Origin of the sequence: Paraburkholderia piptadeniae (assembly GCF_900007165.1) — a bacterium.
Taxonomy (GTDB): Bacteria; Pseudomonadota; Gammaproteobacteria; order Burkholderiales; family Burkholderiaceae; genus Paraburkholderia; species Paraburkholderia piptadeniae.
The window spans coordinates 1-54,961 of sequence record NZ_CYGY02000072.1; the positions used below are offsets into that span (position 1 = coordinate 1).

The window sequence follows — 54,961 nt, forward strand, 5'->3', positions numbered from 1 at the left end:
GCGGGCATCGGCACGGTCATGACGAGACGTTCGCCGAAGACTATGCGATTGCGCAGCAGGTGTATGGCGAGCATCATGGTCATGCGCATGCACACGACCATACGCACTCGCACGATCACGGTCATGACCACGATCACGCCACCTCTTCGTCAGCCCCGCCAGCGCCTTGCGCGGCGGACTGCGGTTGCGGCTCTTTCTTGCCGCAGCCCGTCAGCGTCAAAGTGGTCAGCGAGAGGCCGATCAACGTCAGTTTTGCGAGATTCTTCAACAGCTTTCTCCTCCATGAATTTCCGGTGAAATTGCGAACTTGACGCCCGCACTGCTCGATTCGCATTCCGAACAGATATTCAAAAACGGTAGCACAGAGGATTGGCCGGTACTGTCAAGATTGGTCAAGCGAACGAACGGCGATGCGCTCGTATATCAGCGGCGCTCGATAGAAACGACGATATATCGATGACTTGGACGCACGAAGCGGAGGTTGCTTTGCTGGCGTATCGAGCGCGCTGGCTCGTACAGGAGGAGATGAGTATTCGATCGCGTCGACGACACGATCTACTGCGGCACGCGATGCGATTCCTTCGTTTCTTCAGGAACCTCGATGCCCCAGTCACCCACCGTGTACCAGTCGTCGCCGAGCAGTTCGATGGGATGCTGTGTTCTGCTTGATCCGTTGCCGCACTGCATCGAATCTTTAGGGCAGTAATGATCGCATCCCCAGCAGATCCGTTCAGGGTGCTTCGGATGCAGTGGAATTTTCTTTGCCATTGTCGAGTCGATTCGTGCAGATCGGAAACACCATCCATGATAGTGCTCGCATGAGCCACAGCCGTGCGACATGATTTCGCAGCAGTCGACGGCAGCCTTTGCAACGAGCGCGCCCACGCGTCGGGCGCGCACAAACAAAAACGGGCTAGCCGAAGCTAGCCCGTCCACCCGCATCGATTCGCGAACCCGTCGATCAGGCCTCGGCCAGTTCCGCCGCCTGAGCCTCTGCCACATCCTCGACGCTCGCGCGGATCAGGTGATCGAACGCAGCCAGCGATGCCTTCGCGCCCTCGCCCACGGCGATCACGATCTGCTTGAACGGCACTGTCGTCACGTCGCCGGCCGCGAACACGCCGGGCACCGAGGTCGCGCCCTTCGCGTCGACGACGATCTCGCCGTGCTTCGACAGTTCGACCGTGCCCTTCAGCCATTCGGTGTTCGGCACGAGGCCGATCTGCACGAACACGCCTTCGAGCTCGACGTGCTTCGACTCGCCCGACGCGCGGTCCGTGTAGGTCAAGCCGTTGACCTTCTTGCCGTCGCCCGTGATTTCCGTCGTTTGCGCCTGCGTGATCACCGTCACGTTTGCGAGGCTGCGCAGCTTGCGTTGCAGCACTTCGTCGGCGCGCAGCGTTGCGCCGAATTCGATCAGCGTCACCTGGCTAACGATGCCCGCCAGATCGATCGCCGCCTCGACGCCCGAGTTGCCGCCGCCGACCACCGCGACGCGCTTGCCCTTGAAGAGCGGGCCGTCGCAGTGCGGGCAGTACGCGACGCCATGGTTGCGGTACTCGCGCTCGCCCGGCACGTTGATCTCGCGCCAGCGCGCGCCCGTTGCCAGCACGATCGTCTTCGCCTTCAGCACTGCGCCGCTCGCGAGGCGCACTTCGTTGATGCGGCCCGGAATCAGCGCTTCGGCGCGCTGCACGTCCATCACGTCGACTTCATAGCTCTTCACGTGCTGTTCGAGCGCTGTGGCGAACTTCGGCCCTTCCGTCTCCTGCACCGAGACGAAGTTTTCGATCGCGAGCGTATCGAGCACCTGGCCGCCGAAGCGTTCCGCGACCACGCCCGTCTTGATGCCTTTGCGCGCCGAATAGATCGCAGCAGCCGCACCCGCGGGACCGCCGCCGACGATCAGCACGTCGAACACGGGCTTCTTCTCCAGTTCCTTCGCGGCGCGCGCGCCGGCGTTGGTGTCGAGCTTCGCGAGAATCTCCTTCACGCCGCTGCGGCCCTGGCCGAACACTTCGCCGTTCAGGAACATCGTCGGCACGGCCATGATCTGACGCGACTCGACTTCGTTCTGGAACACCGCGCCGTCGATCGCCGTGTGGCGGATGCGCGGGTTGATCAGCGCCATGATGTTGAGCGCCTGCACGACTTCCGGGCAGTTCTGGCAGGACAGCGAGAAGTACGTCTCGAACGCGTAGTCGCCGTCGAGTTCGCGGATCTGCTGGATCACGGCATCGTCGAGCTTGATCGGATGGCCGCCCGTTTGCAGCAGCGCGAGCACCAGCGACGTGAACTCATGACCCATCGGAATGCCGGCGAAGCGAATGCCGCCGGCCTTGCCCGGCTCGCCGATCGAAAACGACGGCTTGCGCTCGTCGTCGCCGCGGCGCTCGATCACGCTCACGCGCTCCGACAGCGTTGCGATGTCGTTCAGCAACGCGATCAGTTCCTGCGATTTCGCGCTTTCGTCGATCGAAGCGACGATCTCGATGGGACGGCTGACTTTCTCGAGGTAAGCTTTGAGTTGGGTCTTCAGATTCGCGTCGAGCATGGTGTTTCGGGTCCGTGGCGAGATGGGAATGGGTGTTTGATTCGTGCGCTGCGCGCTTTTTCGACAAAGCGGGTGCGCGGCAGTAAAGCAGTTCGCAAGGCGTGGCCTTGCGGACTGCTTCACGCGGCGCCACTTCATGAGTGGCGCCGCTGAAAGCAGAGGTACAGCGAAGAGCGTGTGGCTTCTGGCGGACTGGCCGCTTAGATCTTGCCGACGAGGTCCAGCGACGGCGTCAGCGTGTCAGCGCCCGGCGTCCACTTGGCGGGGCAGACTTCGCCCGGATGCGCCGCGATGTATTGCGCAGCCTGCACCTTGCGCAGCAGTTCGCCTGCGTCACGGCCGATGCCGTTGTCGTGGATTTCGCACAGCTTGATCTCGCCTTCCGGGTTGATCACGAACGTGCCGCGCAGCGCCAGGCCTTCTTCTTCGATCAGCACGTCGAAGTTGCGCGAGATCGCGAGCGTCGGGTCGGCGATCATCGGGTATTTGATCTTCTCGATCGTGTCCGACGTGTCGTGCCATGCCTTGTGCGTGAAGTGCGTATCCGTCGACACGCTGTAGATTTCAACGCCGATTTTCTTGAACTCTTCGTAGCGATCTGCCAGATCGCCCAGTTCGGTCGGGCACACGAAGGTGAAGTCGGCCGGATAGAACACGACGACGGACCACTTGCCCTTGAAGCTCTCGTCGGTGACGGTCACGAAATCGCCGTTGTGGTATGCGGTGGCCTTGAACGGTTTGACTTGGCTGTTGATGATCGGCATCTGATGCGTCCTCTTCGGTTGAGTTGGGTTGGGTGCTGCGTTGGATTGAAGTATGAAGAAGACGCTGGATTTAATAAATTTGATTGTGACGATTCGATCAATTTAGATTTTCTATCAATCAGCCAAATATGGCCCGAACGCCCGTCAGCCAAGGGAAAGCGCCCGGCACGCGTGCCTTCTGGCGCGGGTAGAATGGCTGCAAAAAGTGTCCACGCAGGGGTTTTCAGCTTGTCCGAGCTTCAACAGGGATTTCTTCTCACCCGCCATTGGCGCGATACGGCCGCCGGGACGGAAATCGAGTTCTGGCTCGCTACCGACGACGGTCCGCGCCACGTCCGCCTGCGCCCGCAGCCGTGTGTCGCGTTCATTCCGGCCTCGCAGCGCGAGCGCGCGCAAGCCGTCTTGCATCGTGAGAAGAACGTCGAACTGCGCGAACTCGATCTGTGCGATTTCAACCATCGGCCGGTGCTGGGACTGTATTGCCCGCAATACCGGCAGCTCATCGCGCTCGAAAAGCGGCTGAAGCAGGGCGGCGTCGACGTATACGAAGCCGATGTGTTTCCGCACGAGCGCTACATGATGGAGCGGTTCATCACCGCGCCTGTGCTGTTCGGCGGCGAGCCGAATCCCGCTGGCGGACCGCTGCTGAACGCCGAGATGAAGTCCGCGAGCGGCTACCGTCCAAGGCTCAAGCTCGTGTCGCTCGACATCGAAACCAGCGCGCGTGCCGAACTCTATTCGATTGCGCTCGAAGGCTGCGGGCAGCGTCAGGTGTACATGCTCGGCCCAAAGAAAGCCGAGGGCTCGGACCTCGACTTCGCGCTCGAGTATTGCGACACGCGCGCGCAACTGATCGAGCGGCTGATCGAATGGTTCGAGCGGCATGATCCCGATGCGATCATCGGCTGGAATCTCGTGCAGTTCGACCTGAAGGTGCTGCGCGATACGGCGGAAGAACATGGCGTGCCGCTGCGCATCGGGCGCGGCGGCGCGGTGATGGAATGGCGCGAGCACGGCCTCAAGCAGAATCATTTCTTCGCAGGCGCGGCGGGGCGGCTGATCATCGACGGCATCGAGGCGCTGCGTTCCGCGACGTGGAGCTTTCCGTCGTTCAGCCTCGAATACGTCGCGCAGGCGGTGCTCGGCGAAGGCAAGTCGATCGACAACCCGTATCAGCGGATGGACGAAATCCAGCGCCGCTTCGACGAAGACAAGCCCGCGCTTGCCCGCTACAACCTGAAGGACTGCGAGCTCGTCACGCGCATCTTCGAGAAGACGGAGCTGCTGCCCTTCCTGCTCGAACGCGCGACCGTCACGGGATTGCCCGCCGATCGCAGCGGCGGATCGGTCGCGGCGTTCACGCATCTGTACATGCCGCGCATGCACCGGCTCGGCTATGTCGCGCCGAATCTCGGCGACGTCGCGGGCGCGGCGAGCCCCGGCGGCTTCGTGATGGATTCGAAGCCCGGCCTCTACGATTCCGTGCTCGTGCTCGACTACAAGAGCCTGTATCCATCGATCATCCGCACGTTTCTGATCGATCCCGTCGGCCTCGTCGATGGCGTGCGCCATCCCGACGACGCGCATTCCGTGCCCGGCTTTCTCGGCGCGCGCTTTTCGCGCACGCGCCACTGCCTGCCGTCGATCGTCGCGCAAGTGTGGGAAGGCCGCGAAGCCGCCAAGCGCGAGAAAAACAAGCCGCTGTCGCAAGCGCTGAAGATCATCATGAATGCGTTCTACGGCGTGCTCGGCTCGACGGGCTGCCGGTTCTTCGATCCGCGGCTCGCATCGTCGATCACGATGCGCGGCCACGAGATCATGCATCGCACGCGAGAGCTGATCGAAGCGAGCGGCTACGAAGTGATCTACGGCGATACCGATTCGACCTTCGTGTGGCTCAAGCACGCGCATGACGAAGAAGACGCGGCGCGCATCGGGCGCGAACTGGTCGGCGAGATCAACGCGTGGTGGCGCGATCACGTGCGCGAGCGATTCGGCCTGGAAAGCGCGCTCGAACTGCAATTCGAGCGGCACTACAAGCGCTTTTTCATGCCGACCGTGCGCGGCGCGGAAGAAGGCAGCAAGAAGCGCTACGCGGGCCTGACGGTGGCGGCCGACGGCACCGAGGAAGTCGTCTACAAGGGGCTGGAAACCGTCCGCACCGACTGGACGCCGCTCGCGCAGCGCTTCCAGCAGGAACTGTATTTGCGCATCTTCAAGCAGCAGCCGTATCGCGATTACGTGCGCGACTACGTGCGGCGCACGCTCGCGGGCGAGTTCGACGATCTGCTCGTCTATCGCAAGCGGCTGCGCCGGCCGCTCTCCGCCTACGAGCGCAACGTGCCGCCGCACGTGCGCGCCGCGCGCACCGCCGACGAATTCAACCGGCAGCGCGGCCGCCCGTTGCAGTATCAGAACGGCGGCTGGATCAGTTACGTGATGACGAGCGGCGGCCCCGAACCGCTGGAAACGCTGCGCTCGGACATCGATTACGAGCACTACCTGACGCGCCAGCTCCAGCCCGTCGCCGATGCGATCCTGCCGTTGCTGCGCGACGACTTCACGACACTCGCGTCAGGCCAGCGACAGCTGTTTTAGGCCATCTGCTCGACGGGCGTCACCGTCAGTTCGACCCGCTGCGTGCCGCGCAGCACGCTCACGTTCACGGCGCGGCCGATCTTGGTGCCGTCGAGCGCACGCTGCAACGTATCGACGCCATCGACGATCTGCCCGTCGATCGCGACGATCGTATCGTCGGTGCGCAGGCCCCCCGATGCGGCGGGGCTGCCCTTGACGATCTCCATCACGCGCACGCCGCTGTCCGATGTCAGATCAAAATAGCGCTGCACGCGGCGCGGCAATGCCGTCGTCATCCCGGCCACGCCCACGTACGCGCGCCGCACGCGGCCATGCGCGAAGATTTGCATGATGACCCACTTGGCCGTGTCGATGGCCGTCGCGAAGCTGATCGACTGCGCGCCCGGAATGATCGCCGTGTTCACGCCGATCACCTGCCCCGCCGAATTGATCAGCGGACCGCCCGAGTTGCCGGGATTGAGCGCGGCGTCCGTCTGGATCACGTCGTAGATCATGCGCCCTGAATTCGAGCGCAGCGAGCGACCGAGCGCGGACACGACGCCCGCCGTGACGGTCTGCTCGAGCCCCAGCGGATTGCCGACGGCAATCGCGATCTGGCCGACGCGCAATTTTCCCGATTCGCCGAGCGCGACATGCGGCAGCGGCTCCGGCGAGCCGATGCGCAGCACGGCCAGATCGCTGTGCGGATCATCGCCGACGAGGTCGGCGTCGAACTTCGTGCCGTCGGCGAGCTGCACGCGGATATGCGTCGCGCCGTGCACGACGTGGCTGTTGGTGAGCAGATAGCCGTCGGGCGTGAAGATGAAGCCGGAGCCGGTGCCCGCGCGCGCGTGACTCTGCGGCGCGCCCGGCACGCGGCGCTCGACGGTGATGAAGACGACGGCCGCCCGCACCCGTTCGAGCGCATCGATGACGGTGCGCGAATAGGCGTCGAGGAGTGCGTCGTCGTCGGACGATTCGGGGGCAGCGGCGCTTGGCGCGGCGCCCGACAGATCGTCGATAAAACGGGGACGGCTTCCCATGAGAAGGCTCCGGATTGGCGAGAGCCAGACATGCGGGCCAAGCAAGCCGTTTTCAAGCGAACGCGGCCGGCGTTGGAAGCCGGCCGCGCGAAAGGGAATGGTGAATTGGCGTCAGATGCGGCGTCAAATGAGCTTCAGATTGCGAATGCGGCCGATGCGCGGCGAGCGTTCGAGAATCAGCTTTTCGATGACTTCAGGCAGCAGCGCCCTCGGAACATTCGATGGCACATCCGACACCAGTTGCGACGGCACATTCACGATGAAGTCGTCGGGGGCAGTCGCGAGGCTGTGCTCGTAGGTAACGCGGTAGTCCATGCTCGGTGTGAAAACGTAAGTGGCGTTGCGGAGTCGTTGCGCGGGGAGAGCCGGGTGTGTCGGGCGCCCGGCCCCGTGATCGTACCTCAGACGCAGCCGCGCCGCCGTCATGTGCGCGAGCGCAACGTGTGGCGCCGAACGCCCGATGCGCACCATTCACTCACGCGCTACCCGTTTCGCATTCTTCCCGTACAGTCGCGCGCGGCGCATGCAATCCGCTTACCGATGCCAGCCGCCATGTCCCCATCCGCCGTGGCCCCAGCAGCAGCTATAGCCGACGCCGACGCTCACCGACGGCGCCGCGTAATAGCCCGGCGCGTAGCCATAGCCGTAATCCGGCGCATACGCGTAACCGTAAGGCGGTGCGACGACGCAGCCCCCCAGCCCGATCGTCGCGGTGACGACGGCTGCCAGCGTCAGTAATTTCTTCATGATCGTTCTCCTTCTCCTTCTGACATTGGAGCAGACGCTGCAGAAACTGTTCGCAAACAGTTGTGACCGCACATTACGGCACGCCCACGGAGCGGGCGTGAGAGCCGTTCACTATTACCCGCGCAATAACGGGCGGCGACGCAACCCAGGGCCAGCCCTTGCAGACCGCGCGATAACAGTTGCTTACTATTCGTCCGAAGCGGAAAAGAGAGCGTGTGTGTGCAAAGCTGGATAATCGCAGCGCTCGATCGCCAGCCTGTTCGCGATCCGATTGGTCAGCGGAATGCGAGGTTGGCGCGATGGTGGCGGAATGGGTCGAGAACCGGCCTCTGTTCGACGAATTGAAAAGGAGTCCCACGGCGCACACTGCAATCGTGCTAGTGCACCGAGGAGCCTGAGATGTCTTACCGATACAACAGAAATCGTGAGTTCGAGACCGGCTCGCCGGAAGCCTCGGTGCCGGAATGCAACAGCGGGTCGGAGTTCGCGCAGGAGGATCTGATGCGCGGCCTGCAACTCGCCTCGGACACCGTGCTGCGCCTTGCCACTCAGACGCACGCCGCCGTGGCGCGCGGCGACGCAGCGAGCGCGGAACTGGCGCGCATGTCGCTCGAAAAGCAGCTCGAGCTGACCACACGCCTGATCGACGAGTTTCTGTTCAACGGCACAGACCATCACACCGTGCATTGACCGGCAGCTATCGCGGCCGGACGAGCAGAACGTAACCGCAGCCCTGTTCTACTGGAATGATCTGAAATGAGCGCTTTGACCATTATTTTTTGCGTCTGGACCCTGCTGGCGTTGTGCGCGGTCTTCTTCATCCGCGGCGCGAGCGCGCGTATCGAACAGCCCGTCGAGGTGAAGGCGGCACGACCGTCGCGCTATTCGATCGCCGAGTAACCCTTACCTCACCCCGGCGAGGGCGCCCGTTGACGCCCTCGCCGCTCCTTTCGCTTTATCGCCATCGCTGGCCCATCGCGCGCAGCGTCGGCAGCAACGCCAACCCTTCCTGCGCAGCCGGCTCTGGCCAGCGCAAACGCTCGACGGTGATTTGCCGTCGCAGCGCCCCCCAAACGCATCGAGCGTATCGTGCCGTTCGCGGTCGATGAAACCGGCGTGCCCGGCGTCGATCAGCACGGTCGCGCGATCTGGAATCTGTGCGAGACAGTGCGTGAGCATCGGCTTCGATAGGCACCGCGCGTCCTTGCGCAACACCAGCAGAAAAGTGATCGTCGTGTCGCGTCAGCGTGAACGTGCGTGAAAGGCTCGCGCGGATCGCAAGCAGCGCGCTCGCCGCGATGCCGAGCCGATGCCAGTCGGCAGGTCCGTCGCCAGCACGCCGGCAATCGTCGCCGCGAACGGCACGATACGGTCACGATGCCTTCGCGCGCCATCGCCGCGAACAATGCGGGCTTCGCGAGCTCATAGCCCGTGTGAATCAGGATCGTCGCGAGACAGGCGAGCGGAATCACGTTCACTCGTGCTTGATCTTAGTCACTCGTGTCACGCTTGATCGGACTGTCGAAGACGTTCAAACGCTGGTGATGCACGTCGGCACCGCGCGCCGAGCGCTACAGCATTTCGATCTGCAAGCAAATGAACCGCAGCGATAGCGGTCCATTCGCACGTTCTTTATTGCGCGCTGACCTCGAACGAATCCACGCGATCGCGATAGAACGCTACGTGTTCCTTGATCGATGCAACGGCATCGTAGGGGCTTTCGTAGGTCCACACGGCATTGACCGAACGCTCGCCGCCGATGGGAATGCTGTAGTAGCTGCACTCGCCCTTGTACGGGCAATACGTCGAATGATCGGTGCGTTCGAGCAGCGACATGTCGACATCCTTGCGCGGAATGTAGAGCACCTCGGGATAGGACGCTTCGTGAAAGGAAAGCGCATCGTTGCTGTCCGCGATCTTGCGCCCCGCCACGGACACGACGACGCGCGATCCGCTCTTTGCAATCGTGATGGGATGATCGGGGCCTGGCACCTTCACTGTCTTGTCCATAACGGTCGTGTCCTTTCGATGAATGAGCGCGTGGCGGAGCGCCAAAGCGTCAGTCGAGTATGGACGCCCGCATTTCGAAGTCAAGGCAAGACCCTGTTCGGCGTAGCTTCTATGGCGCGCATCTGCGCGATTCGCGCACGATTCGTGTGCATATGCATCGACGAAATCGCCCGACAGGCAAGCGAATGCGTCCTGCCCGGCGTCGAAGCGGCCTCATTGTTTGAATTAGATAAATTGAGTGTTCAATTCCGCGGCATTTATCCCGCGATAGCAAGCCGTTAGCATGCTGGCCATGTGACCGGCCATTTTTGCCGGCCGTGACAAGCTTACCGCTACGCTGCCTTGCAGCGTGCAGCCGCTCCGTTCGTTCGCCGCCAGGGCGCAACGACGCGCGGCGCATGCGTTTTCGCCCGCGCGCAAGTGGCCGCTTTTGCGGCTGCGGGCGGCCACCAGAAGCAGAACGTAAGGTTCTGTCTGTGCTATATGGCCGCTTCGAAGGGCCGTGCTTTGAAGAGGAGTCGACGTGAGCAGGATTGGAACTGCAACTGGTACTACGGCCGAACCCAGGCGTCCCGCCCACGCAAACCGGCGTAACAGTGCCGAAGTCGAACTGCGCCGCACACAGGCGCTTTATGCCGACGTCGGACGCGAGGCGGCAAGCGGCGGCTCGGCGCCCGCGAAGCCCGCTCTGCGCGATCCGTGGACGACGACCATCTCGCGGCTAGGCAGGTCCCCTTCTCAGGAGACCAAGGCCGCATCGTCCGACAAATGCGACAACGGCGCCTGCGCAGCGCGCGCAGCTCGTCGCACGGGGAATGCCGAGCGCGCGAGGTCGCAGGCGACATCGGACGAACACAGCGCCGCTGTCATCACCTTCGTCGAACGGTTCGGTGCCAAGTCGGTTTCGATCACGTGGCGCGATTCGACGGCCGGTCGTTACACCGAGCAACTGTGGGTGCGCCGCATCGCGCGCTCGCGCGGCGTGTGCGCGCTGACGGGCGCGGAGATCGTGCGCGGCGATGCCGTCTATGGACCGTTCAGCCGTCCTTCGAGCCGCCCGCGCAACATGTCGCAGATGATTCTCGCCAAACTGCTCGACGACCTTGAGTGATGTGCTGCGCCCTCGAAGAAAAGTAGTCTGCCCTTCCGAAGGTTGCAGACGCAGCGGTCCGCAATTGCTTTGAATACGCGCGTCAGCATCAATGGGACACAGTGAAGTGCGGATCAGCGGCGCGCGGCAGGGAATCGTACAATGTGTGCGCCCTGTCTTCGTCCTCGACCGTTCACACCCAACATGCTTTCGCACGAACCGCTTCAGAAGCTCGACATCATCGCGCCCGATCAGTTCGGCGCGCATCTTCCCGCGCACGTCGCCGCATCGATTACAGGCCGCGACATCGTCGTATTCTCCGTCACCGACGATGCATCGGATACCGCCGACTTCAGCGCCCGCTACGGCTTTCCGATGGAAGACTGCGCGAACACGATCGTCGTTCGCTACAAGAAGGATGGCGGCGAGCATCTCGCCGCGCTGGTGACGCTCGGATCGCTGCGCATCGACGTGAACGGCGCGGTGAAGGCTGCGCTCGGCGCAAAGCGCATTTCGTTCGCGCAGCGCGAGGTCGCGACGGAACAGAGCGCAATGGAGTTCGGCGGCATTACCGCATTCGGTTTGCCTGCGGGCTGGCGGGTTCTCGTCGATGCCGCCGTAATGGAGCGTCAGCAGGTAGTGATGGGCGCAGGCATTCGCAAGGCGAAACTGCTGCTCGCGCCCGCCGTGCTCGAGCAACTCGAGACGGTTGAAATCGCCCGATTGACGTTGCCGCCCGGCGAGACCGCATGACGCAGTCAAGCGCTTGAATTTGCAACGTTATCCCGGCAAGCAGACGCTATCGCCTTCGCGCACTGAACGGCAGACTGCATTCAATGCGCCGCGCGTTCAGTCCGCAATTCCAAGTGCAATCGAACGACCGCAATAGACTGCTATAAGGAAAAGAACGCCGCTCAGCCGAACAGCTTCGCCGCCGTCCTCGCGACAATCGCGCCCTGATGCCGCGCGCCCTCCAGATCGATCGCACTGGGTTGGCGCGAGCCGTCGCCCGATGCAATCGTCGTTGCGCCATACGGTGCGCCGCCGACGATCTCCGTCATGTTCATCATTCCCTGATGGCTGTACGGCAAGCCCACGATGATCAGCCCAAGGTGCATCAGATTCGTGATGACCGAGAAGAGCGTCGTCTCCTGCCCGCCATGCTGCGTCGCCGTCGATGAGAATGCCGCGCCCACTTTCCCGTTCAGCGCGCCGCGCATCCATAGTCCGCCCGTCTGATCGAGAAACGCGGCCATTTGCGACGAGATGCGTCCATAACGCGTCGGCGTGCCGACGACGATTGCATCGTATTGCTCGAGATCGGCCACGGTCGCGACGGGCGCCTGCTGATCGAGCTTGAAATGCGCATTCTTCGCGACTTCTTCGGGAACGGTCTCCGGCACGCGCTTGATGTCGACCTGCGCGCCCGCACTGCGCGCGCCTTCGGCCATTGCTTCGGCCATCTTTTCGATGTGCCCGTACGACGAGTAATAGAGAACGAGAACCTTGGCCATTGCGATCTCCTGAGAAGAGGCGAAGCCGTCGCGCGCTTCGCGTTGAGAAGTAAGCATGTCATCTTGCCGTGCCGCTCACGATACTCCGGACGCGCATCGCATGTCTCGCGAGGGTCCCTTTGCCGAGCAGTGCATTTGCCGTGCTTCGCACAGCGCCTTGCAATGCGCTTTCTCACTCGGGCGTCGGCTCGGCTTCCTTCGCGGACCAGCTGATGCTCGACACGCCCTTCTCCATGCTGATGCGGCTCGCCATCAGCTCGAGCTTCCCCTGGTCCTTTGGATGCATGCGCAACGTCGCCGTCACTTCGATACGCGTCGGATCGTCCTCGAAGTCCTGGCTCGTCAAGCTCTGAAACGACAAAGGCTGCGAGTACATCGAGTTCGACAGCAGCGTGCGTATGTGGATCTCATCCTGTTCGCGGCACACGACAGTCAGCACATACTCGCGCACGAGGTCTGCGTTCGACACGGGCGTCGCGTTGATCGCGCGGCTCACTTCGCGCAGCAGCGTATTGGTCGCGAGCACGACGATGGTGCCCGCGAGCGCGGGCCCGTAATGACCCGCGCCGCACAGCACGCCGACGGCGGCCGAGCACCACAGCGTGGCCGCCGTGTTGATGCCCTGGATCGATCCCTTGTCGCGCATGATCACGCCGCCGCCCAGAAAGCCGACGCCCGACACGACATACGCAGCAATCTGCGTGACGCCCGCGACGCCGTTGCCCGTCAGCATGCCGAGCGTGACGAACAGGCACGCGCCGCTCGCCACCAGCGTGATCGTGCGCAGCCCGGCCGTGCGCTGACGCATCTGCCGTTCCAGACCGATCGCGACGCCGCATGCAAACGCGGCAAGTAGCCGCCAGATGAAATCCGCTGCCATGTCGTTGTTCACAAGCCGAAAGCCGTGGGCCGGGATGATGGGGACGCTATCCTGAAGCCGCCGTATTTCACTACTGTGTTACACGAATATGTTTGGCGGCTATGTCGCGCACCTGTCACGCTTCATCGCGCGCAAGGCGGCAAAGCCTCTGTGCGCCGAAGGCACGCGCCCGCCACTCGCTGAAGACGCGCGAGGCGACCTCACCATTTTTCGGCCCGTTCGACGGTCAGAGTTTCCGAACGACGACCGTTCCTGAGTCAAGTTTCCCGATTTGGCAAACGTTTGCGGATCGCATATCAAGTTCGCCGCGGCCGTGCCGACAAACCGATGTAGCGTCAACGACTTCTGGGAGCGGTTCGTGAAGCAGCTTGCGTTTTGTATGGTTCTCGTCGCGATGGCCGGTTGCGCGCAATTGCCCACGAACACGGCATCGCAGGCAGAAAAGCCGCCCGCGTCGACCGACCTCATCAGCTTCACGATTCCGCCCGATGCGCTCGGCGCCCGCGATCCGCAACTGTCGGCCGTGCTAGCCAAGGCGGGCGCGCTGGCCGCCTCGCAAAAGCAGCCGACGACGATCCTCGTCACCGCCCTCGGCCAGGACCTGCCGTATCTGAATCAGGCCATCTGGCGAGGCGTGCCGCCGCAGCATCCGGCGAAGATCAGCCTGGAGAACCTGACGGCGGGCGCGAACCAGCCGTATAGCGTGTCGATCAGGCCGACGTCCGCGACACCCTCTGCGACACCATGAAGGGAAGCATCGCCATGTTCAGGACCGCTCTCCTCGCGGCGAGCCTCGTGCTCGCCGGCCTAAACCAGGCCGCTCACGCCGGCCAGCCGGCCGTCGCCGGCACGCTGTCGGCAGGCAGCGCGAACGTTGCGCCGGGCATGTCCGGCGTGCCCGCTGCCGACAAGGTCTATCCGCCGCTGCCGACGCTTGCGATGCTGCCGCCCGTATCCGACGACGATGACGAGCCGGTCGTGCCGAAGCGCACCGCGAAAAAGCGCAAGGCGCGCGTCGTCGCCGACGTGAGGCCCACGGCGCCCGCCGCGCGCCTCATCGTCTCCGAGGCTTCGCGCACGTATCTGCGCTCGGTCGAAAAGCAGCTCGAACTCGCCATGGCGAAATAACCGCAACGGAGCGTCCTGTCGTGTCCACTCATGTGTCCACTCACCGGCTTCTTGCGAAGCGCCGCTCGCGCCATCTGCTCAAATGCGCGCTCGCCGCGCTCGCGCTATCCGCGTCGTCGCTGACATGCGACATCGCGCGCGCCGACGACTGCTTCGAACAGGCAGCCGCCTATCAGGGCGTCAATCCGCTGATCCTGCGCGCGGTCGCGTGGCACGAATCGAAGGGCGACGCGAGCGCGATCAATCGCAACGCAAACGGCTCGATCGATGTCGGGCAATTGCAGATCAACTCCGTTCATTTCAGCGACCTGAAGCGCCTCGGCATTCCGCATCGCGCGCTCACCGATGCATGCGTGAACATCTATGTCGCCGCGTGGCTGATCAAGCAGAAGATGGTGAAGTACGGGAACACGTGGCGCGCGATCGGCGCATATCACTCGGAGTCGCCGAAAGAGCGCGATTCCTACGCGCGCAGCATCCAGAAGATTCTCGTCGCATGGGGCGAACTGCTGCCCTCCGCGCGATGAAGGCCGCGCTGAAGGCCGGTTAAGGCGCCTGTCACACGACTATTTGCGTGACTTCGTGAGCCGGTGCCCGAGACCGAGATTGGTTGCGATCTGCCACGTATAGACACGCGAGTAGCTGACGCCGAACCGCGCGCGTATCAGTTCGCGCAGACGGTTGCTGGTCCACGCGTCGGAGGGGAAACCGTGAACGCTCGCGGGCCCGCTCAACGCGGACGCGATCCATCGCATCGCGGCTTCGTCGAGTACCGACGAACGGCCGCCCACGCTCATCTGCCTCAACGAATCCAACCCGCCCTCGTTCAGCAGCGCGCGATATTTGCGCACGGTGTTTTCCGAGATGTGCAGTTGCGCGGCGACGTCGCTGATCGACGCGCCTTCCATCAGCATCCTGCCCGCGGCGAGTCTGCGCATGACGGTCGGCAATTCTTCGTTTCGTGAAGGCATGAGCGACCTCGTCGATGGTCAGAACACGAACGCCCGGGTCGCCAGACGACGGACATGGCGCAACAAATGCAAAGCATTTAAAAGACCGATATATCTTTAGAGACCGCCTGTGTCTCTCGCCCGTGAAATTTCATGAGCACCAGAAAATCATTTAGCGATTTTATTGCGGGATATCCAACAAAAGAAAATCTGTATCCATTTTTGTAAACAATAACCCGCCCTCGTATTTTTAGTGAGTTCGGATGTTTTCTTGAACTTACCGAAATCGTTTGCTAGCATGCTGTAACCATTACTGCATCGTATTGACTCGAGCCTCACGGCCCACACCCTGTACGTGTGTCTGCTCCGTTTTCATAAGAAGAACGTTGTGCGGCAATGCGTTTATTTCAGCGTGCAATACCTTAGCCGGCCGTCTATTGCAAGCCAGCCGGCATAATCCGTCGCGCCTGTTTTATTTGCTTTTTGAAAAGCGACGAGGGCTTGCTTTAAAAAACAAAATACGCATCGAGCAATTGAATTACATCAGGCCATATTGGCAATAAAACAGTTTCGCTGATAAAAGGCAAAGCGGACTATTTGCACTATTTGCAACACGCCCGTCGCGCGGCATTCGATTCCTCGCGCGACGGCGAATTCTCACGCGTGGAGGGCAACATGGAAGTGGAACGGGTTGAACGTATCGTCGTGGCGTTGCGACGCGCCGCCGAGCACGAGCGGCTCCTTACCTATCAGCGATTCCACGCGATGTTCGGCGCGAGCGATCCGCTCACTGCGCGCTATGACGCACTGGAGCGAGCGATTGCCTCGCTCGGGGAAGTATCGACGATCGACTACGGCGTGCTGCTTGCGCTCAGCAACGGCCTGCCCGGCCCCGACTTCTTCCGCCGTTTCCAGAAGCATCGCTACAACGACTACGTGGCCGTGATGGGCCCGCCCATTCACCGGCAGTCGATCAAGCGCAAGCGGATGCTGGTGGAAGCGGAACGGCGCCGCGTGTACGACGACGCGAGACAAAAGGCAGCAAGCCACGCGACCGAAACAGCGTGACCACTAAAACCGCCACGGCCCCGCACAGGACGATTGGCCCATTCAACGCACGAAAGAGGAGTTTCACATGCAACGTGTAGTTCGCGGTTCGATTCGCATTCTGACCATCGCTGCGGCTTGCGCGGCGCTGGCCGCGCCCGCCATCGAGGCGCGCGCGCAGGACAATCCGGCATCTTCGCCCGCCGCGAACGCGGTCGGCACAGCTGCCGTCGCCGAAGTGACCGCGCGCGTCACGCATATCGACACCGCCAGGAACGAGGTGACGATCCGCGGCCCGCGCGGCAACTCGACGATCATCGAAGTCGATCCCGATGTCGGCGACGTGAAGAAGCTGAAGGTCGGCGATCAGGTCCACATCTCGTACAAGGGTGCGCTGCTGATGTCGGCGGACAAGGTCGACACGAAGGGCGTGCGTTCGCGCGTCGAGTCGCAGTCGACCACGCCCGTGGAAGGTGGCGCGTCGACGCAGAAGCAGAACATCGAAGTGGTCGCGACCGTGCAGAAGATCGACCACAAGAAGCGTGAGGTGACGCTGCGCGGTCCCAACCGCAGCGTGATCCTGCAAGTCGCGCCCGACGTGCCGCTCGACAAGATCAAGGTCGGCGACAGCGTCCGCGCGAACTACGTCTCGGCGACGGCCATCCAGATCACGCGCGACGGCACGCCGATTCAATAACGAAGCGCTGACGTCGATTGGCCCGTCTTGCCCTCGCAGCGAGACGGGCCAGCTTCGGCACCCCATGCGCTTGCATCACGGTCACTGCGATGCCCATCGAACCCTGGAACTCTCCGAAGCGCCAAGCACGCCGCAAGATGATCTGGAGCAAGGCGCACGTCGTGCTGGCGGCAATCGGCACGCTGTCGGCCGTCGTCGGCATCGCCGTTGCGATCAACGGCGGGCTTGAATTCAACCGCACGAAAGTGTTCGTCGGCGTCGGCATCATCGTCGTGTCGACGATCCTCTATGTGTCGATGCTGTTCGTCGACGACTAGCACGACATCGCGGCTCGCTCCACGGATGGAGTCGAGCCGCATGCGCGTGGCGCGGCTTACGTGCGCCGGCCGAGCGCTTCTTCGATCTTCCTGTCCGTCTTGTACTGGCTCAGCGCATACACCGACCAGATCGCGGCGGGCAGCCAGCCGATAATCGTCAGTTGCAGCACGAGGCAGATGATCCCCGCGATCGGACGGCCAATCGTGAAGAACTGGAACCACGGCAAGATCAGGGCAAGCAACAGGCGCATAACATTTCCTTGGGCATTGACTTAGGTTTGAACACTTCGATCACACGTTGCGGCGCACGTGCACTGCCGTGCCGTAACAGAGCACTTCCGTGACGCCCGAGCCGATCTCGGTCGCATCGTAACGCATGCCGATGACAGCGTTCGCACCGAGCGTCTCGGCTTCCGCGACCATGCGCTCGTACGCGTCCCGCCGCGCCCGCTCGCACAGCGACGTGTACAGCGAGATATTGCCGCCGAAGATCGTCTGCAGCCCCGCGCCGATCGCGCCCACGACCGAACGCGAGCGCACGATGATGCCGCGCACGATGCCAAGCGAGCCGTCGACGGTGTAGCCGGGCAAGTCGAAAGTCGTGGAAACCATGTTTCGTTCGATCATGTCGCTCCTTTCGTGTCGAGTAATTGCATCGGGTTCAACGGGAACATGCACGGCGGCACGCACGGCACGGAATCAGCAGGACGCGGAGATCAACGGCCCGCCGCCCACAACAGCGAGAGCCCCGACGACAGCATCAGCCCGTCGACGACCAGCCTGAACGTGCCGGGGCTCATGCGCACGACGATGCGGCGCGCGCAGAACGCGCCCGCCATCAGCGCGGAGCCGACGATCAGCCCGTCCAGCACGACGTGAACGGGCAGCGCGCCGAAGCGGCCGAACGTCATCACCTTGGCCACATACACGCCGACCGAACCGGCCGCTTCCGTCGCGAGGAACGCGCCCTTCACGAGACCATAGCCCATGAACACGGGCACCGTGATCGGGCCCGTCGATACGACGATGCCCGTGAGAAAGCCGATTGGCGCGCCGATCATCGCCAGATGCCATACCTTGAGACCGATCGAGCGGCGCGTGAGCCAGCGGCGCACCGGCACCATCGCGACGAAGAACAGGCCGAGCGCGATCTCGACGGCATGCGGCGGCAGCGCGAGCAGCGTGCGCACGCCGAGCGCCGCGCCCGGCACGGCCGTCGCGCAATACGCACCGCAAGCGCGCCAGTCGATTTCGCGCCACCACGCGAGCACCTTGCCGACGTTGCCCATGATCGCCGCAATCGCCATGATGGGCACGGCCTGCTGAGGGTCGAACATCATCACGAGCACAGGCATCAGCAACATCGACGAGCCGGTGCCGATCACGCCGCTCAACGTCCCCGCCGCCAGGCCGACGGCCAGTACCAACAGATAACCCACGCGTATCCCCGGAAAATGCGCTGGCGCCATCCTACGCGAAAACAACAGCATAGCAACCGCGTTACGGACAACGGCAGCTATGGTGAAGCCGTGCGCGCGCAACGGCAACGAGCCCGTCGCATGGCGAACCCTCCAGGGTGCAGGCACAATTGCAACATCACATTGAACACAGGTAATACGAACGATGATCCGCGATCAGGAAACACTGTCCATTCTTCTCGATTCGCTGTCGCGCTTCGTGCGCGAGCGTCTCGTGCCCGCCGAAAACGAAGTCGCCGAAACGGATGAGATTCCGGCTGCCATTGTCAGCGAGATGCGCGAACTCGGTCTCTTCGGTCTGTCGATTCCGGAAGAATACGGCGGCCTCGGCCTGACGATGGAAGAAGAAGTGCTCGCCGCATTCGAGATCGCCAGGACATCGCCCGCGTTCCGCTCGCTGATCGGCACGAACAACGGCATCGGCTCGCAAGGGCTCGTCATCGACGGCACCGAAGAGCAGAAGCGCCACTATCTGCCGAAGCTCGCATCGGGCGAACTGATCGCATCGTTCGCGTTGACGGAGCCGAATTCGGGTTCCGACGCCGCATCGCTGCGCACGACGGCCGTTCGCGACGGCGATCATTACGTGATCAATGGCACCAAGCGCTTCATTACCAACGCGCCGGAAGCGGGCATCTACACGGTGATGGCGCGCACGAACCCGGACATCAAGGGCGCGAGCGGCATCTCGGCGTTCATCGTCGAGAAGGGCACGCCGGGTCTGTCGCTCGGCAAGATCGACAGGAAGATGGGCCAGAAAGGCGCGCATACCTGTGACGTGATCTTCGAGAACTGTCGTGTGGCTGCAGCGAACATCATCGGCGGCAAGGAAGGCGTCGGCTTCAGGACAGCGATGAAAGTGCTCGACAAAGGACGCCTGCATATCTCGGCGATCTGCGTCGGCGCGGCCGAGCGCATGCTCGACGATGCGCTGCGTTACGCGATGGAGCGCAAGCAGTTCGGCCAGCCGATCGCAGAATTCCAGCTTGTGCAGGCGATGCTCGCCGACAGCCGCGCGGAAATCTACGCCGCGCGCTCGATGGTGCTCGATGCCGCGCGCCGCCGCGACAACAAGGAGGATGTGTCGACGGAAGCGTCGTGCTGCAAGCTCTTTGCATCGGAGATGTGCGGACGTGTCGCGGATCGCGCGGTGCAGATTCATGGCGGCGCGGGCTATGTGTCCGACTATGCCGTCGAGCGCTTCTATCGCGATGTGCGCCTCTTCCGCATTTACGAAGGCACGTCGCAGATCCAGCAGCTCGTGATCGCGCGCAACATGATTCGCGACGCAAGCCGTTGATGCATCGATCACGCTGACTTGGCGCAACAAGTGGACGGCGCATGACGTCCACTCTTTCATTTCGCCCCCGCGGGCAGGCACCGCTTTTCTGTTTGCCAGAAAAAACATCCCGACCTAAACTGCTTTGATGACGCAACGCAGCAAGCCTCTTCGCGCGCGTATCGCGCGTCCGATGGCCGCATTCATACTCGCGTCATGCAACTGCCATCTTTATCGCTGATCTTGATCGAAGCCGCGCCTCGATGAGGCGTGTTGAAGTCTCGCCCTGGTTTGAGGCGCGAGACCCAGTGCAACGATGCACGCCTGGTGTACGAGTTCGATGTACACGCGATGCGTGCTGGTGCGCATCGCATGGGCCCGTGGCACCGACTCTTTGAGGGAGTTCGAAGCGACCATGAATCAGTCTCTCCCGACATCCGTTTCGCCCAGCTTTTCCATTCCGCCGATGCCCTTCGCGTCGATGCCGGGCAATCTGCTGACGCAAGCGTCCGCCTACGCGATCGACGCGTGGCAGCGCAGCGTGTTGTTTGCCGACGTGATGCGCGAGCGCGGCAATCAATATCAGTCGCACTTGCAGGAACGCGTGCCCAACGTGCTCGACTTCGACAGGGAACTGATCGTCGACGGGCGGCAGTTGCCGCGCCCCGTCAACTACGGCCTCGTTCGCATCGTGCCGCCCGCTGACCTGAAGCCCGACCGCGATCTCGTGGAGGGACACGATCCCGGCCGTCTGCGTCCATTCGTCGTCGTCGACCCGCGCGCGGGACACGGCCCGGGCATTGGCGGCTTCAAGCGCGAAAGCGAAATCGGCGCCGCGCTGCGCGCCGGGCATCCGTGCTATTTCATCGGCTTTTTACCCGACCCCGTGCCGGGACAAACGGTCGAAGACGTGATGCACGCCGAAGCGACGTTCCTCGAAAAAGTGATCGAGCTCCATCCCAACAGTCCCGGCAAGCCCGCCGTGATCGGCAATTGCCAGGCAGGCTGGCAGGTGCTGATGACGGCCGCGATGCGCCCCGAACTGTTCGGTCCGATCGTCGTCGCGGGCGCGCCCGTCTCGTATTGGGCCGGCTGGCGCGGCAAGAATCCGATGCGTTATTCGGGCGGCATGCTGGGCGGCTCGTGGCTCACGGCGCTAACGGGCGATATCGGCGACGGCCGCTTCGACGGCGCGTGGCTCGTCGAGAACTTCGAGAACCTGAACCCCGCCAATACGCTGTGGACGAAGCAGTACAACCTCTACGCGAACATCGACACGGAAGGGCCGCGCTATCTCGGCTTCGAAAAGTACTGGGGCGGCCACGTGTTCCTGAACGCGGGCGAAATGCAGTACATCGTCGACAACCTGTTCGTCGGCAACCGGCTCGTCAAAGGCGAGATCGTGACAACGGACGGCGTGCGGCTCGACCTGCGCAATATCCGCTCGCCCATCGTCGTGTTCTGCTCGTATGGCGACAACATCACGCCGCCGCCGCAGGCGCTCGGCTGGATCAGCGATCTCTATCGCGACGACGCCGATCTGCTCGGCCACGATCAGACCATCGTCTACGCGACGCACGACAGCATCGGCCACCTCGGCATCTTCGTGTCGAGCAGCACGGGACGCAAGGAGCATCGCGAGTTCGTCAGCAATATCGATCTGATCGACCTGCTGCCGTCCGGCCTCTATGAAGCCCACATCGGTGCGAAGACGGAAGCGACCGAGCATACGGATCTCGTGATCGGCGATAACGTGCTGTCGATTTCGCCGCGCACGATCGCCGACGTGCGCGAGATCGTGCAGCCCGATCCGGAAAGCGACCGGCGCTTCGCAACGGCCGCGTATCTGTCGCGCTTCAATCTCGGGCTGTACCGCAGCATCATGCAGCCGTGGGTGCACGCAGGCGTGACGCCGTGGATGGCCGATTTCGCGAGCAAGCTGCATCCGCTGCGCGTGACCTACGAGTTGTGGTCCGATCGCAATCCGCTTGCCGCGTCGGTTGCGCAGGCTGCGCAAAGCGTGAAGGAAGCGCGCGCGCCCATCGACGCCGACAATCCGTTTCTGCAGATGCAGACGTTCATGTCGAACGCGATCGAAGCGTCGCTCGACTACTATCGCGACATGCGCGACGCCGCCGTCGAGCAGATGTTCGAAACGGTGTATGGCGCGCCATGGCTGCAGGCGTTCGCGGGGCTTCCGCCGCGCACGGACGGCGAGAAAGCGGCGGCATTGACGGAACCCGGCGACACGGAAGAGCGCGAAACGTCGATCGTCGCCGAGCACGCGCGTCTGCGCAACGACATGACGGAAGGCGGCCTTCTCGAAGCGAGCGTGCGCGCGCTGCTCTACGTAAAGCGCACGCACGGCGAAGCAGACGAGCGCCGCTTCAATCTCGCGCGCGAAATGCTCAGCACGCTTTCGGATCAGGGCATCCTGGCGTTCAAGCACATCGTGCGCGAGCAGGCCGCATTGCTGCGCCTCGACACCGAGGCCGCGATCGAAGCCCTGCCCGGCTTGCTGGCCGACGCGCCGGCCACGCACATCCGCAACGCCGCGCGCGACATCGACAAGATCAGCACGACGCTGCCGCTCGACGACAACGAGCGCGCCGATCTCGCCCGCGTGCTGACGATTTTCGAATCGGCGTCGAAGAAGAAAACCGCGCGGCGCACGGAAGCGGGCCAGCAGGTCGAATGAAGGATGCATCGATGCAGCGCGAGCGGGCGGCCACAGCCCGCCGCGCGCATCGGGGAGCAGGCTCGCTTTACACACGATGGCACACTCGAGGGCACACATCATGGAACCCCAGCGGGAACACAAGCGCGACAAATACGAGCGTCTCGTCGCCTTTGCTGCAAACCTTCCGCCGACGCCGACGGCCGTCGCGCATCCTTGCGATCACGATTCGTTGTCGGCCGTCGTCGAAGCGGCGCGCCTCAAGCTGATTGCGCCGATTCTCGTCGGACCGCGCGCGAAGATCGAGGCGGCCGCGAAGGAAGGCGAGCTCGATCTCGGCGACCTGCCTATCGTCGATGCGCCGCACAGCCACGCGGCCGCGGAATGCGCGGTGTGCCTCGTGCACGAAGGCAAGGCGCAGGCGCTGATGAAAGGCTCGCTGCACACGGACGAGCTGATGGGCGCCGTGGTCGCGCGCGCGACGGGCCTGCGCACCGAGCGGCGCGTGAGCCACTGCTTCATCATGGACGTGCCGGGCCGCGCAGATCCCCTCATCATCACGGACGCCGCCGTCAACATCTCGCCGACGCTCGACGAAAAGCGCGACATCGTACAGAACGCAATCGACCTCGCGCATGCGCTGCGTTTCCCCCAGGCGCGCGTGGCGATCCTGTCGGCGATGGAAACGATCAACTCGAAAGTGCCGTCGACACTCGAAGCCGCCGCGCTGTGCAAGATGGCCGATCGCGGACAGATCACGGGCGGTGTTCTCGACGGCCCGCTCGCGCTCGACAACGCGATCAGCGAAGAGGCCGCGAAAATCAAGGGCATCGTGTCGCCCGTCGCGGGCCACGCGAACGTGCTGGTCGTCCCCGATCTCGAAGCGGGCAACATGCTCGCGAAGAGCCTCACGTTTCTCGCGGGCGCGGACGCGGCCGGCATCGTGCTCGGCGCGAAGGTGCCCATCATTCTGACGAGCCGCGCCGACTCGGTGATCACGCGGCTCGCTTCGTGCGCGGTCGCGTCGATGGTCGCGCTCGCGCGGCGCGAGCAGCCCGCGGCCGCCATCGTCTGAGAACGTTTGAGGAACCGGCATGGACGTCATCCTCGTCATCAACGCGGGTTCGTCGAGCATCAAGTTTCATGCGTTCGCCGTGAACGGCGCGCAGCTCGATCCCATCGCGGGCGGCAAGATCGAAGAGATCTACTCGAATCCGCATTTCATCGCGAAGCGGCAAAGCGGCGAAGTGCTCGAAGACAAGAGCTGGCCCCAAGGCGAGCGGCTCGGGCATGACAACGCGATCGCGTTTCTGCTCGACTGGCTGCGCAGCCACGGCGAGGGCCGCGCAACGTTACGCGCGGTCGGCCATCGCGTCGTGCATGGCGGCGACCGCTATTCGGAGCCCGTGCGCATCGATGCGCATGTGATGGAAGAACTCGAAGCGCTCGTGCCGCTCGCGCCGCTGCACCAGCCGCACAATCTCGCGGCGATCCACTCGATCATGGCGCGCAACGCAAACGTGCCGCAAATCGCATGCTTCGATACCGCGTTTCATCACACGCAGCCCGCCGTCGCGACGCGCTTTGCGCTGCCGCCCGACATCACGAGCCGTGGCGTGAGGCGTTACGGCTTTCACGGGCTGTCGTACGAATACATCGCGAGCGTGCTGCCGGATCGCGACGAACGCGCGGCGCAAGGCAAGACCGTCGTGCTGCATCTCGGCAACGGCGCGAGCATGACGGCCCTCGATCGCTGCAAGAGCATCGCGAGCACGATGGGCTTCACGGCCGTCGAAGGGCTCGTGATGGGCACGCGCTCGGGCAGCCTCGATCCCGGCGTCGTGCTGTGGATGCTCGAAGAAGCGAACATGGATGCGCGCTCGATCGAATCGCTGCTGTACAAGCGCTCGGGCCTGCTCGGCGTATCCGGCATTTCGAGCGACATGCGCGAGCTGCTCGCGAGCAACGACCCGAGAGCCGCCGAAGCCGTCGAGCTGTTCTGCTACCGCATCTCGCGCGAGCTCGGCTCGCTCGCGGCGGCGCTCGGCGGACTCGATGCGATCGTGTTCACGGCAGGCATCGGCGAATACGCGGACGCCGTGCGCAAGCGCGTGTGCGAGCTGGCGGCGTGGCTCGGCGTCTCGCTCGACGAAGCGGCGAACGCACGTCACGGTCCGCTCATCAGCGACGCGAAGAGCACCGTCGACGTCTGGGTCATTCCCACCAACGAAGAATTGATGATCGCCCGGCACGTGCTCAGCCGGCTGGAGGATTAAGCATGGACAAGCCAACGGGTCAGCCGCTCGCGCAGCGCAAGGTGCTGATCATCGGTATCGCCAACGAGCACTCCATCGCGTATGGCTGCGCGCGCGCGTTTCGCGAACTCGGCGCGGAGCTGGCCATCACGTATCTGAACGACAAGGCGAAAGCCTATGTCGAGCCGCTCGCGCAGGAACTTGGCGCGTCGATGCTGCTGCCGCTCGACGTGTCGAAGCCCGGCGAGCTCGAAGCCGTCTTCGACGCGGTCCGCGACACATGGGGACGGCTCGACGTCGCCGTGCATTCGATCGCGTTCGCGCCGAAAGCCGATCTGCAAGGCGGCTTGCTGAACAGTTCGGCGGAAGGCTTTTCAGTGGCAATGGATATCTCGTGCCATTCGTTCATCCGCATGGCGCGCCTTGCCGCGCCGCTGATGGACGAAGGCGGCTCGATGTTCGCGATGAGCTACCTGGGCGCGACGCGCGTCGTGCCGAACTACGATCTGATGGGCCCCGTGAAAGCGGCGCTCGAAGCGTCGTGCCGATACCTCGCGCATGAACTCGGGCCGAAGCACATCCGCGTGCATCCGATTTCGCCGGGGCCGCTGAAGACGCGCGCCGCGTCCGGCCTCAAGGACTTCGATCTGCTGCTAAACGAAGCGGCCGAGCGCGCGCCCATCGGCGAACTTGTCGACATCATGGACGTCGGCTATACGTGCGCGTTCCTCGCGACACCGTACGCGCGGCGCGTGACGGGCAACACGGTGTTCGTCGACGGCGGGGTCAATATCATCGGCTGAATGCGGGGCGTCGTTCGATAACGGCACCCCGCTTCCCCGTGTAAACCATTTACGCCTGACGGGCGTTGTACTTCTGCACTCAACCGCGCCCCTCGGCTGACGCCGGCAAGAACATCTCATAACATGATGGATCTTGCGCGGCCGCCCGCAACGGTATATGCGCTTCAGTCAACGATCCGAAAGCAACACGTAGTCGAAATGAACGATGCGTCGCATAAGATAACTTCCGCCTCTTCTTCGTCGAAAACGCACGCCGTGCCCACGCCTTCCATCATTCCCAAGCAGGACAACGCGCAGGACGCGGCCTCCGCCGCGCGCGAAAACAAGGTCGCGCATGGCGGCACGCCGTGGACGATGTTCGCGCTGTCGGCGATCGGCCTGCTGGTCGGCGCGTTTGCCGTGATCGGACCGGAACACGTGTCGGTGGCCGTCGCCAAGACGTTGCTGACGGTCGGCTGCCTGGTGGTCGCGGCGCTCGCGGGCATCGTCGTGGCGGATCTTTCCAGAAGGCAATGACACCCCTCCGCACCAGCGCGGCGCATTTCATGCTACACAAAGTGGTGCACCGCACCACTTTTCTGGTATACTCACAGATTCACTTTTTTCGCACGCGTCGAATTGCGTCCTAACTGGAAGGCACTGCGCGGAAGGTCCAGCGAACGCACTGGCATTTCAGTGCGCTTCGGCGGCCCCCAGCGCATCGTTCCGCGTCAATCGATTCGTGCAACACCCCGCCCTCCCTCACGATCCGACAGGTCACGCTGCCTGCCGCGCCCGTGCGCGCGGGGAAGCGAAACAGCCTGCCGAGGAGAACGTATTGGCAAAGCTTGACCGGGACAACTCCCAGTTCGAAACCACCGCATCGAAGGCGCCGAAGCGCGCCGCAAAGGCGAAGGCCCAACCCGCCGTCTTGCTGCAAGACGCTGGTCTGATGGAATCCCTCGCCGAAGAGCGTCAACGTCAGATGCGCGCGCTGATCGCGCTAGGCCGCGAGCGCGGCTATTTGACGCACGCCGACATCAACGACCACCTCCCCGACAATTTCACCGAAACGGCCGCGATGGAAACCATCGTCAGCACGTTCGGCGAAATGGGCGTCTCCGTGTACGAAACGCCGCCCGACGCGGAAACGCTGCTGTTGAACGACGGCCCGTCGGCTGCCGCAACGGACGATCAGGCCGATGAAGAGGCGGAAGTCGCGCTGTCCACCGTCGACTCCGAATTCGGCCGCACGACCGACCCCGTCCGCATGTACATGCGCGAAATGGGCGCGAGCGAACTACTCACGCGCGCCGGCGAAATCGAAATCGCGAAGCGCATCGAAGGCGGCCTGCAAGACATGGTGCAAGCCATCGCAATGTGCCCGTCCATCATCTCGACGATTCTCGCGGACGTGGACCGCGTCGTCGCGGGTGAAATCCGCATCGACGAACTGGTCGACGGCATCAGCGACACCAGCGAAGCCGCCGAAATGGACGACGAAGCAGCCGACGCCGCCGCGGAAGAAGAACTGGAAGCGAGCGCATCGGACGAAGATTCGGATGACGAAGACGGCGATCTCTCCGACGACGGCGGCGAAAAGGCGAACGCCGCGCGCCTCGAGCAACTGACGGCGGACAGCCTCGCGATTTTCGAGCGCGTGCGCGCGCTGTTCGCGAGCGTGCCCGACATGCCCGTCACGGACAAGCGCCGCGCGACGGCCATCGCGAACCTGCGCGAGTCGATCCAGCAGGAACTCACGCCGATCCGCTTCACCGCGAAGACCATCGACCGCCTGTGCGCGGACGTGCAGGCTCAGGTCGCGCAGGTTCGCGCGATCGAGCGCAACATCCTGTCGATCGCCGTGGACCGTTGCGATATGCCGCGCGAAGCGTTCGTCGATTCGTTCCCGGGCAATGAGACCGATCTCGAATGGACGACGCGCACGGCTGCGAAGTCGAAGGCGTATGGTCCGGCGCTCGAGCGTCACCTGCCCGCGATTCAGGCCGAGCAGCAGAAGCTCGTCGATATCGAAGCCGCGATCGCGTTGCCGCTGCAGCAGCTCAAGCAGATCAACAAGCAGCTGAACTCGGCGGAATCGAAGATGCGCCAGGCCAAGCGCGAGATGATCGAAGCGAACCTGCGTCTCGTCATTTCGATCGCGAAGAAGTACGTCAATCGCGGCATGCACTTCCTCGATCTGATCCAGGAAGGCAACATCGGCCTGATGAAGGCCGTGGACAAGTTCGAATACCGCCGCGGCTGGAAGTTCTCGACGTACGCGACGTGGTGGGTGCGCCAGGCCATCACGCGCGCGATCGCGGACCAGGCGCGCACCATCCGCGTGCCCGTCCACATGATCGAGTCGATCAACAAGCTGAATCGCATTCAGCGTGAGATCGTCCAGCAGACGGGCCAGGAGCCGCATCCGTCCGTGCTCGCCGAGCGCATGGACATGCCCGAGGCGAAGATCCGCAGCATTCTGAAGATCGCGAAGAATCCGGCGTCGCTCGATTCGCCCGTCGGCGAAGATGCCGACACGACGCTCGGCGACATGATCGAAGACACGTCCGCGACGTCGCCCGCCGATGCAGCCGTGCACGCGAACATGCGCCGCGCGATCGACGAAGCGCTCGACGCGCTCACGCCGCGCGAAGCGAAGGTGCTGCGCATGCGCTACGGCATCGACACGGCATCGGAACTGACGCTCGAAGAAGTGGGCCGCCAGTTCGACGTGACGCGCGAGCGTATCCGCCAGATCGAAGGCAAGGCGATCCGCAAGCTCAATCACCCGAGCCGCGCGGACAAGCTGCGCCCGTTCCTCGAGCGAGGCTAACGGCTCGAAGCTGCACGTCGCCGTGACGCGCGGCACGCGACAACAAAACGCGCGACAACCTTGGGGTTGTCGCGCGTTTTTTATTGCACCTTCAACGCGTGCATCACGCGGGCAAACGATCTAGCCGACACATCAATGATGCTCGCCGTATTCCTTGCGAGCCATCGGCGTCGCGCGCACTTTCGAATACTGGAACGCGGGAATCGCCTTTACCGCGTCTTTCGTAGCGCCGGCCCATACCAGCTTGCCGCCCGTATAGTCGAGTTGGGACATCGGGATCGCGACATCGTGCTGCGACACGCCAAGGAACTGATGCGCAGCGACGACTGCAAACGAGGCGGCATTGTCCGGCGAAATGATGATGTCGTGCAGTACGCCAACCTTCTGGCCCTCCTCGTTGTAGATCGGCTTGCCCAGCAGGCTCTTTTTCGCGCTCCAGCCGTTGATGATGATCGATTCCTGCTCGACGCTCACGCCGATGGTCTGTGCGCCCGCCACCTGCGCGCTGGCTTGACCCGAAAACACGCCGAGCGTCGACGCCGCGATCAGAACCGCTGCCCACTTTGCCTTCATAGCTTATTCTCCGATGTGAAATGTTGTTGCGAGGGACTGCCGCTGCTGTGAGAAGCGACATACCTTACCGCATCGGAAACAAACCGTCGCAGAAGGGTACACGGGGGCGCTTTTCGTCGTGCTACTTCGCGAGGCTCAGCCCTTTCCCCAGCACGGAGCCGTCCTTCTGGTTCACGAGCCAGACGGCCTGAACGCTTGCGTGAAGCGTGGAGGTTCGACGGGTGATGTCGGTGGGCTCTTCGTCGGTCGGATCGCTGTGCTCGCGCGTCTCCGTCAGATACGGCGGCTCCAGCGTGCAGACGAGCAAGATCGCGAAGTTGTCGCCGGCGTTCTCGAATGCCTCTTTCGAGAGCATCAGCCGGCCGCGCGCGACGGTTTTCGCCGCACCTTCTGTCTTCAGCTGGATCAGGTCGATGTTCTGGATGTAGCCCTTGGCCTTCGCGTCGGGCGCGATCACGAGCCCGCGCCCCCTCGGGCCGACGATGTTCAGATAGAGCTGGATCGCTTCAGGATGCTCGTCGCTGGCAAGCGGCACGTTCACGCTCAGCCGATGCGTCGCCGAGCGGTACAGAATGCCGTGCGGCGCGGGAATCATGAACAGGAACGTGCGCTGTCCGTTCTCCGTGGTCGCCGCATGGCCGTGAAAGATGCGGTCGAACGGCTCACGCGCGAGATTGCGAATGCGGTCGCTGAGCGATTGCGTCGCCGCAGCGGGCATCTGGCCAGCGAGTGCATCGCGGACCTTCACGGGATCATCGGCGGTGACGTGCTCCGGCATGGCCGTGGTGTTCGACGCTTCCAGCCCAGCGGCTTTGGAGGTGGCAGCCGATAAATTCGCCGATGCACTCGTCGCCCCATAAGCGGCCGCGCTCATGCACAGCGCCGCCGCCATACACAGCCTAAGCCCGACTCCATTTGCCCTGGCAACCGTGCGATTCAGAAAATGCACAACATCCTCTCCGTTCATGATGACGCTATCGGTGCGTCTTGTTCTTCTCACGGTTCGTCTCGACGGGTCGAACGTGCTAACAATTCGCATTCTAAGCGTATTCGATGAACGGGATGCGGCAAGCGGGCTAAGGCTCCAGCAGGCGTTCTGCCAAGAAAAAACGCCAGGCACCGAAGTACCTGGCGTGCAGTTCGACTACACAGGCGCTCGACGCGCCTTTTATTCTTGCCTGTATATCGACTGCGAATCGCTAATCTTTAGGCCTTTGCGCATACATTTAATCAGGGAAGGAATGAGGCCATCCGGCTAACTTTACCATCCTCAGCATGGCGAAGGTTGCAATCTCATCGAATGTGACTCGCAAACGTTTTCTCCATTCGCCTTCACACGATCCGGCATGTCCCGACTATTGTGCGACTGAACCCGGCAACCCGCGCGCGGCGAGATTCGCATACAGCGCGCGCACGCCGATGGTCCGATGAAAAGCGCGCTACGCGCTCTCGCGCGCGATCACGCTGAAGTCGATCTTCACGCTCTTGTGCGCCGAAGCGCGCGTCGATCCTGCCGCGCCGTCCTGTGCCGCGAGCGCGGCCAGCAGCGTCTCGCCCGTGCGCGTGCCGATGCCGTACGCGTCGACGGAAATCGTCGTGATAGTGGGCGTGCAGCACGCGGCCACTTCGAAATTGCCGAAGCCCGCGACGGCGATATCGCCCGGCACCGACAAGCCGCGACGATGACATTGCATGATCGCGCCGAACGCGGACATGTCGCTCACGCACATCACGGCGTCCGTATCGGGCCATTGACGCAACAGCGCATCGAGCGCGGGCGCGCCGTGGCTCATCGTGATCGGCGACTCGCCGAGACGCACGACGCGCGGCTCGCCCAGGCCCTGCGCCTTCACTTCCTGGAGATAGCCCTTCAGACGCTCGAGGCCGCGCCGGTCGAGCTCGCTCGCGCCGCCGACAAAGCCGATGCGCCGATAGCCGCGCTCGACCAGATAGCGGACCATCTCGCGCGCGGCCTTCGCGTTGGAAAAGCCCACGGCCGCATCGATCGGCGAGGTGGGCAGATCCCACATCTCGACGACGGGGACGCCCGAGCGCAACAACAGCTCGCGCGTCCCGCTCGTATGTTGCGCGCCCGTCAGCGCGATGCAGCGCGGCTGATGGCGCAGCATCGAGCGCACGAGCCGCTCTTCGCGTTCGAGGTCGTAGTCCGTATCGCCGATCAGCAGTTGCAGCCCTTGCGGCTCGAGCGCGGCCGTGAGTCCGCGCACGGTGTCGGAGAAGTTGGAGCTGGCAAGCGAAGGCACGAGCACCGCGGCGAACGCCGAACGCCCCGAGGACAACGCGCCCGCCGCCGCATCCGCGACGTAGCCGAGTTCGTCGATGGCCCGCTGCACGCGCTCGCGCGTGGCGGGCGCGACGCCGCGGCCGGCGAGCACGCGCGAGACCGTCATCTTCGATACGCCCGCGAGGGCCGCGACATCCGACATGCGCGGCGGTCCCGCGAGCGCGTTGCGTGTTTCGATGGCGCGTCTGGTGCTGCGTGGAGTGCTGGACATGCTGATCGTTTTGTTCTTTATCAGCCGCATATGATAACGGCAACCTCGTGCGCGACCCGTCCGTCCGCGACAGACGCTGCACGAAGAGCATGATGAAGGCGACGCCGGATTCGATGCGTGCGCGATCGCCCATTCAATCCGTCACGCGCAATGCGCTGCGCTTTTCGATGAGCCCCGGCACGGACACGCGCATCGCAAAGACCCCGCCCGATTGCGGATACTGCTCGAGTTCCTCGGCGGGACGGCCCTGGCGCGCGGTGGTCACATAAAGCGTGCGCAGATCGTCGCCGCCGAACGCGCACATCGTCGGGCAGCGCGCGGGCAGCGGATATTCGCCGACGACCTTGCCTTCAGGAGAAATGCGCACCACACGTCCGCCTTCGTACAGCGCGGACCAGTAGCAGCCTTCGCTATCCACCGACGCGCCATCGGGACGCCCGCGATCCGTCGGCGTCGGCTCGAACTTCACCCAGTCTTCGCGCGGCCCGACCTCGCCGCTGTCGACGTCATACGGATGCCGGTAGATCGTGAAGCGCGGCGTATCCGAGTGATAACACCAACAGTAGTCGGGACTGAACGCCATGCCATTCGACGTCAGCAGGCCCGCGTCGATCTTCGTCAGCTCGCCGTTTGCGTAGCGGTACAACGATGCGGCATTGCCCGCCTTCGGTTCGTCTAGCGTGCCGAGCCAGAACCGGCCATGCGCATCGCAGCGGCCATCGTTGAAGCGGCTCGTCGCGGGATTCTCCGGGTTCGCGCAGAGCTTGCGCACCACCTGCCCTTTCGCGTCCAGCAGAAAGATGCCCGTGCGCATGCCGGCGATGAAACCGTCGTCTTCCGTCAGCGAAAAGCACGCGATGTTCTCGGGCATCGGAATCGCCACATCCTGCCCTGTCTTCGGATCGAAACCATGCAGCGCCGGCGCCTGGATATCGACCCACCACAGCTTCGCGCGGCGCTCATCCCAACGCGGACACTCGCCGAGCGCGGCGGCAGCGGGCAATACACATTCGAACGTCTGCATGATGTGGTCCTCTCTCGTGGGTCTGCAAAACGCACGCGGCGCGGATCAATCAACAGTAGCAAACAATCATGCAACGTTCAGCGTCGTAGCCGTTCTTCGCATGCAGTCCGTCGCGCGAACCAGTCTGTGCGCATCGCAGCGTTGCATCCGCGCGCGCGGTCCGCGCCGCTCCCTGAGCCGTTCGGGACGCATGCTCGCGCCATGTCGCTGGCGGCTGTCTTCTTCGCTGGCGAGGGGAGCCACGGGCCCGCGATCGCGGGTGAAGAAGTCGATCAACGTCGAGAGGCGCTGCTTCATGTCGTCTCCAGGTGCTTGTCGTGCCGCATTCGTGCGCATGCGACGCGAAGAACGCGAGAGTAAACGGCAACGGCGTCCCGCCAATCCGGTTCGAAGACCAGACCGAGGGGACGCCGTTGTCCAATTCGATGCTGCAAAGTGCTGCGAAGGTTTGCTGCGGCGCGGCTCGTCGTCGACGCCGCGGCAGTTCGGTACTGCAAGTCATATGCCATGCGCGAGGTTTCGCTGGATGGCCGCGCGCGCAGGCGATGTGACGATCACGTTGATTCGAAAGCGGCCGCGATCAGCGAATCATCATGATGCTCGCAAGCACTTCGGTGGTGCGTCGCAGCACTGCGCAAGTGCGCTGCCCAATCGCACTGCAATCGTCAGACGCATTGCATCGCACAGTCGATTCGTCCGCGCGCAACGAAGCCTGCTGCGCCATTGCATACAATGGAGGCCTCAAGCGTTTCGGCCACTGGCCCCGTTCTTGCGGTAATGCCGTTCGCCGGCAAAGGCGCCGGCATCCGGTCCGGGCGCGCAGCCCGCCACGGGAACAGGTTAAGAAAGCAGACAGGACAGCGGCGTCCCTTCGTGCAAGCACGAGCGGGACGCCGTTTGCATTGGCGGCATCGATTGACGAACACACGCGATGGAGAAACGGATGAACACGGGCAAAGTCACACTGGTCAGCGCGGGGCCCGGCGATCTCGACCTGCTCACCTTCAAGGCGGCGAAGGCAATCGCGGCCGCCGACGTGCTGCTGATCGACGATCTCGTCGACGACGAGATCACGACGCTGAAGGCGGCTCATGCGCGCGTGATCAAGGTCGGCAAGCGCGGCGGCTGCAAGTCGACGCCGCAAGCGTTCATCCAGCGCCTGATGCGCCGCTACGCGCTGCAAGGCCGGCACGTCGTGCGGATCAAGGGCGGCGATGCGCTGCTGTTCGGCCGCGCGGGCGAAGAGATCGCGGATCTGCGCAGCGCGGGAATCGACGTCGATATCGTCAACGGGATCTCATCCGGCTTTGCGGCGGCAGCGGGGCTCGGCGTGTCGCTCACGCATCGCGACCATTGCCAGGGCGTGATCTTCGTGACGGCGCATCTGCGCGACGGCAGCGAACCCGACTGGGCGACGCTCGCTGCCACGGGCATGACGCTCGCGATCTACATGGGCGCGAGCCGCATCGACGGCATCAGCGAAGCGCTCCGCAAGACACTGCCCGTCGACACGCCCGCGGCCGTCGTGCAATGGGCCGGCACGTCGCGCGAAAAGCGCGTGTGCGCGACGCTCGGTGAGATTGCGGCGTGTGCCGCGTCGGAAAATATTGCGAGCCCTGCCGTGATTCTGATCGGCGCGGCGATTGGAGAAGGCGTGGCGCAACTGGCCGCGCGCAGCGAGTCGATGTGTCGGCTGAGCGCGTGAGCGCGCCGGCTGATTAGCCTGGCGATTCGATTGCTCAGCGCCCGCTCATTGCCCGCACATGATCTTCATGATGCCGGCCTGCGTCAGCACGCCGACCACACGGCCGCCCTCGCCCACGACGGGTAAATGATGATGCCCTTCTTTTTGCGTGAAGAGCGGAATGACATCGGTGAGCGGCGTCGTCTCCGCAACGCAGCGGATCTTGCGCGACATCACCATGGTCACGGGCCGCGCGCGCCGCTCGCTCTCGGACACAGTGGTATCGGACGCGAGCTTGAGAAAAGGCAGAACTGCATCGAGCGGCTGCAGGTCGACATGCGTAACCACGCCTTTCAGACAGCTCTCCGCATCGACGACGGGCAATAGCTTGATATGGTGCGAATCGAGCAGCTTCAGCGCTGCGCCGATGGTATCGTCGACGGTGACGGTAACGGGCGGCTTGCGCATCACGTCCGCGCACGTGAGCTGCAGCAGCTGCTGGAAATAGGCTTGCCGTTGCAACTCGCCGAGCATCGATCGCCGATCGTCCTGTTGCCCCCGCGCCCGGCCTTCTCCCTGGTTCGATTGACCGTCGCCCCTCGCGCGGTCATTCTCCGGCCCGACGTGATGACTCGGGTTCCCGAAACACCAGTTCAATACCGACGAGATCGACATGTTGGCCCTCCCCAAGGGTGCGTTGACCGTGCATGAAACGGCAATTCCCGCGATGCACATCAGCTTTCATCGCTTGCTGCCAGTTTACATCATAACGTGAGGCATTTGCGCGCGGCGCGCTGTCGCTGCCCGAACACGGAAAAAGCCGGCAAAAGCGGGGCAAAAACGCCGACATGCGATAATTGCGTATTACGTCGCACCACGACGGCCCGTATGCCTCAACCCTTGAAATCGCTTCTCGCCCCACTCGACCAGATCTCGGACTTCGACGAAATCGTCGATGTCCGCACGCCGCTCGAATTCGCCGAGGACCACATTCCCGGCGCGATCAATGCGCCCGTGCTGTCCAATGAGGAACGCGTCATCGTCGGCACGATGTACAAGCAGGTGTCGCCGTTCGAGGCGACCCGGCAAGGCGCGGCCATGGTGTCGCGCAACATCGCCGCGCACCTCGAAACGACCTTTGCGGACCGTCCGCGCAACTGGAAGCCGCTCGTCTACTGCTGGCGCGGCGGCAAGCGCTCGGGGTCGATGACGACCTGGCTCAACCTGATCGGCTGGCGCGCGCGGCAACTGGACGGCGGCTACAAGAGCTACCGGCGCGCCGTCGTGGAGTCGCTCGACGCACTACCGGGGCAATTCCGCTACGTCGTCCTCGCAGGCCACACGGGCAGCGGCAAGACGCGGCTCCTGAACGCGCTTGCCGAAACCGATGCGCAAACGCTCGATCTCGAAGGACTCGCGTCGCATCGCGGCTCGATTCTGGGGATGCTGCCCAACGAGGCGCAGCCTTCGCAGAAGGCCTTCGATACCGCGCTCGTCTCCGCGTTGCGCGGACTCGATCCGGATCGGCCCGTATTCGTCGAAGCGGAAAGCCGGCGCATCGGTTCCGTCTCGCTGCCCGTCTCGCTGACGGAGCAGATTCATCGCGGCACGTGCATCCGCGTGGAAACGGAGCGCGGCGAGCGCATCCGTCTGCTGCTGCAAGACTATGCGCACCTCTTCGACAACCGCGAGTTCTTCAAGGCGCAACTCGCGAAGCTGCTCGAGTTGCACGGTCACGCGAGAATCGGCGAATGGCAGAAAATGATCGACGAGGACAAACGCGTCGAACTCTTCGAGCAGTTGATCGACCTGCACTATGACCCCGCCTACGCGCGCAGCACGGGCAAGCATTTTGCGCAGTTGCCCGAGTCGATGCGCTTCGCGCTTCGTCCGACGGATGCCGATATCCACGAACAGGCGCGCTCGCTGCTCGCGCAATTGCGCTAACGCTTTAACGCATCGATGCGCTGAAGCGTCAGCGCGTAACGCATCACCATTGCTCGGCCGTCGGCCACGGCAGACGCCGCAGCGACCAGTCCAGTTCCGCGCCGACCACGCAGCGCCCCTCATGCGACTGCAAGGCGACCGTCACCGCGATGCACGGCCTGCCACTCGCCAGCGACAGATACGGGCTGCTCGTGACAGGCACGCCCGGACGCAGCACGGCATTGCGGAAATACGGCCGATGGTCCCATCGCGCATCGCGCGGATTCGCGACGGGATGCAATGAGCCGCCTTCGAACGCGGACGCCTTGCCCATCACTTCATGTCCGATCTGCCGCCCCGTCTCGTCGAGCACGAAACAGCTGACGCATAGCTCCAGCTGCGCGAGATCGCAAAACGCGTCGTCGAGCGGCACGCCTTTGAGCCATGCGTCGACGCCCGCATCGAGCGCCCGCCGGTACGGCCGCACTTCCGATTCGAACAGCGCATGCTGATGCGCGCGCCCTTGCGCGATCACATCGAATGCGTGATCGATGCGCCGGTGCACGGCATCGGGCGGCGTGACGGAGGGCGACGGCCGGCCCAGCAGAAAGCCTTGCGCGAAGTCGACGTTCGATTCGACGGCGAGAATCAGCTGCTCCGTCGTCTCGACGCCTTCCACCACGACCAGCATGCCCGCCTGATGCAGCAGCGAGACGAGCTTCGGCAAGATCGGCTGCTCGACGCCCGGACTCGTTGCGCGTATCAACTCGCCGTCGAGCTTCACGAGGTCGGGCCGGATGCGCAGCAGACGGTCGAGGTTTGAATGGCCCGCGCCGAAATCGTCGACGGCGATCAGAAAGCCGTGCTCGCGATACTGGCCTGCCGCGCGCGACATGTCGTCGACGCTGCTGCCGTGCGACTCCAGCAGTTCGAGCACCACGCGATCCGGCGCAAGCCCCGCCGAGCCCGCGAGTTGCGCAAGCTGGTCGGCATAGCCGTCGGCGACGAAAGTCGCAGGCAGGATGTTGAGAAAGACCCATGCGTCATCAGGGATCAGGCGGCGCGCATTGCCGAGATGCAACGCGTGGCTCGTGCGGTCGAGATCGCCCTGATCGCTGAACGGCCTCGGCGAGAACAGCACGGCGGGCGGCACGTGCGAGCCGTCCTCTCGCTCGCCGCGCAACAACGCCTCGAAGCCGACCTGCTTCTGGTGCGAGAGGCTGTAGAGCGGCTGGAAGTGCGAGGTCAGCCAGAAGTCGTCCCACAACTGGCGAAGCGGCTCCGACGAAGCCCCTTCCGCGCGATCATGCGCCCATGTGAGTTGCACGGGATCGACGGGCGCCGCGCGCTCGACGCACACGCAGTCGCGCCCCGTATGCTTCGCTCGCAGCAAGGCCTCGTCGGCGCGATCGAGCAGCGCCATCACGCTCTCGCCGCATCGGTATTGCGCAACGCCGAAGCTCGCGCTCAAGAGGCCATCGGGACGCGCAATGCGGCCGATTGCGATGCGCAACGTTTCGGCGAGTTGCGCGGCGGGACGCAACGCGGCGTCGTGCAGCAGCACGAATTCTTCTCCGCCGATACGGCCTACGATGTCGGCGGGCGTCGTCATCTCCGTCAGCACGCGCGCGACGTTCGATAGCGCCTGATCGCCGACCGCATGACCGAACCGGTCGTTCAGCGACTTGAAGCGGTCGATGTCGAGAAAGACGGCGCTGACGCTCGCCTCGCCATCCAGCTTCGATAGACGCAACGCCGCCTGGTCGAGAAACGCGCGGCGGTTGTGCAGTCCCGTCAGCGGGTCGGTTGCGGCGAGGCGCGTGAGGCGGTCTTCCAGCAGAAAGTGATTGCGCCTGAAGCGGTAGAAGCCGAAATGAAACACGGCGGCCGTCGGCAGCGCGATGGCGAGCCACATCCACCACACGACATTCGCATCGCCTTGCGCGCGCGGCAGGCTCATCAGCAGCGGCACGCCCGTTGCGCAAAAGAGCGCGCTGCCGACGAAAAAATGCGCAGGCGTAAGCCACAGCGGCGCCGCGCAGACGGGAATCGCGACCATTGCGGGCAGCGCCCATACCAACGGCACGTCGAGCCCATCGACATTCAACGCGAGCCCCGCGAGCAACACGAGCATATACGCGACGCCGAGCGCGCCGAATTGCGAAATGCTCTTCGCGCGGGCAATCGCGGCGACCAGCGACGCAAGGCACGCAGCGCACGCAAGCCGCCAGATGAGCGGCACGGCCGGCCCTGCCACAAAGCAGCGCGCGAACGCGAACGCCATGAATACGATGACGGTAAACGCCATCGTCATGGTCGCAAGGGGTCGCTGATGTTCCAGTGAACGTCGGTGAAACCGGTGTTGCAATCCGGCGTCGGACGTCCGTTCCGTTAGGGAGGAAAGCATGTTGAGCTCAGGCCAGTTCCGGTGACTCTGCCGATGTATAACGGCAACTCTGGCCCGAGGTTGATACTTCATACGAAAAGAGCGATGCGCGTTGGCATCGACTGATGCTGCATTTGACAATTGCACGCTTCGCGAGCGCCAATTAGTTGCACCGAATGTCAATTGCGTCGTGGGTGCAACGTGATCCTCCCTCAGCGTGAGATCAACAGCGATCGGGCGCGTCCTTCTTCCCCTTTAGAGGACGAGTTCGAGAAAGCGCGTCCCCGCAACGGGATTCGCATAATAGGCAGCCGTTTCGGTAAAGCCCACACGCTCGTACAAACGCTGCGCGAAGGCCGTTTGAGGAACGGAATCAAGCACGAGCTTCGCGTATCCCAGCGCGCTTGCCTTGCCGATCGCCGATGCGATGAGTTTCTCCCCAAGCGAAAGGCCACGATATGCAGGACGCACATAGAGCCTTTTCACTTCGGCAATTTCATTCGAATGACGCAGAAGTCCCACGCAGCCCGCTATGTCGCCGTCTGCTTCCGCGACGAAAAACAGGCCCGATGGCAACGTATATGTCTGCTCGAACGTCTGCATTTCATGTTCGAAACCGCGATACGACAGGTCCATGTCGAGCCATTGCACATACTCGCGAATGATCGCGACAAGAGCCGCCGTATCGGCCGGAAAAACGGCTTCGCGAATTGAAGGATGCACTTGATGCATGATTGAAGCCGACATGTCGCCCTCGCGCTGAATACCCGGATCATCCGTACGCGACACAGCGTAGTGCTCGCGACAGCGCGCAGTCTTGAACGTTTGTGCACGATGCGCAGCGCGCTTGCATTTCCCACTATCTGATACGGAGCGCCAACGTGCACATCGAAGCCGAAGCGGGAATCAGCGGACAAAGCGCGTCGAACGAAGCGAGCGAACTTTACGCATTCGACGATCGCAAGCCGCCATTTCGATTCATCAAACGTTCGCACGCTGTCGATTTCAGCTATCGTCGAACGTCGTAACGATGAAAGCCGCCTGATCGCGCGGTATCGACAACCCATTCGAGGAGAAGCAACGATGAAAGTGATGGTGATCGTCAAGGCAACGAGCGACTCGGAAAGCGGCAAGATGCCGGATACCGAACTGCTGGCCGCCATGGGCAACTTCAACGAAGAGCTCGTCAAGGCGGGTGTGATGCTCGCGGGCGAAGGCCTGCATCCCAGCTCGCGCGGCAAGCGCGTGCGTTTCTCGGGCCCTCAGCGCACCGTGATCGACGGGCCGTTCGCGGAGACGAAGGAACTGATCGCCGGGTTCTGGCTGTGGCAAGTGAAGTCGATGGAAGAAGCCGTCGAATGGGTCCGGCGCTGCCCGAATCCGATGGAAGGCGAATCGGAAATCGAAATCCGTCAGGTGTTCGAGGCCGAAGATTTCGGCGACGAGTTCACGCCCGAGCTGCGCGAACAGGAAGACCGCTTGCGGGCAGACATCGAACGGCAGGCGAACAAGGCGAAGTGACGCTTCGCTCGTCGGGCGGAATGGAACGCGCTCGATGCATGCTCAACGTGTACGGAGGGCATCGACGATGCTCATGCGCGCGGCGCGCATCGCGGGCAGGAATCCGCCGACGAGTCCCATCGTCATCGAAAACGCGAGCGTCTTCACGACAATGGCGGGCGTCAGGATGAAGCGGAACGACAGGTCCGCGAAGGTCTGGAAGTTGGTGGTCGAAAACGACGCGAACTGCATGAAGGCCGCGCAGCCCAGGCCCGCCACGCCGCCGACGAATCCGAGCAACATCGCTTCGACGAGAAACGCGGCGAGCACGTTCGAGCGCCGGAAGCCGAGCGCGCGCAACGTGCCGATCTCCGCCACGCGATTCGCGACGGACGCATACATCGTGATCATCGCGCCGATCATCGCGGCAATCGAAAAGATCGTCGACAGCGTGAAGCCGAGAATGTTGATGAAGGTCGAGAGCGCCTTCGACTGGTCGCTGTAGAACGTCTGCTCGCGCTTTGCTTCGTCGGCGAGGCGCGGGTCGACGTCGAGATCCTGTTTGAAGCCATCGAACTGATCGGACTGCGTGAGGCGCACCACCATCGACGAATAACTGGTGCGGCGAAACGACTGCATCAACTGGTCGACGTCGCCCCAGATTTCCGAATCGAAGCCGCTGCCGCCCGCGTCGAACGTGCCGACCACGGTCCAGTCGCGCTGCGCGAAGTGCAAATGCTCGCCCGGTTGCGTGCCGCTGAAGCCCTTCGCGACGCTGCTGCCGACGATGATCTCCGACGAACCGGGACTGAACATGCGTCCCGATGCGAGCTTCACTTGCGGCCGCAAGCTCATGCCAGCGGGCGACACGCCGCGTATCACGACGTTCGACGGCTTGCCGGTGCTGAGCTTCAGCAGCGAGATCAGCACGACGGATTCTTTCGACGCCATGCGCCTGCCGTCGCCGCCCATCGCAACGGCGGGATGCATTTCTATGACGTTGGCCTGAGCGCGGTCGATCGCGCTCTGCACTTCCGTTTCGGCGCCTTTGCGGATCACCACGACGTTGTCTTCTTCGCCCGTCGAGACGAGCGTTTTCTTGAGGCCCGCATCGAGCATCAGCACGGTCGCGAACACGAACACGACGAGCGCGAGTCCGCTCGCGGTGAGCGCCGTGGTCAGACGGCGCGTCCACAGGTTGCGAGCGATGTACGAGAGCGGGATCGCCACGATAGACCTCGCCTCTAGCCGATCGCCCGCAGGCCTTCGACGATCCGCACGCGCGCGGCCTGCATCGCCGGAATGATCGCGGCAGCGAGGCCGACTGCGAGCGCGCACGCGGCCTGCGACAGCATCGTCTGGTGCGACACGACGAACACGGGAAACACGCCACCCGTCGCCTGCTTGAAGAAGCTCGCTGCGGGCGGCGTCGCGAGCATGCCGAGCGCGCCGCCCACGGCGCTGATCGTCACCGATTCGCCGAACATCAGCAGCGCAAGAAAGCCCGGTCCGAAGCCGAGCGCCTTGAGCGTCGCGTATTCGACGGTGCGCTCGCGCGCGCTCATCGCCATCGCGTTCGCCATCACGGCCATGATGATCACGATCACCACATACGACACGAGACGGATCGCCGCGATGATCTGATTCGACATCGCGACGAAGCCGAGCTGGAATGCCTGCTCCGTTTCAGTGAGCGTTTCGGCAAGCGAGTTCTTGAACACGGCGTCGACGTTGCGCGAGATCGCGGCGGCATCGTCGGGGTTCGCGATGCCGAGCACGTACACGCCGACCTGATCGGCTTTGCGCCCCGGCATCTTGCGCACCGTTTCGTTCAGATAGTCCCAGTGGAAAATCAGCTGACGCGTGATCGTCGATTCGTCGCGACCATCGAGAATGCCGCGCACCGTGAATTCCCACGTGCCCGGATAGATCGTGCCCTTGATCGGTATCACGTCGCCGACCTTGAAGCCGAACGCGTTCGCGAGCTGCCTGCCGATCAGACAGCCTTTGCGGTCGCGTTCGTAATCGCTGCGCTGCTGCGCGGGCAGAATGAATTCCGGGTACAGGTCCAGATAGTTGTCCGACACCGCGAACTGCGCGAAGAAGTTCTTCGGCTCGCGATAGATGCCGCCGAACCAGCTCGAACGCGCAACCATCGTCACGCCCTCGACGCCTCGAATGCGGTTTTCGTAGCTGAGCGGCAGCGGAAACGTAAGCGAGATCGCATTGCGCGTGACGAGCCGCGCGTTCGACGCCGCCGCCGCGCCCGCGTACCACGCGTCGACCACGGTGTGCAGCAGCCCGTATGCGAGCACGGCGATCGTCAGCCCGAGCACGGTCAGCATCGTGCGCAGCTTGTGACGCAGCGCGTTGCGCGTGATCAGCTTCAGCAGATGCATGGCAGCCTGCGATTGCGCGCTTCATTGGGCATTTCAGCGAGCCGTTCCATCGATCAGCTCCCCTTTCTCCAGATGCACGAGCGCCCTTGCTGCGCCGGCCGCATGCGCGTCGTGCGTCACCATGATGATGGTCTTGCCCAGCTCGCGGTTGAGCCGCTTCAACATCGACAGCACTTCCTCGGCGGACGCGCGGTCGAGGTCGCCCGTCGGTTCGTCGGCGACGATCAGCGTCGGATCGGTGATCAGCGCGCGAGCGATTGCGACGCGCTGCTGCTGGCCGCCCGACAGCTCCGACGGATAATGATGCGCGCGGTTCGACAGATTGACCATGTCGAGCACGAGCGCCACGCGCTCGCGGCGCTCCTTGCGCGTCAGGCGCGTGAGCATCAACGGCAGCTCGATGTTCTCGAACGCCGTCAGCACGGGCATCAGGTTGTAGAACTGGAAGATGAAGCCGACATGCGCCGCGCGCCATTGCGCGAGCGACGCTTCGGAGAGCCGCGTGATATCGACGCCGCCGACGCGCAGCTCGCCGCCGTCCGGCCGGTCGATGCCCGCGATCAGATTGAGCAGCGTGCTCTTGCCCGAACCCGACGGTCCCATCAACGCGATGAAATCGCCATCGCCGATCGAGAGCGTAATGTCCGACAGCACGGGCACCGTCTGCACGCCGCGCCGGTACGACTTGACGAGGTGCCGGATATCGACGAGGGGCATCGCCTCGTTCAGTGCCGCGCTCGCGTCGTGACTCATGTGGTTCACGGCTTCTTCGCCACGGTGACTTTCGCGCCGTCCTTGATGTGCTCGCTGGGCGAGCGCACCAGCACATCGCCGGGACGCACGCCGCTGACGGCAACCAGTTCGCCGAGCGTCGCTCCCGTCGTGACGGGCACTTCACGCACGGCATCGTCCTTGATCGCGAACACGACCTTGCGCCCGCCGCGCTCGACGATGGCGGCCGGCTGCACCGCGACCACCGGTTGCCTGTCCTGCGGCGGCACCGGCTTCGACAGGAACGCGATCTTCGCGCTCATATCGGGCAGCACGCGTTCGTCGCGATCGACGAAGCGCACCTTGACGAGCACGGTCGCCTTCGAGCGGTCGACGGTCGGCACGATGCGCGACACGCTGCCCGCGAGGCGAACCTCTGGCAGCGCGTCGAGCTGGATCTCGCACGGCTCGTTGACGGTGATCTTCCCGATGTTCGATTCGGCGACGTCGGCCTCGACTTCGAGCGTCGCCATGTCGGCGATCGTCACGACAGCGCCCTTGCTGTCGGACGCCTGCGAGAACGGCGTGATGTTGTCGCCGACATTCGCGTGCTTTTCGATCACGACGCCGTCGAACGGCGCGCGGATCACGGTCTGATCGACGGCGACCTGCGCGGCCTGCGCGTTCGCCTGCGCCGACACGATCGCGGCGCGGCTGTTGTCGATCGACGCCTTTGCCTTGTCGTAGCGGGCGAGATCGGCGTCGTACTGGGTCGCGGGAATGGCGCCGTTCGGCGCGAGTATCGCGGAGCGGCGCAGATTGATTTCGGCGTTCTTCAGTTCCGCTTCCTGCAGCGCGAGATTGGCCTGCGCGACCTTGACCTGAGCCTTCGCCTGCGCGAGCGCAGCCTCGACGTCGTTGCTCTCGATCCGTGCGATCACCTCGTTCTGCTTGACGCGCGTGCCTTCGAGCACGCCGAGCCATTCGAGCCGCCCTTGCGCCTTCGATGCCACGGCCGCCTTGCGCTGCGGCACGACGTAGCCCGTCGCGTTGAGCAGCGTGTAGGTTTGCGATGGGTAAGCGGACACCACGGTCGTGGTGTCGACGGTCTGCGGACCGGCGAGCCTCAGGCCGAAAAAGAGCGCGCCGGCCAGCAGCAGCGCGACGGCCCCGTAGCCGATCCAGTTGCGCCGGCGGCCGCCCGTAGCGACGGCCGGCCGGTCGATTTTGAGCCGCTTCAGATCGTGATCTGCCAATTTATATGTCGTCGCCGGATGGCTCGTGCAATTCCAGACGCCTCATGTGATGAAGAGCGCATCGGCGCGCTGCCATGCCGGCTACCTGTCCTGTAGTCGGGCCCACAGTATAGCGCTGCGCATCGCCTGTACTTTTGTCCGCAGGCGTGCGATTGCTTTACAGTCTTGGCGTCGACATCCGATTATTCGAAAAGGGAACATCATGCAGGACAAGCAGACGGTGGCGGCCGACAGCACCGCCGTGCGCGTCGCGTTGTGGCGGGCCATGCATGCGCAGGTCGATGCGCCGCCGCACGTGCTCGACGACGAGATCGGCTTGCGCCTCGCCGCGCCCGACGAAGGCTGGCGCAACCGTCCCGACATGGACCCGCAGGGCACGCGTGGCTATCGGGCATCGATCGTCGCCCGCGCGCGTTTCATCGAAGACCTGGTGACGGAAGAGGCGAGCCACGGCGTGTCGCAATACGTCATTCTCGGCGCGGGACTCGATACGTTCGCGCAGCGCAAGCCGGAGATCGCATCGCGGCTGCGCGTGTTCGAAGTGGATCGTCCGGGCGCCGAGGCGTGGAAGCGCCAGCGCCTGATCGACCTCGGCTACGGCATACCGCCATGGCTGCGGCTCGTGCCCGTCGACTTCGAAGCGGGCCAGTCGTGGTGGGACTGCCTGTCGGGCGCGGGCTTCGAAGCGGACGCGCCGGCCGTGGTCGCATCGACGGGCGTGTCGATGTATCTGACGCGCGACGCGAACCTCGCGACGCTGCGTCAGATCGCAAAGCTCGCGCCGGGCTCGACGCTGGCGATGACTTTTCTGTTGCCGCTCGAACTCATCGACGCCGCCGAACGCGCGCAACATCAGGCCGTCTATGAACGGGCGCGCGCGGCGGGAACGCCGTTCGTCAGCTTCTTCAGCCCCGACGAGATGATGGCGCTGGCGCGCGAAGCGGGTTTCAGCCGGGCCCGGCATGTATCGACGGCCGACCTGACCGAACGCTATTTCTCGCATCGATCCGATGGCCTGCGGCCGGCCACTGGCGAGGCGTTTCTCGTCGCGAGCACCTGAGACCCGTCACCACACCCGCGACGCCCGCGACGCGTTCGATGCGTTCGATGCGCATTGCCGGTTGAACCCGCGGTTGAACCCGCGGTTGAACCTATAACAACAAGGTGTCGAGCATGCGCGATACAACTGAAAGTCCCGCACGCCTGAGCGTGTTGAAAGGCCTGCTTCCCATCGACCGTACGCGGGCCTTGCGCGATGTGTTCGCGGGCATATCGCTCGCGTCGATGGACATCCCCCAGGTGCTCGGCTACGCACGCATCGCGGGGATGCCCGCCGTGACGGGGCTGTATACCGTCTTTGTGCCGCTCGTCGCGTTTGCGTTCTTCGGCGCGTCGCGTCACCTCGTGGTGGCGGCCGACTCGGCGACGGCGACGATCTTCGCGAGCCGCGCGTCGGCGCTTGCGCCGATGGGCAGCGCCGAATACGTGGCGCTGGCGGGCATGGTCGCGCTGCTCACCGCGGCGCTGCTGCTGCTCGCGCGCATCTTCAAGCTCGGCTTTCTCGCCGATTTCCTGTCGCGCACGGTGCTGGTCGGCTTTCTGACGGGCGTCGGCATTCAGGTGTCGATTGCGATGCTCGGCGACATGTTCGGCATGACGGTGCCCTACCCGTCGTCGCGAAGTCTCGCGCAGTTCGCGTACGTGGTCGGCCATCTCGCTGGCGCGCATCTGCCGACGCTGGCGCTCACGGCGCTGGTGGTGGTAGCCATCCTCGGCTCGAAGGCGCTGTCGCCGCGCCTGCCGATACCGCTCGTCGTCGTGGTCGGCAGCATCGCGGCAAGCGGGACGTTCGACTTCGCATCCCATGGCATTTCCGTGCTGGGCCCGCTTGCGGGCGGCCTGCCGCCGCTGCGGTTTCCGGATGTCACGTGGCAGCAGTTTCTCGATCTCGTGCCCGTCGCGGCATCGTGCTTCGTGATGATCATCGCGCAAAGCGCCGCAGCGGCGCGCGTGTTCGCGCAGCAGTATCACGAAGACGTCGACACGAACGCCGACATCCTCGGGCTGGCCGCCGCGAATGCGGCCGCCGCGTTCAGCGGCACGTTCGTCGTCAACGGCAGCCCGACGCAGACCGCCATGGCCGAACGCGCCGGCACGCGCAGCCAGCTCGGGCAGCTCGTGTTCGCCGCCGTGGTGGTCGTCGTGTTGCTGTTCCTGAGCACATGGCTGCAATATCTGCCGCACTGCGTGCTGGCGGGCATCGTGTTCACGATCGCGATCGGAATGATCAACGTGCAAAGCCTGAAGGCGATCCGCAGCGAGAGCCCCGGCGAGTTCACGCTGGCGCTCGTCACGGCGGCCGCCGTCGTGATGGTGGGCGTCGAGCACGGCATACTGCTCGCGGTCGCGCTGTCGCTGATGCGGCACGTGCGGCACAGCTACCATCCGCATACGATGGTGCTGGAGCCCGCGCCCTCGACGGGACGCTGGCTGTCCGTGCCCGCGCAGCCGGGGACCATGACGGCGCCGGGGCTCATCGTGTATCGCTTCGGCGCGGATCTGTTCTTCGCGAACGATCACTTCTTCACAGCGGAAGTCTCGCGGCTGATCGACGCGGCGCCGGGTCCGCTGCGCTGGTTCGTCGTCGATGCGGGCGCGATCACCGATCTCGACTACTCCGCCGCGCGCACGGTGAACGATCTGATCGACAACTTGCACGAGCGGAAAATCGGCGTGCTGTTCGGACGGGTGAACCGCTATCTGCGCTCCGATATGGACCGCCACGGCATCACGCAGACGATCGGCGATTCGAACATCTTCGAAACGCTGCACGAGGCGCTCTCGGCGGCGGGCGTAACGAATCCGTCGGCGCACGAGCCCGGCACGCTGTAAGGGTTGCGCCGCGCGGATATGCGCCCGCAGAAAAGTACGACATGCCGTGCCATACTTGCGCACTGTCCTCTTCATACAACTCAACGCGATGACCGCCCCTTCCGCTTCCATCGGCTTCAACCTGAATCCGCTCGACCGCCGCTCCGACAAGCGCGACGACGACGCCTTCATCGAACGCCTGCGCAGCGATCCCGCCGCGCGCTTTTTCGTCTTCGATGGCGACGTCCCGTTGCTCAAGCGCGGCGACGAGCAGGATGCGTGGTTCCTCGCCCGTGAAGCGGCTGCATTCGGCGAGCCGCTGCAAAGCGTGTTTCTGGGGCAGCACGTCGACGGCAGCGGCCGCTTCGCGCTCGGCTTCACGCTCGGCCTCGAACCGGGCGAAGGGCAGACGCATGGCGTGCTGCACGAGCGCATCGATTTGCGTTCGATCGCGATGCGGGGCCTCGTCGCGCCCGAGGTGGTCGGCATGCTGGGTCAGGCGAAGTCGATGCTCGACTGGCATCGCCGCCATAGCTTCTGCGCGAACTGCGGCGCGGCCAGCCGCCCGGCGGCGGCAGGCTGGCAGCGTGCGTGCGATGCGTGCGGCACGCGTCACTTTCCGCGCGTCGATCCCGTCGTGATCATGCTGGCGATCGACGGCGAGCGGTGCCTGCTCGGACGCCAGCGCCAGTTTGCGCCAGGCATGTACTCGGCGCTCGCGGGTTTCGTCGAGCCGGGCGAGACCGTCGAAGATGCCGTGCGCCGCGAAGTGCTGGAAGAAGCGCGCGTGACGTGCGCGCAGGTCGTCTACTTCGCGTCGCAGCCGTGGCCGTTTCCTTCGTCGATGATGATCGGCTGCTTCGCGCGGGCTGCCGACACGCAGATCGTCGTCGACGAGGCGGAGCTCGAAGACGCACGCTGGTTCACGCGCGCGGAAGTCGCCGCGATGCTCGCGGGCACGCATGCGAACGGACTGTCCGCGCCGAAGCCGTTTGCGATCGCGCATCATCTGCTGCGGGCCTACGTCGAGCATGGCGAGGCGGTGTTGCACGGCAATGACGATCAAACGATGGCGCCGTCCGGGGTCTCGTCACAATTCTGAGCGCCGCGCGCTCGCAAGCGAGACGGGCATCCCGCTTCAGTCGATGACGGCCACGACGTTGACCGTCCCTTGCCGGGCCATCTTCGCGTAGGGACACAGGCGCTCGGCATTGCGCACCATCTCTTCCGCGACGGCCCGCTCGATACCCGGCATCCGCACGCGGACATCGATCACCAATGCGTAGCCGCCGTCCATCGGATCGCGACCGAACGCAACCTGCACCTCGACGACCGTATCGTCGAGTTCCATATTCGCGCGCTTTCCGAGCAGATTCAGGGCGCCATGGAAGCAGGCGGCAAAGCCCGCCGCGAACAGTTGCTCGGGATTCGTTCCGTTGCCGGGGCCGCCGAGTTCCGTCGGCAGCCGCAGATCCACGACGAGATTCCCGTCATCCGAACGGGCCACGCCGGATGCGCGGCCGTGTCCCGTCTCGCCGCCGGAAACCGTCACGGTCGTCGTGTACAACGGAGCGAAATCCCGGCCCCGATACCGGTCGAGCAGCGAAAGCGGAGGGGCTTGCAGTCCCTCGTTGTCTTTTTCGTTGTGCATGTTGCCCCCTGACCCGGCGACGAGCGTTCCGATTCTCTGCGGGCAAGCGTACCGGATTGCCTTCTGCTCCCGTATCGTCGAATCCGCCCGCCTTCGTCGATTTGCGCCGAACGAACGATCGTAAAGCCGGTGCCGGCATTCCAGATGATTTTGGCCCGGACGCATCCGCCTCGGAACGTGTGTACGGGCGGCGCAACCTACATGCTAGGCGAGCGCGCACCACGGCGGTAGAGCCATCCAGGGCCTCACGGTGTTTCCCGTCCTGCGTCAATCGAAAAGTCGGCCGCCAGAACGCTATACCGCATCCCTTCACCGTGTCCTACACTACGAAAGCCAGCCGAAAGCCTCGCCAAAAGTTCTGCGGCTGCACAAAAACTCCCGATGCTCAAGTACAGACAGGCACCCCGGGACGGCTCAGTGAAGGTGCCCATAGTCGGAGCCCTCAATGGATCAACCGGATATACCGCAGCATGGTTTTCGCGTTGGCCTGCCCAATCCCGCTGACGCCTTGTCGACCTGTTTCGCTACGAGCTACGCGGGCATCATCTCGTTCATGGCCGTCGCCACGGAAGGAAGCTTCGCCAGGGCGGGCGAGCGACTCGGGATCGGGCGCTCGGCTGTCAGCCGCAATGTCCAGAAGCTCGAAACGCAACTCAGCACGCGCCTCTTTCTGCGGACGACGCGAACGACCCATCTGACGCGCGAGGGCGAGCGGTTCTTCGAGAACTGCAACCGGGGCGTAACCCATATCGTCGAGGCGATGAACGACATGCTGGATCTTCGCCACGGCCCGCCGCGCGGCTTGCTTCGCATCAGCTCCACAGTCGGATTCGGACGCAAGGTGGTTGCGCCGCTGCTTTCCACGTTCACCGAAGCCTATCCGGATATCGCAGTCGATCTGCTTCTCGATGACCGCCCTACGGATTTCGCCGCCGAGCAGATCGATGTCGCGTTTCGCGACGGACGCATCGAGGACTCGAGCATCATCGCGAAACAGTTGATTCCGATGCAGATGGTGCTCTGCGCGTCCCCCCTCTACGCCGAAAGACGAGGGTTGCCGTCGACACTCGAAGAACTGGGCCAGCATGAGTGCATCAACTTCCGCTTCTCCAGCGGGCGCGTGTTCGAATGGGAATTCAAGGTCGACGGCCATATGCGAAAGTTTCTGCCGACGGCGAGGCTGACTTTCAATGACGCGGACCTCGTATTGCGCGCAGTCCTCGACGGACATGGCATCGCGCAAATGCCCGGCTACCAGATATGCGATCACATCGCGCGCCACGAACTCGTGATGGCTTTGAAGCGGCATGTGCCGGACGACCGCGGCCACTACATCTGCTACCTCTGTCGACAGCACCTGCCGTCTCGCATTCGCGTATTCGTCGATTTCATGACCGAGCAGATCCGGGCGCTCAATCTGCTTTGCTTCGAAGATTTTTATACGGAATGTCCTGAGCGCGAGCATCAGGCGTGAAAGCCATCCGTGCCATGGCGATAGCCTTCTGCAATTGATGCCGCTACGGAAACGGTGAGTGTAGCGATGTGCCTCTACTGAAGCAGCGACCTGGGGCCTACGATTCGCGCATGGTAACGCGGTCGACCGACTCGCTTGACGAGCCGTCGAGGCCGTGAGCGGAGAACATCATGTCTCGTTTCGGACCCGTACTCGTATTCGCCGGCTGGATCATCCTCACTGCCGTCAATATCGGACTTGCGCTTGCCGTCTCGTTCAGCGGCGCCGTCTGAACGGTTTGTCGACGGGTTATCGATGAATCGTCGATTTACGGATGAACCACGCGTCGGCCGCAGCGCTGCGCGCTGCAACCGACCGCGATCGTCGTTCCGCGCAAGCACGCGCTACTGCGCCGCAGTGAGCTTCAACCCCGCAGGCCGCAACGGCGGCGGCGCTTCCTGGTGCTCGCGCCGGTCGTCGGACACCTGCTCGATACCTTTCTTCTGCACTTCCTCGCAGAACGCGATACGCGAGCGGTAGTAGTCCGCCTGCATCTGCGCGTCGAGGACACGTTGCTCGGCCTGGTAGAGCTCCATGCGTAGATCGTGCAGCGCACGTTCAGCCAGTCTTTCAGGGGCAGCAGAGTGATGTGACGCCCAGCGGATCAGCCATTGCAGCATCGTGGAGCCCTCCTCTTCGCAGTTGTGCTTATGCGGCATGAAACACGCGCGCGCTGTTCCTGTTCACCACGACTCTAGGCTATCAAAAATAAGATAGACCCTTGTGTGTCTTATCGCACGTGTTGCGAAAACGATACCTCGGCAAATCCCCCGTTGCGCATTGCTGCGGATTGCGGTGCGCATCGCGCACACTGCCCGGTTCAGCACGCGGCCAGAGGCACAGCCCGCGAGTGGTTCGCACAATCATCTCAGGCGAGCTTTTCCTTCAGAAAAGCGACCACATACGGCGTCGCGGCAGCCGCGACAGTCGACGCGACGGCCGGGTCGATTCCCATCTTCTGCGCGAGAGACTCCGCGACGCGGCCAGTCAGGATGCCTTCCCCGCCTTCCTCGACCGACTTGAAAAAACCATCGCCTTTGACGAGGCCGGCCGCGAATGCAGCAAAGAAGCTCTTGCCCGGATGCTCCCCCATCAGACCGGCGCTCTGCTCTTCGACATGCGCGTGCGCCGTCTCGGCCACCTGACCCAGCATTTGCTGCGCGTCGTCGGGACTCACGCCCTGGGCCGCGAGAGCCTGCGCGGCCTGATTGCCATGCTCCGACGCAAGAAATTCGGAAACGAGTTGCTGTACGTCCATGGAAAGCTCTCCTACGAAAGTGACGCATTGAGGACGGGTGATGGAACCGACGTGACAATTCGCTGACGCTTTGCAAGGCGATGTCACGGCTGCCGACGAGGGGATGTCGGGGACACTCAGACTAGCCCATTTCAGGGGATGACGAAAGCCGTTGTCGCGACACATGCGCGACATCACACGGCCATCAAACGCACATGCGCAGTTGAACGACGGTCATACGCATCGGCATTCGAAAGATGCGCAATGCCATTCGACGCGTTCGGCTTTCGGGCTTCGAACGCACATTGTGCTCACACGTGTCCTACACGGTGCACGTGGCTGGACTTCAGAGCCGTACTACAGACTTCTAACGGATTCACGCTCACAATCCCGGTCGCAGCAACCGGTAATTCAGTATGACGAAGTAAATTTCTATCCCAATCGGAAAGGAACAAAAAATCATGATACTTGAATCGTGTTGTCGTAGAACCGGCATGGCGGCCGTTGTCGCGGTCGCAATGGTTTTCAGTCTCGCCGGATGCGGAGGCGATAGCGGCGCAGACATCGCCGATGCCGCCAGCGCCGCAACGGCGAAGAGTGCGGCATTGGCGGCGGTTTCCAGTTCGGCTCCCGATCCCGAACCGCTCATCGACATGACGGGCGTACGCAATACAGGCGCGGGCTCTGCGCGCATCGGAACGGCCGCCTATGCGGTGCCTTCAGGCGCCGTCATCTATGTTTCGCCGAACGGATCGGACACGGCGGCGGGCACGCTTGCGGCACCTCTTGCCACGATACAGCAGGCGATCACCAAAGCTTCTGCGGGCGCAACGATCGTGCTGCGCGAAGGCTCGTATCACGAACACATCACGACGAACAGACAGGTAACGATACAGGCCTATCCGCGCGAAACGGTATGGCTCGAAGGCAGTTCCGTTGTGAGCGCCTGGATGCGTACCACTTCGGCATCGAAGTACGTATGGGCTGCGAGTTGGAATCACGTGTTCCGGCACGATCCGACTTTCACTGTTGGCGCAGCCGATGGTACGGGCAGCAACCAGTTCGTGAACGCGAACTATCCGATGGCCGCGCATCCCGACCAGGTTTGGGTCGACGGCGTGACACAGACTCAGGTTGCATCACTCGGCCAGGTGACGCCCGGCAGCTTTTTCTACGACGAGACCGGCGCGAAGCTATATCTCGGAGCCGACCCGACGGGACATGTAGTGCGCGCCAGCGATGTCCAGGTCGCCATCACCGACAACAGCACGGGCAGCACGTTCCAGGGTTTCGGTGTGAGGCGCTATGCGCCGTCCGTTCCGAATATGGGCGCTGTCCAGCTTCTGGGCTCAGGTGTGACTTTCAGGAATGTCGCGGTCCTCGACAACGCGACGACAGGACTGTTCATCGGCAATGCGAACGCGACGGTGCAGAACGTGACCGTTGCACGTAACGGCCTGCTGGGCGTCGGCGGAAACCGCACCGATGGACTGCGCATGCAGGGATTGCTCGCCGTGGCAAACAATCAGGAGCACTTCAACATGTCGCCCGTCGCGGCCGGCTTCAAGACATCGCATTCCCGCAATGTGACTGTGAGCGACAGCGTCTTCCTGAGAAATCTCAGTACAGGCTTGTGGTTCGATGAATCGTCGTACGACATCAAGATATTGAACAACGACTCGATCGGCAACGCCGGGCATGGCCTCGATACGGAGATCTCGGACAAGGCGCAGTTCGTCAACAACCTGGTGGTCTCGAATGGCGGGAGCGGCATCAAGGTCATCAACACGAGTGACGTCGATATCTGGAACAACACGCTCGCGAAGAACAGCACGACTACGAGCGAGCGCAATCTCAACATCGTGATGGATACCCGACGCTGGGCCACGGCAACATCATCCAGCCAGAAGGATTTGCGTCAGGGCGTGGCAACGCCGCCTGACATGACGTGGATCACAGGGCCGACCAATGTCCACAACAACGTCATCACCGGCGGCTCCGGCAACTGCCTGATGTGTGTCGAGGACTACTCGTTTCAGTACACGGCCGCGCAACTCAAGACCACCACCGACAACAACGTCTATCAGCGGTCGTCGGTCAACACGCCGACCTGGGTCGCCGTATGGTCGCGTGGGCAGATCAAAAATCCTGCCGTCTACACGACCTTGCGTGCGTTCGCCAGCGATACCGGCCAGGAAATGCATGGCTACTTCCTCGACGGACCGGCTGCACTCGATGCGAGCTACAGGCTGACACCCGCGGTGAGTTCGGCGGTCAACACCGTTTCCGCGCCGCTTCCACCTGACATCGCCATGCTGATTCAGAAGCCGGCAGGAATACGCGCACTTGGCGTCTGGTGGTAGCCGATTCCATTGGCGTCGGTCCGGCACAGACACACTGCCGTGTGTGCGTCGGACCGACGGCGGTTATAAGAGCATTGCGCGATCGAGCCGATCACGCACGCCACAAGACTTAATCACAAGCACAAGCAGCACGAAACGACTACCCCGCCAGCCCCACAAGCTGCGCGTGAAGCGCATCGGGAATCTCGATCCCGTCGCGCGTAGCCACGTCGGCGAGACTGCGCCGGCGCTCGCCCGGCAAGCGCACGTCCGCATCCTGAAGCATCGCGGCGACCAGCGCCTCCACTCTCGACAGATACGCTTCGCTGCCCGCCAGCGCGCCCGGATCGATCGCCCAGAACAGATGGCCGATCTGCGATTTCTCGCCCTCCTCCGTCAGGAATGAGCCCGCTTCATAGCCGAAGTTCGCGCCCGCGAGCGCAGCCGCGAGCAGTTCGACCATCAGCGCAAGCATCGCGCCTTTCGCGCCGCCGAACGGCAGCATCATGCCGTCGAGCGCGGCTTTCGCATCGGTGGTCGGCAAGCCGTCGCGCGTCGTCGCCCAGCCTTCGGGAATTGGTTTACCTTCGCGTGCCGCGACCATGATCTTGCCGCGCGCCACGTTCGACAGCGATAGGTCGATCAGCAGCGGCTCACCATCGCGGCGCGGAAACACAGCCGCAATCGGATTCGTGCCGAACAGCGAATGACGCCCGCCCCACGCGGGCATCGCTGCGGGCGTATTGC

General features: G+C 63.5%; 57 protein-coding genes and 1 pseudogene (1 of these 58 cut by a window edge). 28 read left to right on the top strand and 30 right to left on the bottom strand.

Annotation, left to right across the window (positions count from 1 at the left end):
• Positions 1-137: pseudogene (gene ureE, locus BN2476_RS48735) on the top strand (urease accessory protein UreE); the annotation flags it as partial.
• Here the strand turns inward: ureE and BN2476_RS49395 are convergent.
• The 4 genes from BN2476_RS49395 to ahpC all read right to left on the bottom strand — a co-directional run bounded on the left by BN2476_RS49395 (position 134) and on the right by ahpC (position 3,318).
• Positions 134-268: a hypothetical protein gene (locus BN2476_RS49395; protein ID WP_268957984.1), complete on the bottom strand. Its 135-nt coding sequence runs from the start codon at positions 266-268 to the stop codon at positions 134-136. The pseudogene ureE and the gene BN2476_RS49395 overlap by 4 nt on opposite strands.
• Positions 269-555: 287 nt before the next feature.
• A complete protein-coding gene (locus tag BN2476_RS34200; protein ID WP_087738621.1) occupies positions 556-768 on the bottom strand; it encodes a DUF3079 domain-containing protein in 213 nt (70 codons plus the stop codon).
• A 193-nt stretch (positions 769-961) separates the two neighbouring features.
• Positions 962-2,554 (bottom strand): alkyl hydroperoxide reductase subunit F, encoded by a 1,593-nt coding sequence (gene ahpF, locus BN2476_RS34205; RefSeq protein WP_087738622.1) that lies wholly within the window; start codon positions 2,552-2,554, stop codon positions 962-964.
• A 200-nt stretch (positions 2,555-2,754) separates the two neighbouring features.
• Positions 2,755-3,318 carry an alkyl hydroperoxide reductase subunit C gene (ahpC, locus tag BN2476_RS34210; protein WP_087738623.1) on the bottom strand — a complete coding sequence of 188 codons (564 nt, stop codon included), beginning with the start codon at positions 3,316-3,318 and terminating at the stop codon, positions 2,755-2,757.
• 228 nt (positions 3,319-3,546) lie between these two features.
• On the opposite strand from ahpC, the gene BN2476_RS34215 reads away from it, so the two are divergent.
• Positions 3,547-5,916, top strand: a complete 2,370-nt coding sequence (locus BN2476_RS34215) for a DNA polymerase II (RefSeq protein ID WP_087738624.1) — start codon at positions 3,547-3,549, stop codon at positions 5,914-5,916.
• Here the strand turns inward: BN2476_RS34215 and BN2476_RS34220 are convergent.
• From BN2476_RS34220 to BN2476_RS34230, 3 genes are all read right to left on the bottom strand, one after another.
• Positions 5,913-6,938, bottom strand: coding sequence for a S1C family serine protease (locus BN2476_RS34220; RefSeq protein ID WP_087738625.1), 1,026 nt, complete (start codon positions 6,936-6,938; stop codon positions 5,913-5,915). The two genes, BN2476_RS34215 and BN2476_RS34220, sit on opposite strands and share 4 nt — an antisense overlap.
• Positions 6,939-7,061: 123 nt before the next feature.
• A complete protein-coding gene (locus tag BN2476_RS34225; RefSeq protein WP_087738626.1) occupies positions 7,062-7,253 on the bottom strand; it encodes a hypothetical protein in 192 nt (63 codons plus the stop codon).
• Positions 7,254-7,472: 219 nt separating this feature from the next.
• Positions 7,473-7,685 carry a hypothetical protein gene (locus BN2476_RS34230; protein ID WP_087738627.1) on the bottom strand — a complete coding sequence of 71 codons (213 nt, stop codon included), beginning with the start codon at positions 7,683-7,685 and terminating at the stop codon, positions 7,473-7,475.
• 399 nt (positions 7,686-8,084) lie between these two features.
• Here BN2476_RS34230 and BN2476_RS34235 point away from each other — a divergent pair, with 399 nt between their 5' ends.
• Positions 8,085-8,375 carry a hypothetical protein gene (locus BN2476_RS34235; protein ID WP_087738628.1) on the top strand — a complete coding sequence of 97 codons (291 nt, stop codon included), beginning with the start codon at positions 8,085-8,087 and terminating at the stop codon, positions 8,373-8,375.
• Positions 8,376-8,441: 66 nt separating this feature from the next.
• Entirely contained in the window at positions 8,442-8,585 is a 144-nt protein-coding gene (locus BN2476_RS47335) for a hypothetical protein (RefSeq protein WP_162849284.1), read from the top strand.
• Positions 8,586-9,317: 732 nt separating this feature from the next.
• Here the strand turns inward: BN2476_RS47335 and BN2476_RS34245 are convergent.
• On the bottom strand, positions 9,318-9,695 hold the full coding sequence (locus BN2476_RS34245) for a DUF427 domain-containing protein (protein ID WP_087738629.1): 378 nt from the start codon (positions 9,693-9,695) through the stop codon (positions 9,318-9,320).
• 18 nt (positions 9,696-9,713) lie between these two features.
• Here BN2476_RS34245 and BN2476_RS45885 point away from each other — a divergent pair, with 18 nt between their 5' ends.
• The 3 genes from BN2476_RS45885 (at position 9,714) to BN2476_RS34255 (ending at position 11,538) form a co-directional block, all read left to right on the top strand.
• Positions 9,714-9,977 (top strand): hypothetical protein, encoded by a 264-nt coding sequence (locus BN2476_RS45885; RefSeq protein WP_143811110.1) that lies wholly within the window; start codon positions 9,714-9,716, stop codon positions 9,975-9,977.
• Positions 9,978-10,218: 241 nt separating this feature from the next.
• Complete coding sequence (locus tag BN2476_RS34250; protein WP_087738630.1) at positions 10,219-10,806, top strand: DUF3331 domain-containing protein; 588 nt, start codon at positions 10,219-10,221, stop codon at positions 10,804-10,806.
• Positions 10,807-10,989: 183 nt separating this feature from the next.
• Entirely contained in the window at positions 10,990-11,538 is a 549-nt protein-coding gene (locus BN2476_RS34255; RefSeq protein WP_087738631.1) for a YbaK/EbsC family protein, read from the top strand.
• Positions 11,539-11,699: 161 nt separating this feature from the next.
• On the opposite strand, the gene wrbA is transcribed toward BN2476_RS34255, so the two are convergent.
• Both wrbA and BN2476_RS34265 read right to left on the bottom strand, forming a co-directional pair.
• On the bottom strand, positions 11,700-12,299 hold the full coding sequence (wrbA, locus tag BN2476_RS34260; RefSeq protein WP_087738632.1) for an NAD(P)H:quinone oxidoreductase: 600 nt from the start codon (positions 12,297-12,299) through the stop codon (positions 11,700-11,702).
• Between the two features lie 172 nt (positions 12,300-12,471).
• Positions 12,472-13,179: an MgtC/SapB family protein gene (locus BN2476_RS34265; protein ID WP_087738675.1), complete on the bottom strand. Its 708-nt coding sequence runs from the start codon at positions 13,177-13,179 to the stop codon at positions 12,472-12,474.
• 379 nt (positions 13,180-13,558) lie between these two features.
• On the opposite strand from BN2476_RS34265, the gene BN2476_RS34270 reads away from it, so the two are divergent.
• Genes BN2476_RS34270 through BN2476_RS34280 form a run of 3 tightly spaced genes read left to right on the top strand, consistent with a single transcriptional unit; the run spans position 13,559 to position 14,834 of the window.
• Positions 13,559-13,927 (top strand): hypothetical protein, encoded by a 369-nt coding sequence (locus BN2476_RS34270; RefSeq protein ID WP_087738676.1) that lies wholly within the window; start codon positions 13,559-13,561, stop codon positions 13,925-13,927.
• Between the two features lie 14 nt (positions 13,928-13,941).
• Positions 13,942-14,307, top strand: coding sequence for a hypothetical protein (locus BN2476_RS34275; protein ID WP_087738677.1), 366 nt, complete (start codon positions 13,942-13,944; stop codon positions 14,305-14,307).
• Positions 14,308-14,339: 32 nt separating this feature from the next.
• A complete protein-coding gene (locus BN2476_RS34280; RefSeq protein WP_087738633.1) occupies positions 14,340-14,834 on the top strand; it encodes a lytic transglycosylase domain-containing protein in 495 nt (164 codons plus the stop codon).
• A 39-nt stretch (positions 14,835-14,873) separates the two neighbouring features.
• On the opposite strand, the gene BN2476_RS34285 is transcribed toward BN2476_RS34280, so the two are convergent.
• The gene (locus BN2476_RS34285; RefSeq protein ID WP_087738634.1) at positions 14,874-15,278 is read right to left on the bottom strand and encodes a helix-turn-helix domain-containing protein; all 405 of its coding nucleotides are present in this window, start codon (positions 15,276-15,278) and stop codon (positions 14,874-14,876) included.
• Between the two features lie 654 nt (positions 15,279-15,932).
• On the opposite strand from BN2476_RS34285, the gene BN2476_RS34290 reads away from it, so the two are divergent.
• The 3 genes from BN2476_RS34290 to BN2476_RS34300 all read left to right on the top strand — a co-directional run bounded on the left by BN2476_RS34290 (position 15,933) and on the right by BN2476_RS34300 (position 17,318).
• Entirely contained in the window at positions 15,933-16,325 is a 393-nt protein-coding gene (locus BN2476_RS34290) for a hypothetical protein (protein WP_087738678.1), read from the top strand.
• A gap of 67 nt (positions 16,326-16,392) precedes the next feature.
• Positions 16,393-17,001: a copper resistance CopC family protein gene (locus tag BN2476_RS34295; RefSeq protein WP_087738635.1), complete on the top strand. Its 609-nt coding sequence runs from the start codon at positions 16,393-16,395 to the stop codon at positions 16,999-17,001.
• A gap of 89 nt (positions 17,002-17,090) precedes the next feature.
• Entirely contained in the window at positions 17,091-17,318 is a 228-nt protein-coding gene (locus tag BN2476_RS34300) for a DUF2964 family protein (protein ID WP_087738636.1), read from the top strand.
• Positions 17,319-17,374: 56 nt separating this feature from the next.
• On the opposite strand, the gene BN2476_RS34305 is transcribed toward BN2476_RS34300, so the two are convergent.
• The 3 genes from BN2476_RS34305 to BN2476_RS34315 form a co-directional block, all read right to left on the bottom strand.
• A complete protein-coding gene (locus tag BN2476_RS34305) occupies positions 17,375-17,569 on the bottom strand; it encodes a YqaE/Pmp3 family membrane protein (protein ID WP_087738637.1) in 195 nt (64 codons plus the stop codon).
• A gap of 40 nt (positions 17,570-17,609) precedes the next feature.
• Positions 17,610-17,945 (bottom strand): YbjQ family protein, encoded by a 336-nt coding sequence (locus BN2476_RS34310; RefSeq protein ID WP_087738638.1) that lies wholly within the window; start codon positions 17,943-17,945, stop codon positions 17,610-17,612.
• Positions 17,946-18,034: 89 nt separating this feature from the next.
• Entirely contained in the window at positions 18,035-18,757 is a 723-nt protein-coding gene (locus BN2476_RS34315) for a sulfite exporter TauE/SafE family protein (RefSeq protein WP_087738679.1), read from the bottom strand.
• A 184-nt stretch (positions 18,758-18,941) separates the two neighbouring features.
• Between BN2476_RS34315 and BN2476_RS34320 the strand changes: the two genes are divergently transcribed.
• The 7 genes from BN2476_RS34320 (at position 18,942) to rpoD (ending at position 28,625) form a co-directional block, all read left to right on the top strand.
• Positions 18,942-20,096 carry an acyl-CoA dehydrogenase family protein gene (locus BN2476_RS34320; protein WP_087738639.1) on the top strand — a complete coding sequence of 385 codons (1,155 nt, stop codon included), beginning with the start codon at positions 18,942-18,944 and terminating at the stop codon, positions 20,094-20,096.
• Positions 20,097-20,490: 394 nt separating this feature from the next.
• A complete protein-coding gene (locus BN2476_RS34325; RefSeq protein ID WP_087738680.1) occupies positions 20,491-22,773 on the top strand; it encodes a DUF3141 domain-containing protein in 2,283 nt (760 codons plus the stop codon).
• A gap of 100 nt (positions 22,774-22,873) precedes the next feature.
• A complete protein-coding gene (locus BN2476_RS34330; RefSeq protein ID WP_235851089.1) occupies positions 22,874-23,827 on the top strand; it encodes a phosphate acetyltransferase in 954 nt (317 codons plus the stop codon).
• Between the two features lie 19 nt (positions 23,828-23,846).
• A complete protein-coding gene (locus BN2476_RS34335; RefSeq protein ID WP_087738641.1) occupies positions 23,847-25,028 on the top strand; it encodes an acetate/propionate family kinase in 1,182 nt (393 codons plus the stop codon).
• Positions 25,029-25,030: 2 nt separating this feature from the next.
• On the top strand, positions 25,031-25,810 hold the full coding sequence (gene fabI / locus BN2476_RS34340; RefSeq protein ID WP_087738642.1) for an enoyl-ACP reductase FabI: 780 nt from the start codon (positions 25,031-25,033) through the stop codon (positions 25,808-25,810).
• 255 nt (positions 25,811-26,065) lie between these two features.
• Entirely contained in the window at positions 26,066-26,326 is a 261-nt protein-coding gene (locus tag BN2476_RS34345; RefSeq protein WP_235851090.1) for a hypothetical protein, read from the top strand.
• Positions 26,327-26,627: 301 nt separating this feature from the next.
• On the top strand, positions 26,628-28,625 hold the full coding sequence (gene rpoD, locus BN2476_RS34350) for an RNA polymerase sigma factor RpoD (RefSeq protein ID WP_087738643.1): 1,998 nt from the start codon (positions 26,628-26,630) through the stop codon (positions 28,623-28,625).
• 132 nt (positions 28,626-28,757) lie between these two features.
• Here the strand turns inward: rpoD and BN2476_RS34355 are convergent, their stop codons facing one another.
• The 5 genes from BN2476_RS34355 to BN2476_RS34375 form a co-directional block, all read right to left on the bottom strand.
• Complete coding sequence (locus BN2476_RS34355) at positions 28,758-29,198, bottom strand: PRC-barrel domain-containing protein (protein WP_087738644.1); 441 nt, start codon at positions 29,196-29,198, stop codon at positions 28,758-28,760.
• A 121-nt stretch (positions 29,199-29,319) separates the two neighbouring features.
• Entirely contained in the window at positions 29,320-30,072 is a 753-nt protein-coding gene (locus BN2476_RS34360; RefSeq protein WP_235851091.1) for a hypothetical protein, read from the bottom strand.
• Between the two features lie 565 nt (positions 30,073-30,637).
• Entirely contained in the window at positions 30,638-31,645 is a 1,008-nt protein-coding gene (locus BN2476_RS34365) for a LacI family DNA-binding transcriptional regulator (RefSeq protein WP_087738646.1), read from the bottom strand.
• Between the two features lie 202 nt (positions 31,646-31,847).
• On the bottom strand, positions 31,848-32,738 hold the full coding sequence (locus tag BN2476_RS34370; RefSeq protein WP_087738647.1) for an SMP-30/gluconolactonase/LRE family protein: 891 nt from the start codon (positions 32,736-32,738) through the stop codon (positions 31,848-31,850).
• A 66-nt stretch (positions 32,739-32,804) separates the two neighbouring features.
• The gene (locus BN2476_RS34375) at positions 32,805-33,035 is read right to left on the bottom strand and encodes a hypothetical protein (RefSeq protein ID WP_143811111.1); all 231 of its coding nucleotides are present in this window, start codon (positions 33,033-33,035) and stop codon (positions 32,805-32,807) included.
• A gap of 646 nt (positions 33,036-33,681) precedes the next feature.
• Between BN2476_RS34375 and cobA the strand changes: the two genes are divergently transcribed.
• A complete protein-coding gene (cobA, locus tag BN2476_RS34380) occupies positions 33,682-34,443 on the top strand; it encodes a uroporphyrinogen-III C-methyltransferase (RefSeq protein ID WP_087738682.1) in 762 nt (253 codons plus the stop codon).
• 45 nt (positions 34,444-34,488) lie between these two features.
• On the opposite strand, the gene BN2476_RS34385 is transcribed toward cobA, so the two are convergent.
• Complete coding sequence (locus BN2476_RS34385) at positions 34,489-35,097, bottom strand: CBS domain-containing protein (protein ID WP_087738649.1); 609 nt, start codon at positions 35,095-35,097, stop codon at positions 34,489-34,491.
• A gap of 213 nt (positions 35,098-35,310) precedes the next feature.
• Here BN2476_RS34385 and mnmH point away from each other — a divergent pair, with 213 nt between their 5' ends.
• On the top strand, positions 35,311-36,369 hold the full coding sequence (gene mnmH / locus BN2476_RS34390) for a tRNA 2-selenouridine(34) synthase MnmH (protein WP_087738650.1): 1,059 nt from the start codon (positions 35,311-35,313) through the stop codon (positions 36,367-36,369).
• A gap of 43 nt (positions 36,370-36,412) precedes the next feature.
• Here the strand turns inward: mnmH and BN2476_RS34395 are convergent, their stop codons facing one another.
• Positions 36,413-38,755, bottom strand: coding sequence for a bifunctional diguanylate cyclase/phosphodiesterase (locus tag BN2476_RS34395; protein WP_087738651.1), 2,343 nt, complete (start codon positions 38,753-38,755; stop codon positions 36,413-36,415).
• A gap of 234 nt (positions 38,756-38,989) precedes the next feature.
• Positions 38,990-39,481, bottom strand: coding sequence for a GNAT family N-acetyltransferase (locus BN2476_RS34400; RefSeq protein ID WP_235851092.1), 492 nt, complete (start codon positions 39,479-39,481; stop codon positions 38,990-38,992).
• Positions 39,482-39,817: 336 nt separating this feature from the next.
• Here BN2476_RS34400 and BN2476_RS34410 point away from each other — a divergent pair, with 336 nt between their 5' ends.
• Entirely contained in the window at positions 39,818-40,255 is a 438-nt protein-coding gene (locus BN2476_RS34410; RefSeq protein ID WP_087738653.1) for a YciI family protein, read from the top strand.
• Positions 40,256-40,297: 42 nt separating this feature from the next.
• Here BN2476_RS34410 and BN2476_RS34415 read toward each other — a convergent pair whose 3' ends face one another.
• From BN2476_RS34415 to BN2476_RS34430, 4 genes are read right to left on the bottom strand one after another with little or no spacing between them, the layout of a single operon-like run.
• On the bottom strand, positions 40,298-41,464 hold the full coding sequence (locus BN2476_RS34415) for an ABC transporter permease (RefSeq protein WP_087738654.1): 1,167 nt from the start codon (positions 41,462-41,464) through the stop codon (positions 40,298-40,300).
• A gap of 14 nt (positions 41,465-41,478) precedes the next feature.
• Entirely contained in the window at positions 41,479-42,633 is a 1,155-nt protein-coding gene (locus tag BN2476_RS34420; RefSeq protein ID WP_087738655.1) for an ABC transporter permease, read from the bottom strand.
• 33 nt (positions 42,634-42,666) lie between these two features.
• Positions 42,667-43,386: an ABC transporter ATP-binding protein gene (locus BN2476_RS34425; RefSeq protein WP_087738684.1), complete on the bottom strand. Its 720-nt coding sequence runs from the start codon at positions 43,384-43,386 to the stop codon at positions 42,667-42,669.
• 5 nt (positions 43,387-43,391) lie between these two features.
• Positions 43,392-44,600, bottom strand: a complete 1,209-nt coding sequence (locus BN2476_RS34430; protein WP_087738656.1) for an efflux RND transporter periplasmic adaptor subunit — start codon at positions 44,598-44,600, stop codon at positions 43,392-43,394.
• A gap of 202 nt (positions 44,601-44,802) precedes the next feature.
• Between BN2476_RS34430 and BN2476_RS34435 the strand changes: the two genes are divergently transcribed.
• The 3 genes from BN2476_RS34435 to nudC all read left to right on the top strand — a co-directional run bounded on the left by BN2476_RS34435 (position 44,803) and on the right by nudC (position 48,573).
• Positions 44,803-45,660, top strand: coding sequence for a class I SAM-dependent methyltransferase (locus tag BN2476_RS34435; protein ID WP_087738657.1), 858 nt, complete (start codon positions 44,803-44,805; stop codon positions 45,658-45,660).
• Between the two features lie 113 nt (positions 45,661-45,773).
• Positions 45,774-47,492: a SulP family inorganic anion transporter gene (locus tag BN2476_RS34440; protein ID WP_087738658.1), complete on the top strand. Its 1,719-nt coding sequence runs from the start codon at positions 45,774-45,776 to the stop codon at positions 47,490-47,492.
• 88 nt (positions 47,493-47,580) lie between these two features.
• Positions 47,581-48,573: an NAD(+) diphosphatase gene (gene nudC, locus BN2476_RS34445; RefSeq protein ID WP_087738659.1), complete on the top strand. Its 993-nt coding sequence runs from the start codon at positions 47,581-47,583 to the stop codon at positions 48,571-48,573.
• Positions 48,574-48,609: 36 nt separating this feature from the next.
• On the opposite strand, the gene BN2476_RS34450 is transcribed toward nudC, so the two are convergent.
• Positions 48,610-49,122, bottom strand: coding sequence for an Ohr family peroxiredoxin (locus tag BN2476_RS34450; protein WP_087738660.1), 513 nt, complete (start codon positions 49,120-49,122; stop codon positions 48,610-48,612).
• A gap of 445 nt (positions 49,123-49,567) precedes the next feature.
• Here BN2476_RS34450 and BN2476_RS34455 point away from each other — a divergent pair, with 445 nt between their 5' ends.
• Positions 49,568-50,596 (top strand): LysR family transcriptional regulator, encoded by a 1,029-nt coding sequence (locus tag BN2476_RS34455; RefSeq protein ID WP_087738661.1) that lies wholly within the window; start codon positions 49,568-49,570, stop codon positions 50,594-50,596.
• 383 nt (positions 50,597-50,979) lie between these two features.
• Here BN2476_RS34455 and BN2476_RS34460 read toward each other — a convergent pair whose 3' ends face one another.
• Together BN2476_RS34460 and BN2476_RS34465 are read right to left on the bottom strand one after the other, a co-directional pair.
• Positions 50,980-51,294 carry a hypothetical protein gene (locus tag BN2476_RS34460; RefSeq protein WP_438942923.1) on the bottom strand — a complete coding sequence of 105 codons (315 nt, stop codon included), beginning with the start codon at positions 51,292-51,294 and terminating at the stop codon, positions 50,980-50,982.
• Between the two features lie 209 nt (positions 51,295-51,503).
• Positions 51,504-51,893, bottom strand: coding sequence for a hypothetical protein (locus tag BN2476_RS34465; RefSeq protein ID WP_087738662.1), 390 nt, complete (start codon positions 51,891-51,893; stop codon positions 51,504-51,506).
• Positions 51,894-52,366: 473 nt separating this feature from the next.
• Between BN2476_RS34465 and BN2476_RS34470 the strand changes: the two genes are divergently transcribed.
• Positions 52,367-54,235 (top strand): right-handed parallel beta-helix repeat-containing protein, encoded by a 1,869-nt coding sequence (locus BN2476_RS34470; RefSeq protein ID WP_160111811.1) that lies wholly within the window; start codon positions 52,367-52,369, stop codon positions 54,233-54,235.
• Between the two features lie 139 nt (positions 54,236-54,374).
• Here BN2476_RS34470 and BN2476_RS34475 read toward each other — a convergent pair whose 3' ends face one another.
• Positions 54,375-54,961 carry the 3' portion of an Ldh family oxidoreductase gene (locus BN2476_RS34475; protein ID WP_087738664.1) on the bottom strand. It continues 415 nt past the right edge of the window, so 587 of the gene's 1,002 nt are visible here — the last part of the coding sequence; the start codon falls outside the window, past its right edge — the gene reads right to left on this strand; its stop codon occupies positions 54,375-54,377.

Excerpts from the sequence above, each read along its gene's own strand:
- BN2476_RS34200 (WP_087738621.1), bottom strand. The coding sequence starts at position 768 with ATGGCAAAGAAAATTCCACTGCATCCGAAGCACCCTGAACGGATCTGC.
- ahpF (WP_087738622.1), bottom strand. The coding sequence starts at position 2,554 with ATGCTCGACGCGAATCTGAAGACCCAACTCAAAGCTTACCTCGAGAAA.
- ahpC (WP_087738623.1), bottom strand. The coding sequence starts at position 3,318 with ATGCCGATCATCAACAGCCAAGTCAAACCGTTCAAGGCCACCGCATAC.
- BN2476_RS34220 (WP_087738625.1), bottom strand. The coding sequence starts at position 6,938 with ATGGGAAGCCGTCCCCGTTTTATCGACGATCTGTCGGGCGCCGCGCCA.
- BN2476_RS34225 (WP_087738626.1), bottom strand. The coding sequence starts at position 7,253 with ATGGACTACCGCGTTACCTACGAGCACAGCCTCGCGACTGCCCCCGAC.
- BN2476_RS34230 (WP_087738627.1), bottom strand. The coding sequence starts at position 7,685 with ATGAAGAAATTACTGACGCTGGCAGCCGTCGTCACCGCGACGATCGGG.
- BN2476_RS34235 (WP_087738628.1), top strand. The coding sequence starts at position 8,085 with ATGTCTTACCGATACAACAGAAATCGTGAGTTCGAGACCGGCTCGCCG.
- BN2476_RS47335 (WP_162849284.1), top strand. The coding sequence starts at position 8,442 with ATGAGCGCTTTGACCATTATTTTTTGCGTCTGGACCCTGCTGGCGTTG.
- BN2476_RS34245 (WP_087738629.1), bottom strand. The coding sequence starts at position 9,695 with ATGGACAAGACAGTGAAGGTGCCAGGCCCCGATCATCCCATCACGATT.
- BN2476_RS45885 (WP_143811110.1), top strand. The coding sequence starts at position 9,714 with ATGAATGAGCGCGTGGCGGAGCGCCAAAGCGTCAGTCGAGTATGGACG.
- BN2476_RS34255 (WP_087738631.1), top strand. The coding sequence starts at position 10,990 with ATGCTTTCGCACGAACCGCTTCAGAAGCTCGACATCATCGCGCCCGAT.
- wrbA (WP_087738632.1), bottom strand. The coding sequence starts at position 12,299 with ATGGCCAAGGTTCTCGTTCTCTATTACTCGTCGTACGGGCACATCGAA.
- BN2476_RS34265 (WP_087738675.1), bottom strand. The coding sequence starts at position 13,179 with ATGGCAGCGGATTTCATCTGGCGGCTACTTGCCGCGTTTGCATGCGGC.
- BN2476_RS34270 (WP_087738676.1), top strand. The coding sequence starts at position 13,559 with ATGGTTCTCGTCGCGATGGCCGGTTGCGCGCAATTGCCCACGAACACG.
- BN2476_RS34275 (WP_087738677.1), top strand. The coding sequence starts at position 13,942 with ATGTTCAGGACCGCTCTCCTCGCGGCGAGCCTCGTGCTCGCCGGCCTA.
- BN2476_RS34285 (WP_087738634.1), bottom strand. The coding sequence starts at position 15,278 with ATGCCTTCACGAAACGAAGAATTGCCGACCGTCATGCGCAGACTCGCC.
- BN2476_RS34290 (WP_087738678.1), top strand. The coding sequence starts at position 15,933 with ATGGAAGTGGAACGGGTTGAACGTATCGTCGTGGCGTTGCGACGCGCC.
- BN2476_RS34295 (WP_087738635.1), top strand. The coding sequence starts at position 16,393 with ATGCAACGTGTAGTTCGCGGTTCGATTCGCATTCTGACCATCGCTGCG.
- BN2476_RS34300 (WP_087738636.1), top strand. The coding sequence starts at position 17,091 with ATGCCCATCGAACCCTGGAACTCTCCGAAGCGCCAAGCACGCCGCAAG.
- BN2476_RS34305 (WP_087738637.1), bottom strand. The coding sequence starts at position 17,569 with ATGCGCCTGTTGCTTGCCCTGATCTTGCCGTGGTTCCAGTTCTTCACG.
- BN2476_RS34310 (WP_087738638.1), bottom strand. The coding sequence starts at position 17,945 with ATGATCGAACGAAACATGGTTTCCACGACTTTCGACTTGCCCGGCTAC.
- BN2476_RS34320 (WP_087738639.1), top strand. The coding sequence starts at position 18,942 with ATGATCCGCGATCAGGAAACACTGTCCATTCTTCTCGATTCGCTGTCG.
- BN2476_RS34325 (WP_087738680.1), top strand. The coding sequence starts at position 20,491 with ATGAATCAGTCTCTCCCGACATCCGTTTCGCCCAGCTTTTCCATTCCG.
- BN2476_RS34330 (WP_235851089.1), top strand. The coding sequence starts at position 22,874 with ATGGAACCCCAGCGGGAACACAAGCGCGACAAATACGAGCGTCTCGTC.
- BN2476_RS34335 (WP_087738641.1), top strand. The coding sequence starts at position 23,847 with ATGGACGTCATCCTCGTCATCAACGCGGGTTCGTCGAGCATCAAGTTT.
- fabI (WP_087738642.1), top strand. The coding sequence starts at position 25,031 with ATGGACAAGCCAACGGGTCAGCCGCTCGCGCAGCGCAAGGTGCTGATC.
- BN2476_RS34355 (WP_087738644.1), bottom strand. The coding sequence starts at position 29,198 with ATGAAGGCAAAGTGGGCAGCGGTTCTGATCGCGGCGTCGACGCTCGGC.
- BN2476_RS34360 (WP_235851091.1), bottom strand. The coding sequence starts at position 30,072 with ATGAGCGCGGCCGCTTATGGGGCGACGAGTGCATCGGCGAATTTATCG.
- BN2476_RS34365 (WP_087738646.1), bottom strand. The coding sequence starts at position 31,645 with ATGTCGGATGTCGCGGCCCTCGCGGGCGTATCGAAGATGACGGTCTCG.
- BN2476_RS34370 (WP_087738647.1), bottom strand. The coding sequence starts at position 32,738 with ATGCAGACGTTCGAATGTGTATTGCCCGCTGCCGCCGCGCTCGGCGAG.
- BN2476_RS34375 (WP_143811111.1), bottom strand. The coding sequence starts at position 33,035 with ATGAAGCAGCGCCTCTCGACGTTGATCGACTTCTTCACCCGCGATCGC.
- cobA (WP_087738682.1), top strand. The coding sequence starts at position 33,682 with ATGAACACGGGCAAAGTCACACTGGTCAGCGCGGGGCCCGGCGATCTC.
- BN2476_RS34385 (WP_087738649.1), bottom strand. The coding sequence starts at position 35,097 with ATGTCGATCTCGTCGGTATTGAACTGGTGTTTCGGGAACCCGAGTCAT.
- mnmH (WP_087738650.1), top strand. The coding sequence starts at position 35,311 with ATGCCTCAACCCTTGAAATCGCTTCTCGCCCCACTCGACCAGATCTCG.
- BN2476_RS34395 (WP_087738651.1), bottom strand. The coding sequence starts at position 38,755 with ATGCTTTCCTCCCTAACGGAACGGACGTCCGACGCCGGATTGCAACAC.
- BN2476_RS34400 (WP_235851092.1), bottom strand. The coding sequence starts at position 39,481 with ATGTCGGCTTCAATCATGCATCAAGTGCATCCTTCAATTCGCGAAGCC.
- BN2476_RS34410 (WP_087738653.1), top strand. The coding sequence starts at position 39,818 with ATGAAAGTGATGGTGATCGTCAAGGCAACGAGCGACTCGGAAAGCGGC.
- BN2476_RS34420 (WP_087738655.1), bottom strand. The coding sequence starts at position 42,633 with ATGCATCTGCTGAAGCTGATCACGCGCAACGCGCTGCGTCACAAGCTG.
- BN2476_RS34425 (WP_087738684.1), bottom strand. The coding sequence starts at position 43,386 with ATGAGTCACGACGCGAGCGCGGCACTGAACGAGGCGATGCCCCTCGTC.
- BN2476_RS34435 (WP_087738657.1), top strand. The coding sequence starts at position 44,803 with ATGCAGGACAAGCAGACGGTGGCGGCCGACAGCACCGCCGTGCGCGTC.
- BN2476_RS34440 (WP_087738658.1), top strand. The coding sequence starts at position 45,774 with ATGCGCGATACAACTGAAAGTCCCGCACGCCTGAGCGTGTTGAAAGGC.
- nudC (WP_087738659.1), top strand. The coding sequence starts at position 47,581 with ATGACCGCCCCTTCCGCTTCCATCGGCTTCAACCTGAATCCGCTCGAC.
- BN2476_RS34450 (WP_087738660.1), bottom strand. The coding sequence starts at position 49,122 with ATGCACAACGAAAAAGACAACGAGGGACTGCAAGCCCCTCCGCTTTCG.
- BN2476_RS34455 (WP_087738661.1), top strand. The coding sequence starts at position 49,568 with ATGGATCAACCGGATATACCGCAGCATGGTTTTCGCGTTGGCCTGCCC.
- BN2476_RS34460 (WP_438942923.1), bottom strand. The coding sequence starts at position 51,294 with ATGCCGCATAAGCACAACTGCGAAGAGGAGGGCTCCACGATGCTGCAA.
- BN2476_RS34465 (WP_087738662.1), bottom strand. The coding sequence starts at position 51,893 with ATGGACGTACAGCAACTCGTTTCCGAATTTCTTGCGTCGGAGCATGGC.
- BN2476_RS34470 (WP_160111811.1), top strand. The coding sequence starts at position 52,367 with ATGGCGGCCGTTGTCGCGGTCGCAATGGTTTTCAGTCTCGCCGGATGC.